Here is a 57671-nt window from a genome sequence, read left to right as displayed (position 1 = left end):
GCGTTTTGGGCTATTAACGGTCATCCTGGCAGGCTTCGGCCGCGCCAGCGCAGAAGTGGGCGCGGTAATGATTGTGGGCGGCAATATCGATGGTGTCACCCGGGTGATGACCACCAGCATTGTGCTGGAAACCAGCAAGGGCAACCTGCCCATGGCGCTAGGCTTGGGGATCATCCTGCTCGCCCTGGTCACCATGATTAACGCGATCGCCCATATCATTGGCGAAACGGCGAAAAGGCGGCTGGGATGAATGCACGCCATACGCCCCCCGTCGCTCCCCTTGAACTCGATAGCGTGGGCTTCATCCATCGGGGCCACACGTTGCTTAAGCCCACCTCACTGCGTCTGGCGGGCTGCCAGCGAACGCTGATTATGGGCCCCAACGGCGCAGGCAAAAGCCTGCTTATGCGCTTGGCCCACGGCCTATTAACGCCTACCAGCGGCACGGTTCGTTGGCAAGGCAGCCCACCGGCTCAAGCGATGGTGTTCCAGCGCCCTGTGCTGCTGCGCCGCTCAGCGCTGGATAATCTCACCTATGTGCTGGCCATCAACAAAGCAGCACGTCCAGAGCTGACTACATTACCCCGAAAAGCCCAGGCGATGAGTGCCCTTGAGAAGTTTGGCTTAGCACACCTAGCCAAACGGCCTGCGCGGGTGCTTTCCGGCGGTGAGCAGCAGCGTTTGGCGTTGGCGCGGGCCTGGCTGCTCAACCCCCAAGTACTGTTTTTAGATGAACCCACCTCGGCACTCGACCCTGCGGCCATCAAGGCCGTCGAAGATGCGGTACGGGAGTTTCATCACAGCGGTACTCGTATCGTCATGACCACCCATGATTTGCACCAAGCACGCCGTTTAGCCGATGACATTGTATTTATGCATAACGGGGAACTGCTCGAACACACTCCTGCCCACGCTTTTTTAACCGCCCCCACCTCGCGTGAAGCGGAGGCATTTATTCGCGGCGAACTGGTGTGGTAACGCTGAGATCAAGTAGCACTGACATTGAAGGATCATCCTTAAGGAGCAAGAAAATGAATAAGACCTACGCACTGGTTGTCGCAGGCAGCCTGGGACTGACCATCAGCGGCACGCTCATGGCGGCGGATGACTATATTACCCTGGCCTCCACCACCTCTACCGAAAACTCAGGCCTGTTTGACGCCATCATCCCCGCCTTCAGCGAAGAGACCGGAATTGATGTACGCGTGGTCGCCGTGGGTACGGGCCAGGCGTTCGAAATTGGCCGCCGCGGCGATGCGGACAGCCTGCTGGTTCACGACACCGCCGGTGAAGAAAAATTTGTCGCTGATGGCTATGCCACAGAACGCTTGAATGTAATGTACAACGATTTTGTGATCGTTGGCCCGAGCGATGACCCTGCTGGCATTAGTGACAGCGAAACCGTTATTGATGCCATGCAGCGCATTGCCGAGAGCGAGTCCCCCTTCGCCTCACGCGGGGACGATAGCGGCACGAACCGCGCGGAATTGCGCTTGTGGGAAGATGCCGGGGTTACGCCACAGGGTGAGTGGTACCGCGAACTGGGTAGTGGTATGGGCCCCACACTGAATACCGCCGCGGGTATGGACGCTTATACGTTTACTGACCGCGCCACCTGGGTCGCCTTTGACAACCCACAAGACCTTACCCTGCTGTTTGAAGGCGATGAGAGATTGTTTAACCAGTACGGTAGCCTGCTACTCTCAACCGAGCGCTTCCCTCACCTAAAGCACGATCTCGCCGCCCAGTGGCATGAGTGGTTGGTTTCCGAACAGGGACAGCAAGCGATTGCGGATTATGAAGTGGATGGCCAGCAGCTGTTTTTCCCTAACGCTGAGTAATATTTGCAAGCCCCCCTATAGCAAAACGGCACGCCTTAAAGGCGTGCGTTTTGCTTTAAGTGATGACATTTAGCGGTTAAACAAGCCGCTAATATCTTTCGCTTCCCAGTGGGGAAAATGCTTACGTACCAAAGCATTCAGATCGCGCTCGAAGGCCGCCCAGTCGGTCGTTGGGGATGTGGTTGTCGCCTCACTCGCAGTACCGCGGATCATACCGGCGCCTACGGTAACGTTGGTCAGCCGGTCAATGATGATAAAGCTACCGGTACCTGGGCTGGTGCGGTAATCATCCACCGGAATCGCAGCGGTCAGCTCCACGTCGCAACGGGCAATGGCATTTAACCCCAGCGAGTGAGTGGCATGTTTTTCCAGGGTGTTCACGTCGATTTGGTAATCAATCGTACTTACCTGGCCGGAAAGATCCCGGGTCGCCAGTTTGAAATCGTAGAGCTTGCCCGGCGTTAACTCCTCTTCCTGCATCCAGACAATATCGGCTTTAAAGGTGTTGGAGAGCGGCAGTTCGCTATCCGCCGCCACCAGCCAATCGCCACGGGAGATATCGATCTCATCTTCCAGGGTTACCGTGATGGCCTGACCGGGATAAGCGGCTGCAAGGTCGCCATCAAAAGTAACTATTCGTTCTACACGGGATGTTTTACCTGAAGGCAGTGCTTTAACGGCTTGGCCAGGACGCAATACACCCGCGGCCAAAGTGCCGCAGTAACCGCGAAAATCAAGGTTCGGGCGGTTCACGTACTGCACCGGCAAGCGCAGATCGCTGAGGTTTTGATCGCGGGTGATCTCGACACTCTCTAATAGCTCGATCAGCGTTTTACCCTGATAACCATCGCTAAAATACCAGGGCGTCTGTTCGCTGCGATTGACCACGTTGTCGCCATTCAGCGCTGACATCGGCACAAAGCGAATATCCGGCGCCTGCAGGTTAGTGGCAAAGGCGCGGTACTCATCGACGATCTCGTTAAAACGCTGCTCGGAGAAGCCCACCAGATCCATCTTATTAACCGCAATCACCAGGTGCTGAATACCCAGCAGGTCGGCAATAAAGCTATGGCGGCGCGTTTGGGTCTGCACGCCGTAGCGGGCGTCGATCAGAATAATCGCCAGGCTGGCGGTTGATGCGCCGGTGGCCATATTGCGGGTGTACTGCTCGTGCCCAGGCGTATCGGCGATAATAAACTTGCGCTTGTCAGTGGAGAAAAAGCGGTACGCCACATCGATGGTAATTCCCTGCTCGCGCTCCGACTGCAGACCATCGACCAACAGCGCCAAATCAACGGTATCACCAGTGGTGCCGCTGGTTTTAGAAGCCTGGGTAATCGCCGCCAGCTGATCTTCAAAGATCATTTTCGAGTCGTGGAGCAGGCGGCCAATCAGTGTCGATTTGCCGTCGTCTACACTGCCGCAGGTAATAAAGCGCAGCAGGTCTTTGTTTTCGTGCTCGTGCAGGTACTGTTCGATATTGTCGGCAATTAAATTGGATTGGTGAGACATATTAAAAGTACCCCTCGCGCTTTTTCTTCTCCATTGAGCCCACTTGGTCGCGGTCAATGGCACGGCCACTGCGCTCACTGGTTCGGGTCAGCAGCATCTCTTGAATAATTTCCGGCAGCGTCGCCGCTTCGGACTCCACCGCACCGGTCAACGGGTAGCAGCCCAGTGTTCTAAACCGCACCGACTTCATTTCCGGTACTTCGCCGGGCGCCAGCGGCAGTCGGTCATCATCGACCATAATTTGCATACCGTCGCGCTCGACGATCGGCCGCTTGGCCGAGTAGTAAAGCGGCACGATGGGAATCGACTCTAAATAGATGTACTGCCAGATATCCAGCTCGGTCCAGTTGGAAAGCGGAAACACGCGGATCGATTCACCTTTATTGACCTTGGCGTTATACACGTTCCACAGCTCAGGGCGCTGATTCTTGGGATCCCAGCGGTGATACTTATCGCGGAACGAGTAGACGCGCTCTTTGGCCCGGGACGCCTCTTCATCACGACGCGCACCGCCGAAGGCGGCATCAAACCCATACTTATCCAGCGCCTGCTTGAGCGCTTGGGTTTTCATGATATCGGTGTACTTGGCGCTGCCATGATCAAAAGGGTTGATATTGGCGGCCCGCCCCTCTTCGTTGGTATGCACGATCAGCTCCATACCCGCCTCTTCAGCCATGCGGTTGCGGAACTCGATCATCTCGCGGAACTTCCAGGTGGTGTCCACGTGCATCAACGGAAACGGCGGTGTACCAGGATAAAAAGCCTTCCGCGCCAGATGCAGCATGACCGATGAGTCCTTGCCGATGGAGTACATCATCACCGGGTTAGCGAACTCGGCGGCGACTTCACGGATAATATGGATAGACTCGGCTTCTAACTGTTTGAGGTGGGTCAAGCGCGCGGCATCAGGGGTATTGAAAGCCTCCTGCTGTGGCGCGACAGAGCGTGTCGCTGAAGACCGCTCCTTTGAAGAAATAGTAGACAATTGGGTCATGGCCCCTTACCTCACAAGAACAAGCTCGTCACTTAAGCTAAAGAATATTGTATGTTCGAATGGAGGTAGGGTAACGCCGAGTTGATAATAACCCAAAAGAATTAATAACTATCTTTTTATTCCCAAATCACCTATCGAAGATTGCTAGTGCGATAAAGCGATTAATCGATGCGTTCAATCCAGCTCTGCCACTCACTTCCCAAGGCATCGCTCCACGCCAAATCGATTACCCGATAGCCAGGGCGGGAAGCTTCATCAATAGCGAACTGCTCAGCGCCGGGCAGGAACTGATCCGCCATTGCCGGGCAGCCATAAACATCGATAGTCACTTCACCTATGCCTATATCTGGGCCTAAAACATGGTGTTCGGCGTAGGCTTGGTGCGCGTGACCAAACAGGATGATGTTCACCTGCGGGTATCGGCTTAGCAGCTGCCAAAATGCATCGCGATCCTGTAGGCCAATAGCATCCATCCACACCGCGCCCACATCTACCGGCGGGTGGTGCATGGCAATCAGGGTGGGCCTGTCATCCTCCTCTAACTGCTCAGCCAGCTTGGCTAGCCGCTCGCTGCCCAGTTCCCCAAAAGGCTTGCCCGCTACCTGGGTATTGAGCAGCAGAATGCGCCACGCCCCCAAGTCCACTTGATCGACCAGCGGCCGTTCGGCCGCCATGAACTCGGGCTGATCGTGATTACCCGGCAGCCAGTACCAAGCGCAAGGCAACTGCTCCAGCGCCTGTACTGCCAGGGCGTAGGAAGCGGCTGACTCATCCTGGCTAATATCACCGGTAAACAGCACAATATCGGGCTTCTCGGCGACGACTGCGCTCAATACCTGCTGAAACTGTCGCCAGGGTATTCCCGCCCGGGAACGCGCTTCGATATCGGCGTAGAGATGAGCATCGGTAATTTGCACCACACGCATTAGGGTATCTCCGGCACATCGACGGTATGACCATGAGCAAGCCCATGAGCAAGCCATTCACCTAAGAAGCGGTTGAGCTGCAGCTTCTCATCCGGCTGATGCATTCTGGCGTTGGGATAGCGGTAGCGGCCATTAAAGTGGCGTTCGCGCTGAAAATCGGTGACTTCCGCCATGCGCACATCGTGATAGAGATGCACACGCATGCGCGGCCCCTCCAACACTGTATCAAGCGGGCCGGTCTGAGAAACATCCACCATGGTGGTGTAAGGTGCCTGCTCTTGAATATAGAGATGCAGATCACCGAAATAGTGTTTATCACCGCGCAGGGCGATATCACGACGCTGGCCGGCCTCCATATCGCCCACCAGGCGCACCAAACGCAGATAGTTGGCGCTGCACTCCCCTTGGAGCGATTTTAAATCGGTGACATAGGCCGTTCTCGCCATGTTCACTCCTTGTCTGTTTCGCTTTTCGTCGTTTCACTTTTCGGCAACGCTCGCTGAGAAGCGGCACGTAGTGAGGCTCGCTGGCTATTCAGCCAATGTAGACCAATTAACGACATGGCGTTGTCGAGCCGCCCCTGTGTTAAGAGTTCCCAGGCATTGGCAAACGGCATAACGTGAACACGAATATCCTCATGCTCCTCATCCAAGCCATGAATTCCCCCTAACCCATAGGTATCTACCAAACCACAAAATAGTGTCACCTGCTCGTTGCAGGCGCCCGGACTTGGGTAATAGGTATGAAGTTTGGTCAGCTCAGTCACTTTGCAACCCGCCTCTTCCCACGCCTCGCGACGCGCCACATCCTCCAGCGATTCACCTTTTTCTGCCAAACCGGCTACGAGCTCGAGCTTCCAGGGAGAAACGGCATCATCAATGGCGCCGGCACGAAACTGCTCAATAAGTACCAGCGCATCACGCTTAGGGTCGTAGAGCAGTACCCCCACCGCATCAAAGCGATTGTGCACTTCACGACGCATAGGCTCGCTCCAGCCGCCTTCAAACAGCCGATGGCGAAGCTCCAAGGCTTCCAGGCGGAAGAACCCCTGGTGGAGCGTTTCCCGTTTCAGCAGCTCAACATCATCGCGCTTGAAGTCAGGAATGCTAAGCGCCGTGTTTTTAAAAGGGGCGTTCTGAAAAGGGGGATTCTGAACAGATTCGTTCTTGGAGTTGGACGCCATAAGGCACTCCCAGTGGTGATAATCGCGCTATTATCAATGCTTGCCACCGGGAATGCCAATTCAGCGGAGGGATTACAGCTGATTAAGTAGCGCCTCGGCATCACGACGTAGCGCTTCATCGGAGACTTGCCGGTTGTCACGGGCAGTACCATTAACCGCACGCTGGGCGTGCTCGCGAGCGGCCTGCTCGTTGCCCTCTTCTTTCAGGAAAGCGGCATAGTAGTAGTTCACATCAATACCGTCTGGGCGGATTTCCAGGGCACGCTGGAACATGCGCTCAGCGGTATCGCTATTGCCAAAACCGAGTGGTCGCCCCGGTGCTCGGTCATATAGAGCACCGAGCGTCACGTAGGCAGAGCCATTCAACCCTTGGGGGTCAAGTTCAATTGCCTTTTCTAAGGCATCACGCGCATCGCCTGCGATGCCTAACGCGCCTAAACCGCCACGCTCCCGGGCATAAGAAGCCAGAATAATCCCTTGCCAGACAAGTACGTCAGCTTCATCACTGTGCTGCTCGGCCAACTGTTCCGCCTCACCTGCCAACGCCTTTAACGTGCGCTCCCGCTCGTTGGCGGGGAGTTCCGTCACGGTATGCTCCCATCTGTTTTTAAGCGAGAAGAGCTCACCTTCAAACGCAGAAGCGGTAAGCGGTGACAACATCAACGCGCTGCCAATAACGGCGGCGATGAATGAGCGTGGTAAAGCGTTAATTGAAAATGCGAGACTGCGCATAGTTACTCCTAAATTATTGTTGTCCTGCTGAAACCGTTCATGAGACCTACCCATAGCGGGCCTCTCGCTCAATATAGCAAAAAATGTAACGAACGTTTGAATGATTTACCACTAGCATGCTGCTTGGTTGCTTCGCGCAATTAACGTAAGGTAGATAGCTCGAAACATAAGGGGAATAGGTAAATGAAAGGCCGCAACATGACCCGCTGGCGCGATCCAGCCAAAGATCCGCGTCAAGCCCCTAAGAGCAACCTGATTACCCCAGAAGGGGCGGCTCGCTTGCGCGCTATTTTGGATCACCTGTCGCGGGTCAAACGTCCGGCTATTTCTGCCAAGGTCGGCGAAGCAGCCGCCCAGGGCGACCGCAGTGAAAATGCCGATTACACCTATAACAAAAAAGAGCTGAACCGCGTTATCGCCCGCATCACTTACCTGACAAAACGTTTGGATGAATTGCAAATCGTTGATCGCCTTCCCGCCGACACCAGCAAAGTGTTCTTCGGCGCCTATGTCAGCCTTGAGGATGAAAATGGCGGTGAGGTGCACCTCAGAATCGTTGGCCACGACGAAATCGATACCAAAAAGCGCTGGATCAGTATCGATGCCCCCATGGCCAAAGCACTGCTCGGCAAACAGGTGGGTGATGAAGCTAAAGTGCTCACGCCTAACGGTGATACGTTTTATACCATTACCACCATTGATTACACCGCCTAACCCTGGAAGAACTAATCTTGTAAGGCGTAGTCCACGGTGGTGACAACACGAACACGTTTGGTTTGCGGCGTGTAGCTGTCCAAGTCCTCGATGGAAAAGTAGCCCTGGGTCGCCTGACGAATCTGCCCCACTTGACTACCGGAGTCTTCAGCAAACTGCTGGGCTGCGTTGCGGGCATCCGCAGTAGCGGCCGCAATCATTTCAGGTTTGATCGCGTCAAGCCCGGTAAATAGAAACTCCGTGCGGTATTCGTAGCTGGGCGAGAGCAGTACCCCCTCTCGCACCAGAGAGGTCGCATTGGGAATCGCCTCGATGACACCCTCAACATCCGGTGAGCGCAGCAGCAGCGTCGCTTCCGCGCGGTAGCGCTCATCCGGGCGCTGGCCACCGTACTGATTGCTAAACTGGTCGGTAATCCGCGGCGGAGTGGAACTAACATGCTCCGAGGCAAACCCTTGCGCCTCCAGGAAATCGCGAATCGCCCGTTCGTCGTTGGATAACTGCTGCTCAAGATCGCTCAAGCTATTGGCGCTGACGCTGTAGTTGAAAGGCCACAGCACCAAATCCGCTGGCACTTCTCGCTCGGCTAAGCCGCGTACCGTGACGCTTCGTGACGACTGCTGCCACACTTCCGCAGCGCCCTTGATATAACTACCGCTCCATACCAACCCCAGCGCCAACAGCCCGCCCAGCAGAACAGCGCTACCCAATACCGCCGTATTTCGAGTACTTCCTGCCATTTACATCACTCCCGCTCACTACCGTTAAATTAACGACTACTTATTTGCATCCTAGCCCTTAACAAACATAGCCCTTAACAAACATAGCCTTTAAAGGTAAGGACGTCGGCAGCTGATTGTGGCAAGTTTGAGGAAATAGCTATGCGTTAGCTCTAACGCCCTGACTTAATCGCACCATAAACCTTGAAGCGGCGATTATCCGTCAGGGTCTGGAAATCCTGAAACGCCCGCTGCAAGTGGTCTGGATAGGGCAAAAAGCCATTGGCTACCAGGATTAACCGCCCGCCCGCATTGAGATGCTCTGGTGCCGCGCTGATCAAACGCTGGCTGGGGCCATAGCTGATATCACGCTCTTTATGGAAAGGCGGGTTGCTAACGATCCAATCAAAATGCTCACCTTCAAGCGCGCTGAACACATCGCTGCAGAGCACCCGCCCCTCTAGCCCATTTGCCGCCAAGGTGCGCTTACACGCCTCCACCGCAAAGGTGCTAATGTCCACCGCGGTCACCTGGTGGCCACGCTGGGCCAGCCAGGCGCTAATAATGCCGTCGCCGCAGCCCATATCCAGCACCTTAAGCGATTTTTTCGGCAAGCTACTTTCCAAGCTCTCCAACAGTAACAGCGTGCCTTCATCCACTTTGCCGTGGCCAAATACGCCCGGGTGGCTGAGTAGTGTTAAACCTAGCGTCTCAACCGTTTGCCAAGCGCTGTCGCTGGATGACGCCAACGCAACGGTATGTGTAGCGAATAGAGAGCAGCGCCGCGCGTTGTCACGCTTATCCCATGGCATACCCAGCTCTTCCAACATTTTGGGAACGCGTTTGATACCCCCTTGATGTTCACCGACAATTTCAATGGGTGTTCCTTCAGGTAGCTGCTCACATAACCACTTGAGCCACCAAATACCTAACTGGTGCGCCTTCGGCCAAAACAGCACAAGCTCTTTGCCGAAGGGCTTGTCACCCGTCAAATCAAAAGGCGTTCGGGCCTGCTTGCCTTTCGCCTGCCACTCACGCAGTACGTCAAAATCGCCGCTTACCACCCCCACCGTTTGATCAATCAGCCAGCCATCCACGGGGGGGCCAATCACCCACAGCGATGCGTAGTGATCTTTTTGGCGCTCTAACAGCTGGCACGCTGGGGCTTGGGCACTCATTCAACGATCTCCGGTTTAATTAAGGTATAAAGCAGGTAGCGCCCCAGCCGCCAGTGGGGGTCATGGCGACAGTACTGCTTCTCCAGTGCCAGCAGCGTTTCCGTTTCTGCGGGCGTGGCAGGGGGTTGACGCAAGTAATCTTGAAAGACGCGGATACCGGCGACTGCGTCTAACACTAAGCCGTTATCCGCACTCCACTGCTCAATCTCGGCGTGACTAACGGGCGAAATAGGCGTCAATCGCTGGCGTTTGCCCTTCCCTGCCAAACGATCACTCAGCGCCTTTTCAAGATTACCTTTGACCGCATTGGAGAAGCGCAGCGCATCGCGGTTAAACACCATCAAGCTGAGCTGGCCGCCTGGTGCCAATAAATCACTCAAGGTGGTCAGCGCCGCCTGGGGGTCACCTAACCACTCCAACACTGCATGGCAGGTAATCAGCGGCCATGGGCCTGGGGCATGCTGGGCTAACTGTTGCAGCGGCACCTGCAGGTAGGTAATGGCCCCTTCCGGTAACGTTTTAGCGTCCCGATGCCAGGTTTTGGCGTAGTTCAGCATATCCGCTGAAGGCTCAGCCATCGTTACCCGGTGCCCTCGCTCAGCCAACCATGCCGCCTGCTGCCCCAGGCCACCCCCCACATCGAGCGCTTTCTGGTGGCTCAAAGTAAGCATTTGCGGCAACAGATGGTTCAGCATGGCTAAACGCAGTTCGCCCCGCGGCGCTTGGTAGAGCGAACGCGAAAACTTATCGGCTAAACCATCAAAATAGCGATCGCCAGCCTGGGTTAATTCATAGCTTTTAAAGTCGGAATTTATCAATTTATCGTTGGGGTGCATGCAAAAGACCAAGCGTCGCATCAAAGCGGCGTAGTTTACCCTGCTTGCACGCGAAACGCCTGCTGGGGTAAGCAGTGCTGCCACTCATCGTACTGCTCCATGGCAGCAGCAAGCTGAAGCAACTGTTTGTCCTCCCCAAGGCGGCCCACCACCTGAACACCCACCGGCAAACCATTGGTGCCAATATGCATAGGCACTGACATGGCAGGCTGCCCGGTGAGATTGGCTAGCTGGGTAAACGGCGTACGGCTGAGCGCGTCTACCGCCAACCGTTTTAACATTCCCGCCCTCAACGCCAACGCTGGTAGCCCTGGAATTGCCAACAGCCCCATCATCCGCTCTCGCGCTTCTGAAGGGTATAGCTCGCCAATCTCTGGGGCTGAATCTGCAGTTACTGGCATCACCATGGCATCATAGCGCTGATGAAACAGACTCATCTGCTCGGCCGCCACATGCCAGTAACGTTTCGCCAGCTCATAGTCACGCGCGGAAAGCTTTGCTCCCAATCGACCAATGGCGCGGGTTGAAGGCTCAATAGCGAGCTTGCGGACTGGCACCCCGGTTTGCTGACTTACCCATGCAAGATCCGCGGCCAAATGGCCCAAGTAAAGGGTGAGATAACTATCCGCTAGCGCCTCTCCATCAACCGGGGGGTCACACCACTCGACCTCGTGCCCCATCGCTGCCAGCGCCTTAGCCGCCTTCTCAACCGCCAAGCGAACATCACAGCTTAATGTCGTTCCCAAGCCTCGGCTTAACGGCTCACCCAGCGAGACGGCAATGCGTAACGGTGGAGGCGGAACCGACAACGCTGCCACATAGCCGGTTTCCCTCGGCACCGGATAGGGCCCCGACGCCGCCATACCGTTGGTGTGTTCAAGGAGGGCGGCGCTATCGCGAACGCTACGCGTCACTGCATGCTCAATGACCGCACCTTGCCATACCTCACCATGAGCAGGCGCGAGGGGAACCCGGCCCCGCGAAGGCTTAAAACCAAACAACCCACAATAGCTGGCAGGAATACGAATAGAGCCTCCACCATCCCCGGCGAGGGCCATGGGTACGATTCCCCCCGCCACTGCTGACGCGGCCCCACCACTGGAGCCTCCAGGCGAGTACCCAGCCCGCCAAGGGTTTTGGGGGTGCGGATAAGCTTTCGGCTCAGTAATGCCCATCAAACCAAGTTCAGGGGTAGCTGTCTGCCCTACTATTACCAAGCCAGCGGCTCTTGCACGCTGAATCAGTAACGCATCTTCCTTGGGGCACCACAGGGATAGAGATGCGCTTCCGAAGGCCAGTGGCTCACCAGCTAGGCCCATCAACAGATCTTTACTTAAGGTGGGCACTCCGCCGAATAGGGTATCAGTCGGGAGTTTTTGACTCTCTTGTCGGGCACGCTCGTAACGCGTTCTTACCAAAGCATTTAATGAAGGATTAAGCTTCTCAATAGCCGTTAGGGCCGCTTCAAACACCTCCTCCTGACTGACTTCACGGCAACGGATTAGCTCGGCTAAGCCCATCGCGTCATACTGCTGGTACTCGTCAAGATGCATGTTAGTCGCCTTATATTTCTCTTAGCCTAGCAGCCAGAGCATGTCTACCTCCTCCCACCACTCCAGCAAAGCGGCGCCTAGTGACAGCATCGAACACGGGTAATTCCCTTAATGCTCAAAAGCGCTAGCCTACGCCCCGAAGGATAATGTCATTTATGCCCAAGCCATGAAAATAAAAAATCATCAAAACACACAAAAATATAAATAAAATTTATCGACTTGTGTTTGCAAATATTCCTGGAATGCTAGCTAATGTACTAAAATTATTGTAAATATTTCCTATAGGTGTTGATAAATACCAATAAAGAAAAATCACCTTTTCTTACAAAAACAATACAATGGTGGAATTAATATGCTTATTGACACAACCACTCAAAATACTATCAGCCAAATAATTAAATCGCTGTTCAATAAAGAACACACCATTACGATTTTTTCTAAGGAAGCTGCTCAATCCATTGAGGCGACAGCGATTAAAGTTGAGCCCGATAATAGAAAAATCACCTTAGAGATACAGTACGCGGGCCTTTCGCTCTCTCCTTACCTAAATAACGATACCATCTCGTTTGATATAGAGACTTCGCGACATGGGCATGATGCTGAAGAAATTTATAATATTGAGCATGTTCCTGCTCATATCATTCAAATAGGCACCCATACTTACCATCTAGAGTGCCAACTACCCAATTCCATCTTTTCTTCCGATAACCGTGGTGCCCTGAGAGTCCCTTTCGTGCTTGGCATGCACGCCCGTGTTTATCTCGAAGTGTTTGCCCACGAGCTCAATATTGAGGGAAAAGTGCGTAACCTTTCTGTGGGCGGCTGTATGGTGGATGTGCGTCTCGAAGATAGCATTGCGCTTGCTGTGGATCAGCTACTGCCAAGGGTAACGCTAAAATTTCCAAATGGAGAGGCATTTAATACCCAAGGACGCATACGTCATATGCGCCCGTTTGGCCATCACGGCCATGCCGCCGTTGGCATAGAGTTCCTTGATATGAGCCCGGCTTCAATGGAAACGCTCTTCCATTACGTTTCTGAAGCTGAATTCGAAGCCGCTCTACGCTCGGGCACGCAGCATAGCTCAAGGGCAAGGTCAAAACTGTTTATAGCCAATGCGCAAGAGAAAAAAATGCAGCATCAAGAAGAGCATGATCAACTTGTAAGTGCCCAGCATCCGCCCTTACTGCGGGGTGTACTCGAAATAGCTCAGCAGCTCCAAATCATGTTGATGTTTATGAAAAATAAACATTTATTACCCGATGAAATTTTATATGAGTGTGTAGATAGCATTCTGTATATGGTCAACCATGACCTCAAAGCCCTACAGTATGCGCTAACGTATTTGCACGATGAGCCAGAGTGGGTACGCCACGCTACCCAAGTCGCTAGCCAGCTCGCCATGATGCTGATTAGCCGTGACCCTTATGCCTACAAAACGCGGGAGGCAGTAGCGGGCGCCTTACTTCATACCATGGGTAAACCACTACTCATTAGTGAACAGTTACCCTCACTGAAAATCCACATGTCGCCGTCACACGCGGAGATACTCAAGCAGCATGTAGATGCCCTTAGCAAAAAACTTTCGGCTCTTGACTGGACACCCAGCCCAACGTGCAGCGACATTATTCTCAATGCAAACGAGCGGCTTGATGGCAGCGGCTACCCCAAGAGCATACAGGCAGAAGCGTTATCAGACGTTGTCCGTTTAATGAGTGTTATCAAAATAATCAACAAGCTGACCCATGAACGCAATGGACAGCACCCACAGCAACCTCTGGATGCCTACCGGTGGGTCAATAGCCGCCCTGAGGCGTATGAAAAGTCATTGCTGGTTGAATATATCCAACACTTTGGCCTCTACCCTATCGGTAGCCTGGCTAGGTTTTCAAACGGTTTTCTAGCCTGGATTGTAGATGTAGATGCAAAGGGGATGCCTTGCAAAGTAGACGTTGTTAAAAATTTGGCTTTTAAGGACACTTCCATTGATACAGTGCTGTCTAGTAACGATTTTAACCAGATTGGGCGACTAGAAGGCACGGTTAATCCAAGCGATTACAATGTGAGCATGAAAAAAGCATAACGAGGCTTAACCGTGCTCAACGACAACTATTCTCAAAAGTCGTTGCTAAGCCATATAGGATTGCTCAAAATGGAACCGATACCATTACCTTAAGTGGTTTATGCCTTCGATCTCCCGCCGTTCCACCATTATTGAAGTAGCCCGCCTCGCGGGTGCCTCTAAAACCAGCGTATCGCGCTATTTTGGCGAAGAGCGAGACCGGCTCTCGCCCTCTCTTCAGGCGCGCATCGCCCATGCGGCAGGCACCCTTGGCTACCAGCCGAATCAAATGGCACGCGGGCTAAAAGGGGGCCGCTCTAAATTAATAGGCATGTTAGTTGCCGATATCCGCAACCCATTTTCCGTTGCCATCACTCACGGTGTCGAGCAAGCGTGCCGCCAATACGGCTACTCGCTGGTGGTGTGTAATACCGACAATGACCCGGGCCAGGAGCACCAGCACTTAGACCTCCTTGGTGCGTACCAAGTGGAAGGGCTGGTGGTGAATGCCTCCGGCAGCCCCGAGCGCCAGCTGCACACCTTTACCCGCCAGGGTACCCCTATCGTGCTGCTGGATCGGGAAGTCGACCATGTGCAAGCAGAAGTGGTTGGACTCGATAACCACCTGGCCATTGATATGGCGCTCGAACACTTGTGCGTCCAGGGCTACCAAGCCGTGCTGTATGTTAGCGAAGCGCCAGAGCGGTCAAGCACGCGACAAAGGCGTTTGTCGCGATTTCACCAAGCTGCCGAACAGCGAGGCCTGCATCAAGCGACATTGCTGCTTGCCACCGCCAACGACAAGGCATCGCAGCAAACGCTAAGCGACTTTTTAACCGCCCAACAACAGCACGCTTGTGCCGTTTTGTGTGGTAACGGCAATGCCACCCTAGCGGTCACTCGCCTTTTTCAGCAGTTGGGCTTACCGCTTGGCAAGGTAGGCTTGATGGGAATTGATGAGCTCGATTGGTGCGCCTTGGTGCCTCCCGGTATTACCACGCTTGCCCAGCCCACCGATGTGATCGGCAAAACGGCGGTTGAGTGCTTAATGCATCGCATTGCGCCACATACATCGGCGCTGCCGACCACGCTAAGTTTTGCCCCCACCCTGATTGAACGAGGCTCTACCCAGCGCTAATTTTTAAGTCACCGCTAGAAAAGAGTCGCAAAAATGGTATCGTTCCCATTGAATGATAATAAACAGCACAAAGACAGCATAAAGAGAGTAATGAGCATGCCCCACCCTATTTCCAGCCCACCCGAAATTCTTACCTTTGGCGAAGCCATGGCCATGTTTGTGGCGGAAACGCCGGGCGGTTTATCCAGCATTGAGCATTTTCACCGGCGCTTGGCCGGTGCCGATAACAATGTCGCTATCGGCCTCTCAAGGCTGGGTTTTCACGTGGGCTGGTTAAGCCGAGTGGGCACCGATAGCTTCGGCGAGTTTATCCAGGCGGCTTTAACGGCAGAAGGTATCGATGACCGCTATATTCATGCCGATTCAGAGCACCCCACCGGGCTGCTCTTTAAAGAGCGCGCCCAGGACGGCGCCGACCCGCGAGTCGAATATTTCAGACGTGGCAGTGCCGCCAGCCATCTCACTATTGACGATGCCCGAAATGTCGACTTTCAGGCGCTGAACCACCTTCACGCAACGGGCATTACTCCGGCGTTATCTGAGAGCGCCTGCCAGCTTAGCCATCACTTGATGGAACAGGCCCGCGCCCACGGCGCTACCATCTCCTTTGACCCCAATTTGCGGCCGTCACTTTGGCCCAGCGAAAACGTAATGCGCTCGACCCTTAATGAGCTCGCCAGCCTTGCCGACTGGGTTCTACCAGGGCTTTCCGAGGGCCAACTGCTCACCGGGCAAAAGACGCCTTACGACATAGCAGGCTATTATCTGGATCAAGGCGCTTCCGCAGTGATCATCAAGCTGGGGCCGGAAGGCAGCTATTACCGTGGCAACCTGGATGGACAAGAAGAGAGCTTTACGGTGACCGGCTGCCCTGTCGCTGAGGTGGTGGACACCGTCGGTGCAGGAGATGGTTTTGCCGTCGGTGTCATCAGTGCGCTGCTGGACGGTGGTACGGCTCGCCAGGCAGCCCAACGCGGCAACTTAATTGGCGCCCAGGCTATCCAGGTGGTGGGAGATATGGAAGGCCTACCAAATCGCGAACGTCTACAAGCGCTTGAAGCCGAGCTCTACCCAGCCTGATGTACCTCCCTTGCTTTTATTAGCTGGAGTTTAATGACAGGCTTTCCATAACAGGATTTTCACCAAGGAGATAACAATGAAAAAACGCCTAGTGGTTCAAGGACGACTCAGCGATGCTCAGTTGGCTGAGCTTCGCGATCTGTTTGAAGTGGCTGTACTGCCGAAAACCACCGCCCTTGATGCCCCTGAAAATCGCGCTCTGTTAGCGGAGGCACACGGCATTATTGGCTCTGGCCTGGCGATTACCCCCCAGTTGCTGGACGCAGCGCCAAACCTGAACGTCATTGCCACCATCTCGGTTGGCTACGACAACATCCCGGTTGGTGAACTGACCAAGCGCGGCATTATGCTGTGCAATACGCCGGATGTGCTGACCGAAACCACCGCCGATACCGGTTTTGCACTCATTATGACCACCGCGCGACGAGTGGTTGAATTAGCCGAGTGGGTCAAAGCAGACAAGTGGCAGGCGAGTATTGGCCCGGCGTTGTTTGGCAGCGATATACATGGCAAAACCCTGGGCATGGTGGGATTTGGCCGTATTGGCCAGGCCGTTGCCAGGCGCGGGGCCCTGGGCTTTGGCATGCGGGTACTCTACTCCAACGCCTCCCCTAAGCCTACCCTGGAAAAAGAACTGGGAGCCCAGCGCCGCGAACTCAACGAGCTGTTGGCCGAGGCCGATTTTGTCTGTGTCACTGTGCCGCTTACCGCCGAAACCGAACGTTTGATCGGCGCCCAAGAGTTCGCGCTGATGAAGCCTTCCAGCATTTTTATCAATATTGCTCGCGGTAAAGTGGTCGATGAAAGCGCGTTGATACACGCCCTGGAAAAGGGCGTTATTCAAGCCGCCGGGCTGGATGTATTCGAGCAGGAGCCGCTACCCGCCTCATCCCCACTGCCGCAGATGCCTAATGTGGTCGCCCTGCCCCATATCGGCTCTGCCACCCATGAAACCCGTGACGCCATGGCCCAACGGGCGGTGGACAATATCCGCCTGGCGCTCCAGGGTGAACGCCCTATCAGCTTAGTCAACGAGGAAACCTATCAATGAAGCACACCGCCGCGCCTCTCTGCCTACTGTTTGACTGCGATGGCACCCTGGTGGATAGCGAAATACTGCTTGCCGAGGTAATGGGCGAGATTCTGCCCGAATTCGGTTTACCTTTCTCAGCACGGCAATATATGGATGAGTTTCGCGGGGTACGTTTCCAGACTATCGTACAAACTCTGGAAAAGCGCTTCCAGGCGTTGGCAGAAGACGCCTTTCCACAGCTTGAGGCAGGTATGCGAGCGCGTATGGAAGCTCGTATGCGTGCCGAACTGGTGGCGATTCCTGGTATGGTCGCCGCGCTGGAACAGTTAAGCAGCCACCCCAAGGCCGTGGTCTCAAATGGCCCCGAGCGCAAAATTCGCTGTGCACTGGAGAGCACCGAGCTTGGCCACCATTTTGCCGACAAGCTATTTAGCGCCTATACCCTTAACGTCTGGAAACCCGACCCCGAGCTATATCGTAAGGCCGCCGCCGCTATGGGCCATGCCCCTCAGCAATGCGTAGTGATCGATGATGCGGCGGTAGGCGTGGAAGCTGGCTTGGCGGCGGGCATGCACGTGATTCACCTCAACCACTTCCCTAATGAAGAGCTCACCCCCGAAGGGGCGATTGGTATCCACCATGCCAGCGAGCTTCCCGCCGCCATTGCGCGCCTACACTTCTGATCGCGGTTGCTTGGTTAACTAATTAACCGCCGCTAAGCAACTCTCCAAGGTCCGCTCTCGACAGGCATGTTTTTCGTGCCTGCCGACGATACCGCCTGCGTGCTTATAACCCCCCTCTCTTTCTCTGTACCGAAAATACGCATCGCGACCAATGTCGCATAGCCCAAGCATTGACCTACACAGGAATGACGTTAAGCTTGGCCTTGCATCAAATATAAAAACAGATTTTATATTTGAGAAAACAACCATCGCATCACAAACATCGCATCGCAACAAAAACATCACAATAAAACGGAGAACCTTCCATGCGCCTAACTCACTTAATGATGGCCAGCCTCGCGATTGGCTTCACCACATCGCTTCAAGCTGCCGATTTCACCTTCAAGTACGCTCATTCGCAAACCGATGAGGCGCCGCGCTCTGAGTCCATGCGCTACTTCAAAGAAGCACTTGAAGAGCGCAGTGATGGGCGTATCGCCGTCGAACTCTATTTCAATGGCACCCTGGGGAAGGAGGAGGATGTACTCCAGCAAGTCCAAATGGGGCTTATTCAGGGCTATCGCGGTGGCTTGTTTGCCCAAGCTAACCCCGCCTACCTGATCTATACCATGCCGTTCTTGTTCACCACACCAGAACAGGCCATTGACGTTATGGAAGGTGAGCTTGGCCAGGCCATTAATGAAGGCGCACGTGAAAGTCAGTTGCACATACCGGTGACCGGCGTTGCAGGTGGTATGCGCCAGTTAACCAATAACGTTCGCGCCGTTAATCAAGTGGATGACCTCCGTGGCTTGAAGATTCGTACCCCGCCACTGGCCCCTACACTGCGGGCGTTTGAAGCGCTGGGAGCCTCCCCCCAGCAAGTGCCTTACACCGAAACCTATATGGCGCTACGCACCGGCGTGGTCGATGGGCAAGAAAACCCGCCCTCCAATATCGCCGATATGAAATTCCATGAAGCTCAGGAGTACATGTCATTACTGAACTGGCAAATCCATCCTGATCCCTTCTTTATCAGCGCCCAGTGGTACGACCAGCTACCTGAAGAGCTGCAGTTGATTGTCGACGACGTCGCTCAGGAAACGATGACCCGCTCCAACGAAATTTGGCTAGCTTCTGAAGCCAACTACCTCGAAACACTGGGCGAGCACATGAGCATTAATGACATCGCCGACGAACACCGCCAAGGCTTCGTAGATGCCGTCGTTCCTGTCTGGGAGCACTTTGTTGAGCGTGGTGACTTTAGCCAGGAGCAGTTAGAGCAACTGCTCGCGCTGACCGACCAAGCCGAGGTATTGGAGTAATGAATCCACCTCCACTGGCGCAGCCGATGGCGGAAGATACCGCCTTGATGCGGGTAATGCGCCGCTTCGCTAGCCTGCTGGAAAATCTGATCGCCGCATTAATTGCGGCGGTTTTCCTGCTCTGCTTGGCACTGGTGATATTACGCTACGTATTCAGCATTGGCTTTGCCGGTGCTGAAGAGGTGATGCGCTTTCTATTTGTATATTCCACCGCACTGGGGGCATCGGTCGCCATTTTACGCGGCGAGCATATTCGTATCAGCGTGCTGGTGGATGCACTGCCCACGGCAATAGCCGTCTGGCTGAACCGCTTACGCCACTGTCTCGTGATGCTATTCAATGGCTATTTGGCATGGCTCAGCATCAGCTGGATTGGCCAAGTGGGTCGCTTCCGCTCCGCCGTGCTGGATGTGCCTAATTGGGTAGTACAAATCAGTGTCCCTATTGGCGCGCTACTGGTCATTCTATTTTCCTTGGCGGTGCTAATGGGTGGCGAGCGGCCCTCCGCTCAACGAGAAGACGCACAGGAGGGCCAGGCATGATCTTACTGCTTGTTAGCCTGATGGTGCTGTTGCTGATTGGGGTGCCCATCGCCTATTCCCTAGGGCTTTCGGGGTTGGTCTACTTTTTGATCATGCAGCCAGGCTTGATTGGCGTGCTGCCCCAGCGGGTACTGTCCGGTATGGATCTGTACACCATGATTGCCCTACCGCTGTTCATTTTGATGGGGCTGGTGATGAACGCCTCAGGCATTACCGCGCGCTTGATCGACTTCTGTTTGATGTTGGTAGGCCGTTTTCCAGGTGGGTTGGGGCACGTCAATATCTCGACCTCAATGATCTTTGGCGGCATATCGGGCTCTTCTGTGTCTGATACGGCGTCGGTGGGTTCCGCCATGATTCCGGAGATGGCACGCAAGGGATACAGCGTCGAAACCGCCAGCGGTATTACCGTAGCCTCCTCCACCATGGGCATGATCATTCCTCCCAGTGTGCCCATGGTGATCTACGCCGTTACCGCGCAGCAGTCTATCGGCACCATGTTTATGGCGAGCCTTGTGCCCGGTTTACTCATTGGCCTGCTGATGATGGGCATCATTGCGCTAATGGCCGGTCGGAAAGGCTACCCCCGTGCCCACGCAGGATTAGACCCTCAACAGCGCCGTCAGGTGATTCAGCGTGCGGTACTCGCGCTATTAATCCCCGTGTTTGTAGTGGGTGCGGTGGTAGGCGGTGTTGCTACGGCCACTGAGTCTGCCGCGTTAGGCGTGGGCTATGCGCTGTTTCTGGCCTTGGTGGTATTTAAAAGCCTCAAACTGCGTGAACTGCCTGCACTGTTTCGCTCTGCCGTCATGACCAGTGCAACGGTGATGATCATTATCGCCATGAGTCAGCTGTACGTGTGGATTCTCTCGATGGAACAGATTCCCCAGCTGTTGGCAGGCTTTTTAGGCGGGCTGGATCTTACCCCGATATTGCTCCTGCTGGTGATTGCAGCTGCCGTGCTACTGATCGGCACCTTTATTGATGTGACCCCCGCGATTTTGCTGATTACCCCAGTGGTGCTGCCGGTGCTTGCCCTGGCCAATATTTCACCTGTGCAGTTTGGTGTCCTGTTGATTAGTGGCCTGGCGATTGGCTTGGTCACGCCACCGGTGGGCATGTGCCTGAACGTCTGCTCATCCATCACAGGCCTCTCGATTGGGCGTATTTTCCGCGGCGCCCTACCGTTTCTGCTCGCAAACCTCCTGGTGATGCTGCTGGTCATTACCTTTCCGGCTATCACCCTGTGGCCGCTCACGCTGTTCTCGTGAGCCCATTTACGTTTACCATTAAAGGAAATTCATATGGATATTCGCCAAGCGCTTCATAGCGATCATTTTAAAACCCTCGATACCCAGGGCCTGCGTGACAAAATGCTGGTCACCAAGATTATGGAGCCTGGACAGCTGTCGCTCACCTACAGCCACGTTGACCGCATTATTGTGGGTGGTGCGGTACCCACTGATTCGGCGCTTACCCTGAGCGGTGGCAAAGAGCTTGGCGTTGACTATTTTCTTGAGCGGCGGGAAATGGGCGTTATTAACATTGGCGCGCCCGGACGCATTACTGTCGACGGCGAAAAGGTCGAGCTAGGCACCCACCACGGCTTGTATATTCCCAAAGAGAGCCGCGAAGTCAGCTTTGAGAGCCTCGATGCGACCAAGCCTGCGCGCTTTTATATCAACTCAACGCCTGCCCATGTACGTTACCAGCTTCGCCATATCCGCCCGGAAGATGCCTCGCCCACCACCCTTGGTGACCCTGAAACCGGCAATGTGCGTACCATCAATAAGTACCTGCATACCGATGTACTGGATACCTGCCAGCTCTCCATGGGGCTTACCCAGTTAGAGCCTGGCAGTATGTGGAACACCATGCCCTGCCATACCCACGAACGGCGCATGGAAGTGTACTTCTACTTTGACCTGAGCGAAGACGACGTGGTGTTCCACCTGTGTGGCGAACCCCAAGAGACCCGGCATATCGTGGTTGCCAACGAACAAGCCGTGATTCACCCCAGCTGGTCGATTCACTGCGGCTTTGGCACTCGCCGCTACACCTTTATTTGGGGTATGTGCGGTGAAAACCTGACCTACGATGATATGGACTTTATCGCTTCTAAAGAACTGCGCTAAACCACTACCGAGGGAGAGTGACCAATGAAGCTATTTTCGCTGAACGGCCAAGTTGCCATGGTGACGGGGTGCAACAAAGGGCTGGGCCAGGGAATTGCCATTGCACTGGCACAGGCGGGTGCCGATATTGTGGGGATCAACCGTAGCCCTGCTGATGACACCCGCCAGCAGGTCGAGGCCCTAGGGCGCCAGTTTTACGATATTACCGCTGAGCTGGGCAGCCAATCGCCTAGCGAAATTGTCTCACAGGCGATCGCGCAAGCGGGCAAGGTGGATATTCTGGTCAACAATGCGGGGATTATTCGTCGGGCGGCAGCCGTTGAATTTTCAGAGCAAGATTGGGATGACGTCATTGATGTTAATTTGAAAGCCGCGTTCTTTCTCGCCCAGCAGGTTGCCAAACACCTTATCGAGCGCAAAGCACCGGGCAAGATCGTCAATATCGCTTCATTACTGTCGTTTCAGGGCGGCATCCGTGTGCCCTCCTACACCGCCAGCAAAAGCGGCATCCTCGGTCTAACGCGCCTGCTCGCCAATGAGTGGGCGGGCCATGACATCAACGTTAATGGCATCGCTCCTGGCTATATGGCCACCGACAACACCCAAGCGTTGCGCGACGACCCTCAGCGACAGGCTGAAATTCTTGGCCGAATCCCCGCCGGACGCTGGGGCACGCCAGAAGACTTAGCCGGCGCTGTGATATTCTTATGCTCCGATGCCGCCCGCTACGTGCATGGGCATACCCTGGCGGTAGACGGTGGCTGGCTGGCACGCTAACCAAGCATTTCGGTTAACGCCACGATCAACGAGCGATAGGCAATCACATAAGGGAGCTTAAATGAAGGAGAAGGCTGAAACGCAGTACCACGCCCCTGCCTTAGAGAAAGGGTTAGATATTTTGGAGCTGCTTGCCCAATCTCCCCAGCCGCTAAGCACCCAAGCGATTGCCGAGCAGATCGGCCGTAAAACCAATGAGATGTACCGCATGCTGATGGTGCTGCGGGATCGTGGCTACGTCAGCATGGATGATAGCGGTAGCCGCTATCAGCTAACGCTAAAGATGTTTGAGATGGCCCACCGCTTCCCGCCCACCAAGCGGTTAGTACAGGCCGCACTGCCGCGCATGGAAGAGCTATGCCATGACATCTCCCAGTCGTGTCATCTTAGCGTTGCGCGTCCTGGCCATCTATTGGTCGTGGCCCAGTACGAAAATCCCGACAAGATGGGCTTTGGGCTACGTCTGGGGGCAAAAATCGATATATGCGGCTCCGGTTCAGGGGCCGTCATGCTGGCCTTTCTGGATGAGCAACGCCGGGAGCGCATTCTCGCCGCCAGCGATGCAACGCAACAAGAGGTTGACCGCACGCGGGCCCTATTTGATCCGATTCGCCAGCAGGGCTACCACGTGGGGCCAAGCCCTCAAGTTCAAGGGTTAACCAATATCAGCTTCCCCGTCTTTGGGGTTCATGACGTTATCGAAGCCGTTATCACCATCCCTTATCTCACGCTGATTCCAGAAGCGATGCATCGGGAAGTGCCCAGCATCGACCGCTGCCGTGAGCAGCTAGGGGAGCTGGCAGACGCCCTGACCCTGGCTATTGGTGGGCGCCTACCAGCAGATACAACGAGCTAAATGATGTTCTCTATAACGGCGCTCGCTATAACGGTTTTCTCAATAACAGGGCGCTAAAAGTAGGTCGCCATACGCTCTTTAACGTTTAGTTGATCATCCACTAACAATATCTGGCGCCATTTATCGAAGGTTAAACAAGGATGAGAGGCGCCAAAGGCGACAATATCACCGACCTCAATATCCTGAGCCTCTTCGGGAAGCCGCAAGAACGTATGCTGATCCATAATTTTCGTCACCTCCCAGCCATCCACCGACAAGGAGTGCACGGGGTCGCCCTCTTCACGAAACCGACGGAGCGCAATAGGTAGCTGGTCATGACCGATATCACGCTTACCTAGCGCCACAATGGCAAGCCCAGGTTCGGGAAGCGACTGCACCTGGGCAAAGACTTCCAGGGCAGGCTCAAGCCCCTGCTGCAAATCCGGCCGGCGGCCTAATACCGCTGATTGCGCTTCACGATAAAGCCCATGGTCGTGGACGATGTAGCAACCTGGACGTAGCACGGGGGTAAATCTCCCCTGAAGCGGTGCGCCCTGAAAGGCCTCCGCAATCACGTCATACCAGGCGGAGCCCGATGCAGTGACAATCGGGTTCTCTTCAGCAAAGCGTCCAGCAGCTTCGAGCTCTACGGCAACATCCACCAGGTATTTAGCATAGGTACGAATACCGGATTCGGGGTCATCCCCGTGAACCACACCCTCATACCCCTCTAGCCCCACCAGAGAAAGAGCTGGCTCATTAGCAATTACCTCCGCCAGCGAAAGAATTTGCTGCTGATTGCGACAGCCACACCGCCCGCCTTCCACGCCTACCTCAATAAGTACCGATAACGTGAGCCCCCGCTCGGCAAAGAAGCGCCCAAGCTGACCAACGTTCTCGCGGCTATCGACCACACAGTAAAACGTAGCGCCCTGCTCAATCAGAGTGGCGATGATGGCCATATTCGCCTGACCCACCAGCTGGTTTGCCATTAACAACCGTGTGACGCCATTGGCGAAGGCTGCGCGACACTGGGGCGCCGTGGCAAGTGTGATCCCCCACGCACCCGCCTGGAGCTGTCGATGGAAAAGCACGGGCGTCATGGTGGTTTTACCATGGGGCGCCAAGCGAGCGCCGTGAGCTTCTGCGAATCGTTGCATCCACGCTACGTTATGAGCCAGTGGGCCTTCATGCACCACGGCGGCGGGCAGGCTGACACCTGACAGAAGGTTTGAACCTAACTCCACACCGCCTTTATCCACCGCTAACGCCATTGTCTGCATTCGCTCGCATCCTCATTTTTTAACAAGCATCAATGTTAGATATTTTCACAACTATTGACTTCAAGTTAGAAACTAACATACTTTTTAAATCAGGCAACCATTAGGAGTCCACGGTGAGCCAAGAAATCGACATTTTGTCACGTATTACCACTGACTTTGCCGCGCTGCGCGACGCTGAAAAGAAGGTTGCTGAGCTGATATTTGCTGACATCGAGTTCGTCACTGAAGCGAGTATCAGTGACATCGCCCAGCGCGCCGGGGTTAGCGATGCCAGCGTCACACGCTTTGCCCGCGCCATCGGCTGTACTAACGTGCGCGACTTAAAAACGCGCTTAACCCGCGCCTTAGCCGCTGGCCGTCGTTTTATTCAAGAAGCCACGCCTGAAGACAGCTCAAGCGTGGTGTATGACATTGCTACGCAAACCCTTGCGCTTAACCGCGACTTACTCGCCCAAGCCGATGTGACCGGGGCAGTTGAACAGTTAGATAACGCCCGTCAGATATTGGTGTTTGGCGCCGGTGGGGGTTCCAGCATTCTCTCCCAAGAGCTTCAGTTTCGCCTGGTACGCCTTGGCTATGCGATCTGTGCTTACCCTCAAGCACTGCTACCACGCATGGTGGCGTCCACTCTTGAGCCTGATGACGTCGTCGTCGTGCTGTCGGTGACGGGTTACACCCCGGAGATGGTGGAGTCAGCACAGATTGCAAAGCAGTACGGCGCCAAGGTGATTGCGATCACCGCAATGAATTCTCCACTCGCCGAAACATCCGACATTGTGCTTCCGATCACCTCCCGGGAGACCGACTTTATCTACCACCCTTCGGCTTCCCGCTACGCCATGCTGGCAGTCATTGACGTATTGGCGCTTGAACTTGCCATGCGCCATCGCGAGCGCTCACGGACTAAATTGCGTCGCCTCAAGCTGAGCCTGGATGACCATCGCGGTGGTGATAACCGCCAGCCACTTGGAGATTAGGATGGTTTACGACCTGCTGATTCGTAATGCCAACGTGCTGGATGGCACAGGCGCTGCTCATTTTCGTGCCGATGTGGCTATTCAAGGCGAGCGTATCTGCGCCATCGGTGACATGCCCTACGCCACCGCCACCACCATTATTAACGCCCAAGAGCGCTATCTGACCCCTGGCTTTATCGATGTGCATACCCACGACGATACCAACGTCATTCGTGTACCCGAAATGCTGCCAAAGCTGACCCAGGGAGTCACCACCGTAGTCGTAGGCAACTGCGGTATCAGCGCAAGCCCGGTGACACTGGCCAGTGAAGTCCCCGATCCTATGAATTTACTGGGCAAGCTGGAGGATTTCCGCTATCCAAGCTTCGCCGATTACGCTAACGCCGTAGACGCCGCCTCGCCGAGTATTAACGTTGCCGCTTTGGTGGGGCATACCAGTCTGCGCAGCCAGGTAATGGATAACTTTGCCCGCCCCGCTTCTGCAGCAGAAATCGCCAAAATGGAAACCCTGCTTCGCCAAGCGCTTGAGGAAGGCGCGCTGGGACTGAGCTCTGGGCTTGCCTACCGGAATGCGATACAGGCGCCGACCAGCGAAATGGCTCCCCTGGTAGCAGCCGTCGGCAAGTCAGGCGGTGTTTATACAACACACCTTCGTGATGAGTTTGCGGGCCTGCTGGGGGCCATGGACGAAGCGTTTACCACCGCTCGTGATGGCCAAGTGCCGCTAGTGATCTCGCATCTTAAATGCGCCGGCGCTGGCAATTGGGGCGGTGCAAGCAAGGCACTGAGCAGACTGGAAGCAGCCGCCCAACACCAACATGCCCATTGCGACTGCTACCCCTATACGGCGGGCTCTTCCACTCTCGACCTGGGCCAGGTAACGGATGAGATTGAGATCACCATTACCTGGTCGACCCCTCATCCGGAACAGGCGCGTCGCCCGTTAAAAGAGATCGCCGCCGAATGGGGGGTATCACTGCTAGACGCTGCCAAGCAGCTACAGCCTGCGGGCGCGGTTTACCACAACATGAGCGAAGCGGATATGCAGCAGGTGTTAGCGCACCCGCTCGCCATGGTGGGCTCCGACGGCCTGCCGAACGACCCGCACCCCCACCCACGCCTTTGGGGAGCCTTTCCGCGTGTGCTGGCCCACTACAGCCGCGATTTAAAGCTAATGCCACTGGCAGAAGCAGTGCGCAAAATGACCAGCCTTTCGGCGGCCAATTTCGGCTTAACGGATCGCGGCGTGATCCGCATAGGCGCCTATGCAGACCTCACCCTCTTTGATCTCACGACGCTTGAAGATACGGCCAATTACGAGAATCCCATCGCGGCCGCTAAAGGCATCGAAATGGTCATAGTGAACGGCAAAATCGCCTATCAACACGGTGCCATTTCAGACCAACGCGCTGGCAGGATGCTGCGCAGAACAGAACGCATTTCTCAATCAATACCCAACTTTCACCCCAATCAGGAGCAAACCCCATGAGCATTACTCGATACGGCACCGAAGGCGGCGTAGGCACCGGCGGTCAGAAACTGCCCTTTGCCCGCGCCGTAGAGGCAGGCGGCTGGTTGTACGTCTCTGGCCAAACACCCATGACCGACGGCGAAGTGGTTGAAGGCGGCATTGTTGAGCAGACCCGTCTCGCCTTCGATAACTGCCTGGCCATTATGCAGGAAGCCGGTTTTGGCGTCGAAGACGTTGTACATGTCACCACCGTGCTCACCGATGCGCGCTACTTCACCTCGTTCAATAAGGTGTTTAAGGAGATCTTTGGCGACAACCCACCGGCACGCATCTGCAGCGTTCAAGACTTGGTGGTGGATTGCAAAGTGGAGGTCGACGTGAAGTGCTACCGCGCTGATCGCGCCTAGCACTCAGTAAGTTAAGCGCTATGCAAATTCAGGTATAAGCCAATCCAGACGCTAAAAAAGCCTAAACACTAAGAAAAAAGCATCACGAAAAAAGTCCCAAAAAAAGCGCCACACCCCGGCAAGGGTGCAGCGCCAGATTACCGCGTGATTAAGATAAAAAGCCCCGCGGTAATCGCTTCCATTGTCTACCTTCGGCCGCGGCAACGGCCGGATACACAACGATAAGAGGTTAACATGAACAGTCAAATATTCCTTGTCACCTTCGTGCTCTACATTATCGCCATGATCGCCTTCGGCTGGTGGGTCTCAAGGCATAAGCGCGGTAGCGGTGACGACTTTCTACTCGGTGGGCGAAGCGTTCCACTCTTTCTGACCGTGGGAACCACGGTCGCGACCATGGTGGGCACAGGTTCCAGCATGGGCGCCGTTGGGTTCGGTTACGCCAACGGTTGGGCAGGTGCTTTATACGGGCTTGGCGGTGCCGCGGGTATTTTACTGCTCGCCGTCTGTTTTGCCCCAGTGCGCAAGCTGCGCTTTATGACCATGAGCGAGGAGCTAGCCTACTATGTGGGCGCCAACCGGCTGGTGCGCAATGTCGTTGCACTACTTATCTATATCGCCTGTATAGGCTGGCTGGGCGCGCATATTCTTGGCGGTGGCCTTTACCTCTCCTGGATGGCGGGTATCGATCTCACCACGGCGCGCATTCTGGTGGCGTTAGGCTTCGGCATTTACTGCGTGGTGGGGGGTTATTTTGCGGTTATCTGGACGGACACCATCCAGGCGGTTGTGCTGTTCGCAGGGTTTATATTGATGGCAATACTGGCACTGGTCGAAGTTGGCGGTTTTTCAGGTCTTACAGCGGGCATGGATGCAGGCGCCACTAGCTTTCTTGGTATTGGTCAAATTGGTGCGCTACCAGCGCTGTCACTGGCTGCCGTCATTGCCATTGGCGTTCTTGCTACGCCCTCCTTTCGTCAGCGCATCTACTCAGGTAAATCAGTTGGGTCGGTACGCCGTTCGTTCTTGATCACCGGGGTTCTTTACCTGGGCTTTTCGATCATTCCCGCGATTATTGGTATGGCCACCCACGCCCTTAACCCCGGGCTTGAAAATAGCAACTTCGCCTTCCCTTTCCTGGCCACTGAAATTATGCCTCTAGGATTAGGACTACTGCTATTGGTAGCGGGTCTTTCTGCTACGATGTCGAGCGCCAGTTCCGATGCCATCGCCGGTGTCTCCACGCTGATTAGGGATCTCTATGTGCTGGCCACGGGCCGTACGCCCTCAGCGCGCAACGTGGTGCGCTTTTCGCGGATTGCGCTAGTGGCAACCATTGGTCTGGCGCTGCTATTCGCACTGGCCTCGGACAATGTCATCACCTATATCACCCGGATGATCTCGACAATCCTTTCAGGGCTGTTTGTGAGTGCCATGCTGGGCCGCTTCTGGCCTCGCTATAACTGGCAGGGTGCTATCGCTACGCTTATTTGCGCGTCGGTGACCTCCCTAACAATTATTGCCAATAGCGATTGGACAGCCTTCTGGGGTAACCCAAGCATCCCCGCTGTACTAGTCGCACTGGTAGCCGGCGTGATTGTAAGCCTAGCGACGCCCGCTTCACGCGTAACTTCTGCCCAGGCACTGGCGATTCTTGACCAAGAGCGCAAGCGTATGGAGCAAGTACCCGAACCAACCCTTACGAACGCTGAAGCGCCCGCTGCACCTCACTAAGCGTTAGCCATAAGTGCGCAATAAAAAACCCCACTGATTGAATCGATCAGTGGGGTTTTGCGATTAACGGAACTATTTAACAGAGCTTATTTAACAGAGCTATAGCGCCGCTAGTGCTTCACTCAATCCACCATGGCTTAGCGCTTGATATGCCGCCAGCACCGCCTGCGCAAACGCTTCGTCTTGCGCCAATGCGTTAGGCACCACATCGTCCATAGCTAAATAGGCCGCTACCAGAGCGCTGGGGTCGCGACCATACGTCTGGTGCAGCTCTGCAAAGCGCTTGGCTAGCGGATCATCCACGGGGTAACTATTGCCTTGTAGGTCTTGACCCGCGGTGTAGCGAATCCAGGCCGCCATCCCCAACGCCACGCAGGGCGATGATTGACCAGCGGCGCTACGTTTTAGCGCGCCGGAAAGCCAGCGCTGTGGGAGCTTTTGGCTACCATCCATAGCGATCTGCTGCAGACGATGACGCAAACTGTCATTGGCAAAGCGTGCCAGCAGCGAGTCAGCATAAGCGTCCAAATCGATCCCCTCGGGCATCTCAAGTGTAGGCGCCGCTTCTTCAAGCATATAGCGACGCAACAGCGCTCGAAGTTCGGCGTGATTAATGCCTTCATAAACCGTTTCGATACCTGCAAGTGCACCCAGATAAGCAAGCAAGGAGTGGCTACCGTTGAGCATGCGTAGTTTCATGGTTTCAAACGGCGCCACATCGGCAACCATCTCAACGCCGTCAGCTTCCCAGCGTGGCCGTCCCATCGGGAAGTTATCTTCAACCACCCACTGCGAGAACGCTTCGCATACCACCGCATTTGAGTCGGAAACTCCCAGCGCCGCTAAGCGCTCAAAGTCGGCATCCGTCATGGCGGGGACGATGCGATCCACCATGCTGCAGGGAAACGCTACTTCACTGGCCATCCAACTGGCCAGTTCTGCGTCACGATGCTCGGCCAGTTGCACCACCGCCTGGCGTGTCCGCTTACCGTTATCCGGCATATTGTCGCAAGAGAGCACGGTAAAGGGGGCAATGCCAGCCTTGCGCCGCTGAGCCAACGCTTCTACCAATAGTCCTGGGGCCGTTCGCGGCTGTTGGGGCAAGGCAATATCACCGATGATCATTGGGTCATCGACGTTTAACTCACCGCTCGCGGGATTTAAAAAGTAGCCCTTCTCTGTCACCGTCAACGTCACGATACGGGTATCTGAAGAGGCCATTCGCGCCAGTAGCGCCTCTCGGTCTCGGCTCCAGTTACCAGCACCATCACGGCCCGAGAACAGCGTCTCTTCAATCACACCGATTTCCCGCAGCGTAATGTTCTCACTATCGGCGTACTCCGCTACATGATAGCGATGCCCTGCCATGCTCAATCCATCGACTAAACCAACGCTGGAACGGAGGTTAGCACTGCAAACGCCCCATTCACCATCACCGCTGCGCTGGCGATAACGCTCTAAATAGACCGCTTGGTGGGCACGATGAAAAGCGCCCAGGCCGAGATGGACAATAGCGATGTGATTGGCTTGCCTACTGGAACATGAAATCTTGTTAACTTTTTGCATCAATAGCTCCTACCAATGCCATAGAGTGCCATCTTCCAACCGATTCACCGGCAGGCTGGCGCGCTTATAGGGGTACTGCTTGGCTAACTGTTCATCGATATCGACGCCATGCCCCGGCTTTTCACCGACAATGAAATGCCCATCTTCAAAGCGATAATCGTGGGGGAATACCTCGTCAGTAGCACTGGTATGCGGCATGTACTCCTGGATGCCGAAGTTGGGTACCCAGGTGTCAAAGTGAATCGCCGCACCCAGGCACACCGGCGAAAGATCCGTTGGCCCGTGGAAGCCGGTACGCACGTGATAAAGACCCGCTAAATCGGCGATGCGGCGTACATGGGTGATCCCCCCGGCATGGGTTAGGGTGGCGCGGATATAGTCGATCCACTGATTTTCAATTAGCGCTTTGGCGTCATACAGGCTGTTAAAGACTTCGCCCACCGCCAATGGCGTGGTGGTGTGCTGGCGGATAAGACCAAACGCCTCCTGATTCTCAGCCGGTACACAGTCTTCCAGCCAAAATAGATGATAGGGCTCAACTTCTTTGCCTAAACGGGCGGCCTCAATGGGCGTCAGGCGGTGATGAACATCATGTAGCACGTGTAAATCATCACCAAAGCGTTCACGCACGGCAGCAAACAGCTTGGGTACATGATTCAAGTATTTGCTGGTACTCCACACATGCTCTGCGGGCAAATCAGAATCTGCAGGTTCATAGGGCTCACCCTCTTTTTTGGCGACACCATAAATACTGGCAATGCCTGGCACACCCGCCTGAACGCGCACGGCTTTGTAGCCCTCATCCACGTGGCGGGCAACCTCTTCCAGGCAAGCTTCAATATCTCGCCCCGTTGCATGGCCATACACCATTACTCGGTCACGGCTCTTGCCACCCAACAGTTGATACAGAGGCATGCCCGCAACCTTCGCTTTGATGTCCCATAGGGCTACGTCGACTGCCGCAATAGCCGTCATCGTTACTGGGCCACGCCGCCAGTAAGCGCCGCGATAAAGGTAGTGCCAGATATCTTCAATGCGGCTAGCATCGCGCCCAATCAGTGTTGGTAATACATGCTCTTCCAGGTAGGCGACCACCGACAGCTCGCGGCCGTTTAAGGTGGCATCACCGATCCCATACACGCCTGATTCAGTAACAATTTTCAGCGTGACAAAGTTGCGGCCCGGAGACGTTACGATTAAATATGCATCGCTAATGATCATGAGAAATCCATCACAAGAAGTAAAAAGAAGTTAACGCTCAAATAGGTAGCGCTGAACTTTGTGGTAACACGCCGCCCGAATCATCTCACCGTTATGATAAATCCGATGGGCCACTTCATTTTCTAACAGAAATGCTTTTACCCATTAACTCAACACTATTATTAACCTTCATCATTGTTCCTTTATTATAAGAGTGTCATAGGTAGATTTAGCCAAGCAGAAAATTAGGCAAAAAAAGTACGATATTGGGGAAGAAGAGAATGCCCAGCACCACAACCAATACCGCTAAAGCGAACGGCAGTAACTCACGGCTATAGTCATAAAAAGAGCACCGTAAAATGCCACATACTGTATACATAGAAATCCCCACGGGAGGCGTCATGCCACCAAAGGTAACCAGCGTCATCATTAACAGCCCAAAATGAACAGGATCAACACCCGCGGCTTTAATCACGGGTACCAAGATGGGGGTTAACAACATGACGACAACCGTGGCTTCTAACAGCATGCCTAGAAAAACAAGTATGACGGAAACTGCCAGCAACAGTGTGATATGACTAGAGAATACGCCAAGTGTTAGCTCTGCTATTGTTTGAGGCACTCTTTCAAAAGAGACGACATAACCAATAATGCCTGAGAACATAATAATCAGCATTATCATGCCAATATCCCTTACGCTGGCACGCATGGCATTAAGTATCTCTTTAACACCCATTACTCGGTGTATTACGCAGCCCACCAACAAGGCATAAGCAACCGCAAAAGCACCCGCTTCAGAGGGGGTAAAGAGTCCATAACGAATTCCCACCAAGAGCCATACGGGGAAGAGAATTGCCCAGATACTGCTACGTAGGGCCTTAAGCACCTCTCTTCCCGTTGGTAGCCGCTCTCTTACCGGCTGATAGCCCCGTCGTTTGGCCATGATGTAAGTCGTCACCATCAGCGCCACCATTAGCAAGAAGCCCGGCACAAGGCCTGCGATAAACAGTCGCCCTATCGAAACTTCGCCCAGATAGCCATAGAGAATCAAGCCGATACTGGGTGGAATGGTTGCAGTGATTAGCCCTCCAATAGAGAGCACCGCACCAGTAAACCCCACTGAGTAGCCGCCCTTAATCATGCTTTTTCCCAGCACCCTGGATTGCATTGCGGCATCTGCCACGGCAGAACCGGAAACCCCGCCCATTAAGGTGCTCAGCACGATACTGGCCTGGGCTAAACCACCGCTCATCCATCCCGCTAAAAGAGTAGAAAGGTGAACCAAGCGGGGAGTAATACCGCTGGCGTTCATTAGGTGGCCGATAAAAATAAACAACGGCACAGCTAATAGTGGAAATGATTGTGTCGAAGACACAATGCGTTGGACGGCAATGCTGGTCGGTAAAAATGTTTCAGGCAATAAAAAATACGAGAAACCCGCAATTCCAATAGCAAAGGCAACGGGCATCCCTATCGCCATAAGAAGCAGGCCGAATCCTAATAACAAAGCTGCCGTCATAGCGCCTCCTCCACAATATCATCATCGTCAGCAACCAAACTGCCGATGACGCCCTTAGTGAACAAGCGCCGTACCAATGAAAGCATCATTAATAATGCCCCGACAGGAAGCGCTAGGGTGATATAACCATAACTAAGTCCTGCCACTCCCATAGGGCGCTGCCAGTTTGAAGCCGCTAAAACAAAGCCATACCAGATTAAAAGAGCCAGAAATAGCATCATCATTCCAATGCACAAACTGGTAATAAGAAGCTGCCATTTAATAGGTAAACGAATGACAAGCGCATCAATTCTCACCTGACCGCCCTGGCGCAGGGTAATATCAGCACCTAATACAGCAGTCCAAATAAACAGAAATTGCGCAAGTTCAGCGCCCCCTGCAAAAGGATTTCCTATTGCTCTAGCCGTCGAGCTAACAAACATGGTGAGAGAGGTACCACCGAGCAGCATAATAGCCAACCACTCCTCACCTTTATCGTACCAATGCCACATACAGCGTTCCTCCCCCTAAAAGGGGATTTGGACAGTTAAGTAATAGCAAAAGACAAAAGGCTGAAGCCCCCTGCCCTAGCAGGCAGAGGGCTGAGACTCACTCTGAAGAAAGTAACTGATCACGGTACTGGTCGTAACCTAGCTCTTCATAGACGCTGCCCACTCGGTCGCGGAATACTTCCATATCCACCTCGGAAAACGTAACGCCAGCCGCCTCCATCCGCTCGCGCACCGAAGCTTGGGCGTCAGACGTCGCTTGGCTAGCAGCATCGCCAGCATTGAGCAGTTCTTCATCGAGAATTGAGCGCAACTCCTCAGGTAACGCCTGGTACCACTGCTCGGAAGTCGCAATACCGGTCATCAAATGAATGTGATTGGTTAGCGCCACGTGAGTAATGACTTCATGCAAGTTTTGACCTTCAGCCGCAGTTAGCTGCGCTTCGGCTCCATCAATCGAACCTAGCTGTAGCGCTGAGTAAACTTCTGACCAAGGCAGCGGCGTCGGAGTGGCGCCCATGGCTTCAATAGTTTTCACCCATACAGGGGAGTTGATAGTGCGCACCCGTACACCATTTAAATCCTCTGGTGTGTTTACTTCATTTTGGGTCAGCATCTGCCGTGACCCTTGAAACCAGTTATAGTTGAGCAGTCGTAACCCACTTTTTTCCGCAAGACCCTCGACCCAATCCAGGTAAAGCGGCGATGTTGTGATTTGGCTATAGTCGCGATGGTCTTCGACTAAATAAGGGGCACTCAAGATACCCAACTCGGGTTGATACTCCGACAAACGTCCCGCATCGACTAAGATAGCGATATTGGCACCACTACGAATTTGTTCGATCACGTCTTCGTCAGAACCAAGCTGGCTATTGGGGAAAATCTGAATGGTCAGTTCACCCTCTGAACGCTCCTCAATTGTCTGTTTAGCACTTTCCATAGCTTGGGCAATAGGGTCTTGAGGACTCAACGCTATTGAGACATTAAGCTGATAAGCGGCGTGAGCCGAATGGCTTGCGACAATCAGCGCTACAGCAGGAAGTAATTTTGTGAGTTTCATTTCAGGCTCCTAAAGGCTTTCATTTATTATTGATGATTTACCAACCAGTTCTGGCTGATCCTTCGTAATGCGGCCTATGTTGCTTTTGTGTTGTTGTCTAGCGGGTTTTATATAGATAGCGCATGAGCATTGATGCCCACATTTTCAAACAATTCTGGAAAGCGGCGCTCTAGTTCAGGTAGCGAATGAAGTATTTCACGCTGGTGGATACTCATTGCCTGCTCCGCCGCCTCAGTATCCCCAGCAGATATCGCGTCCACTATGGCCTGATGTTGATCTGCCAGTTTGGGGATGGGTGTGGAATCAGGAATACTCAAATACCGCACCCTATCCAACTGTGCTTTAACATCTTCGATCACGTTCCATGCCATGGTTTGCCCCGTAGAGATTGCCAAGGTGCGATGGAACATCTCATCAAGAAAGAAAAAACGGTCATGATCTTGCCGCTCAATGCAGCTGCGCTGGCGCTCAATCAGTTCGTTTAACTCCATCAAAATGCTCGATGGGAGCGTGCGTTTAGCTGCCTCTAAAGCAATGGCAACTTCTAGAGACTCACGAATAAATCGTGCCTCCAGCACCGCTTGGCGCGAAATGCGCACCACATAGGTGCCTCTTTGGGGCCGAACCTCCACCAAACCTGACTCAGAAAGGCGAATAAATGCTTCTCGCACAGGTTGGCGACTAACCGTAAACAAATTCGCAATCTCCTTCTCCGATAGCGCCTGCCCCGGCGCCAGCACCATCTGGATAATCGATTGCCTCAGCACATGAAATAGCCGTTGGCGTACCGATTCTCCATCGCGGGTTTCCTGCCATAGCGATTGTAAGGTTGTGTGCATTGCGCCTGATCCTGATAGCGAAGTTCGTGGCGGTAGCGGCCACAACTGATATGACTAGTATGGTAGTTGTATGGAAATAAAAAAAGGGAGAATGATTTACCCTTTAGTCGCACAGCCTGGCGAATGGCCAATAGCCAAATTCAAAGAAATATCTTACATAACAGCGTGGCTTAGCGTATTTTTTGACTGTAGTTGTGTAACGTTGCAGGCATTTATGTGTAGGTATTTAACCAGCTAGTCGCCTAAAATGGTTTAATACAAACGAATGAATTCTATTATCACTGCCCAAGGTGGCAAGTGACATGGAAAAGTTGAGGCTGGGCTGCTGCGAGCCAACGAGAGCCAGGAGAGAATAATGCAGGCCATCCAGGCAAGTGATAATTCGAAAGACTTGGTCTTATCGACTGAATTACCGCCATTTTTGGTAGCAGATCTAATTAACTGCCCGGCTCTTCCCAGTCTGCCATCGGTCGCTATCAACGTCTTGAAAATAGCCCGTACTGAGCACCCGTCAGTAAACGAGTACGCCAATGCGATAGAGCGTGATCCCGCCTTGACCATGCGGATCATTACCCTTGCCAACAGCGCCTTTTTCTCGCGTAGCCATACAAAGGTATACGCCTGCCAGGAAGCAGCGGCCCGCCTGGGTTTAGACACCACGTTAGCAGCGGTAATGAGTTTCAGCCTGCTTCAAAACCGGGGCATTGACGTTCATTACCAGCGTGTATGGATGCGTTCCATCATTGCCTCGTTAGCAGCACGGCACATTGCCGTCTATCTCTGCCCTGACATGGCGGGGCCCGTGTTTACGGCCGCCTTGCTCCAGGACATTGGCATCATGGCATTACGGGCGACCTACCCTAAAGAGAGCAACAATCTATATACGGAAATCGCACTCTCTCATCGGCACCTATCGGAGTCGGAACAGCGGCTCTTTGGCTGTGACCACTCCCAGGTAGGCGCCTGGCTTGCCGCCAAGTGGGGAGTCCCGACGCCATTGGCACAGCGAATCTGCGACAGCCACGGCGAATACGACATTACCACCCCCGACAAGCTGTGCGTTCAGCTATCTGGCCCCATTGCCGATGCCTGGCTCTCGTCCCACCCAGCGCAATCGCTAGTCGCCGTGGTGCGGGAGTTTGAAACCTACCAGAGCGCCCAAACGATCTCTTTACGGCATTTGCTGGAGAATATTCAGGAACAGTTACCAGCACTGGCGGACATGCTGCAGATGACGGCTCCCCCTCTACAGAATAACGAATCGCTACTGGCTGAGGCTCAGCAACTACTGTTTCAACAAACGCTACAGCTCAAAGCGCGCCTGGATACCCACCAGGTAGAGCTCGCCTCACTCCGCCAGCGGCAAGATGAGTTGGAAGAGCGCTCACGAACAGACGTACTCACCGGACTTGCCAACCGATCCTGGCTGGAAGAGCAGATGCACAAGCGCTTTGTCCTGTGCCAGCAACAGTCCCGCATCATGTCCGTAGTGTTTATTGATCTTGACCACTTTAAGAAGCTAAACGATCAATACGGCCACCAAATGGGCGACAATGTGCTGCAAAAATTTGGCAAAACGCTACAGTCGCTCGTTCGTGACGGTGATCTTGCGGGGCGCTGGGGTGGCGAAGAGTTTCTGGTCGTTTTGCCGGATGAAGATGCACAGTCAGCCCAGGTATTCGCCAAACGAATTGCCCAGCGTCTGGAAAAAACACCGATGGCTCACGATGATCAGGAACCCATTCATGTATCCGTATCCATCGGTATCGCCTGTTTGGATGACGGTGGATTTGGCAGTGCGGATGAGCTTATTGATGCGGCCGATAAAAGTATGTATTTCATCAAGCACACAGGACGCGGAGGCATAGCGGTATACGGAGATCGGGGTGCGACGGTAACGCCTATTAACGACTAGCCCTTTTCATTACTGGAACGCCTCCCTCTATAGCAATATATGAGTCGCCTATGCTGGAACTCCGTCAGGTACATAAAACCTACGCGACGCCACAAGGCCCGCTGAGGGTACTCGAAGATGTCTCCCTACGCTTGGCCGCAGGAGAGAGCCTGGCGTTAATGGGTGAATCCGGGAGCGGTAAATCCACCCTCTTGCATCTTGCCGCTGGTTTGGATCTTCCCGACCAAGGGACAATTACCCTTGAAGGCCAGAACGTCGCCTCATTACCTGAGCCCGCACGCGCCAAGCTACGCCGCAAGCAATTGGGGTTAGTCTTCCAGCAGTTTCATTTAGTCCCCAGCCTAACGGTGATCGACAATCTGCGCTTGCAGGCGCGCTTAGCCAAGCGCGATGACGCCGACTGGGCAAGCTACTTAATTGAGCGGCTAGGGCTGACGGGCTTGGAGAAACGCTACCCGGAACAGCTCTCTGGTGGGCAGCAGCAGCGCTTAGCGATCGGTCGCGCCCTGGCTCCCCGCCCGGCCCTCCTGCTGGCCGACGAACCCACGGGTAACTTAGATGAAACCAGCGCAAGTGAAGTGCTTGAACTGTTATTAAGCCTCGTCCACGAAACCCAGTGCGCCCTGCTCGTTGTCACTCACAGCCGGCAAGTGGCGGCACCCCTCGGTCGCTGTCTAAGCCTGCGCCTCGGCCAGTTACTAGACACAGCGCTATGACCCAGGTTATATCCACGCTGCTTAGCCACTACCGGCGTCATCCTGGCCAATTAATCATGCTGCTACTCGGCCTCTGGGTGGCCAGCGCTCTATGGAGCGGCATCCAAGCGATCAATGCCACGGCAAGGGACAGCTACGCCCGCGCCGATGCGCTGTTTGCCACCCAGCTGGATCAGCTTGAGCGGCGCGATGGCGCCCCACTCACCCGCGCCGAGTATCACGCCCTGCGCCAAGCAGGCCTGCCTGTTTCGCCTATGCTCGAGGGTGAAGTCGTTAGCCAGGATGGCACCCGGCTTACGCTGATCGGCATTGATCCGCTAACCCTGTCCGGCGACAACCCGTTTGCTCAAGCAGATACCTCTGCGGCGCTAAACGACTTTTTAACCCCTCCGTGGCAAACACGCCTAGCGCCTGACACCGTGGCAGCCTTAGGGATAGAGCGCGAAGATGCATCAGGCGCCACCCCGACCCTAGCAGAGGGCCAGCAACTTCCACCGCTGATTTTATCGTCAGCGCTCCCACCTAACACGCTGATTATGGATATGGCGGCGGCGGCGCGGTTGCTTGAAAGCGGTAACGAGATTACCCGCATGGTAGCCGCCCCGGGGGCGCTCTCTGAAGCACCGGCCGGCTTAACCCTCACCCACGCCACGACGCTTGCCTCCCCCGGCCAGCTTACAGAAAGCTTTCATCTCAACCTTACCGCTTTAGGGCTACTGGCCTGGGTGGTAGGGCTATTTATTGTTCAGGCAGCGCTAGGCCTGGCGCTGGAGCAACGCCTGGGCATGCTGCGCACCCTACGGGTGCTGGGTGTCTCAGGGCGCCGTTTAGTGGTGGCGCTAAGCGTTGAGTTACTCCTGCTCGGTCTGATCGGGGCACTTGCCGGCATTGCCAGCGGCGTTTGGCTGGCACGTTTGTTACTGCCCGATGTCGCGGCGACCCTGGGCTCGCTTTATGGCGCAGGCGTGGGGCAAGAACTCAACCTGCCCTGGCACTACTGGGTCGGTGGGCTGGCGGTTAGCCTTGGCGGGCTACTGCTGGCGGGCAGCGGTGTGTTATGGCGCGCTGCCCGCCTGAACATGCTGGAGTTAGGTCAGATGCAGGCCTGGCGCCGCGGTTACCGGCGTCAATTAACGCTGATGAGCATCAGCGGTGCCCTCGCCTTGAGTATTGCGCTAGCGCTGTATACCTGGCTACGCTTTCAGCCCCCTGGCGATGGTTTGGTGGCGGGCTTTGGGCTGATTGCCGCGCTGCTATTGGCCAGCGCGCTATGGCTTCCGCCCCTGTTAGCGCTACTGCTGAAAGGGCTGGCTTACCTTGCCCATCGGCGCCCGCTTATCCACTGGGCAATGGCGGATATGCAGCTACAGCTCCCCAGGCTGTCACTGGCCATGATGGCGCTTCTCATTGCGCTAGCGGCCAACCTGGGCGTCGGCAGTATGGTTGGCGGCTTTCGCCTCACCTTTTTAGAGTGGCTTGATCAACGCCTGGTCGCCCCGCTCTATTTAAATGCTCCCAGCGAGCAGTACGCAGAGATTGACGCCTGGCTCGCTGGCCGCCCGGAGGTGTCTGAACGGCTGCTGACTCGGCGCAGTGAGGCAGCCCTGCAGGCCGCCACCACGCCAGAAGGCAGCCGCTCAATAGGCTCGCCTATCGAGCTTTACGGCATTACCCCCGGTGAGTCATTAACCCCACACTGGCCGCTACTAGTCACCCTACAGAGCCGCTCATCCGCCTGGGCAGCCTTTAGCGAGGGGGCAATTTTTATTAATGAGCAGCTCGCCACCGCAGAGAACCTCGCCCCCGGCGACCAGCTAACCCTTAGCGCGCCGGGCGCCAATGAAACGCTGGCCATCGCCGCTATTTATCCCGATTACGGCAACCCCAGCAGGCAGGTGTTGATGGCATCGCCCCAGCTTGCCGCTCGGTTTGATGCGCCGCCCAGCTCCATGGGCTTAGTGCTGAGTGATAACGCGGATGTTGATGCCTTGCGCGCTGCCCTGGGCGAACGCTTTGACCTCGGTAGCGATGCGCTGAGTGATCAAAGGGAGATCAAGCGCATCGCTACCGAGATTTTTGAGCGTACCTTTACCATTACCCGCGCCCTCAATGGTTTGACCCTAGCGGTGGCGGCCCTGGCTCTGTTCGCCAGCCTGCTGACCCAGGCGCGCAGCCGGCGCCAACAGTTAGCACCGCTCTGGGCGCTGGGCGTGCCCCGTGCGCAGTTGGCGCAACTGAATCTGGCCCAACTCGGTGGCGCTGCATTAGCGACCGGCCTGCTAGCGATTCCGCTGGGTATCGCCATTACCTGGGGCTTAGTGGCTATCATCAATGTGGCCGCTTTCGGCTGGCGACTGCCGCTCTATCTATTCCCCTGGGAAATGGCCGTTACCCTGGCGACCGCCGTGGGTGTCGCCCTACTGGCGGCTGCCCTGCCTACGCTGCGTTTCTGGCGCGCCTCGCCGCGAGCCTTACTGGCAGAAGAGGCCAATCAATGAGCTTACATAAATGGTTAACTCTCAGCCTACTAATAAGTGCTTCGCTAACGCTCTACGGTTGTAGAGAAGAGCAGCCAACCGACAGCAGCAGCGCAGGCTTTGCCGGTTTGGGGCAAACGGCAGAGGGTTTTCAGCATGCAGAACCCAACCAGGCTATTCGCTTTCCACAAGACCATGCTGCCCACCCGGATTACCGTATCGAGTGGTGGTATCTCACCGCTAATCTGGAAGACGCCGACGGTGAGCCCCTCGGCCTGCAGTGGACGCTGTTTCGTCAGGCGCTTATGCCACCCAACGAACGCCCTGAACCAACACCCTGGGCCGCCGATCAACTCTGGATGGCCCATATGGCGATCTCCCAAGGCAAGCAGCATCAGGTAGCCGAGCGCTTTGGGCGCAGCCACTCCCAAGCCGCGCTTGAGCAACCCCACGATGCCCAGGCTGGCGTTATCGCTACTCCGTTCCACGCCTGGTTAGACGACTGGCAGCTTAAAGCAAATGAAGAGGTCGATAATGCCGACTTCAATGATCTCACCCTCACTGCTTACAGCGGTGAAGACTCTTCACGTTTTGGCTATACGTTGGAACTGACCGCCGAGGGGCCGCTCATCTTTCACGACGAAGAGGGGTTCAGCCAGAAAGCCGCCAATGGCCAAGGTTCGATGTACTACAGCCAGCCCTTCTGGCAGATAGAGGGCGATGTCACCCTTAACGGCGAAACCAAGACCGTCAGCGGCCGCGGCTGGCTGGATCGTGAATGGAGCAGCCAACTGCTTGATGCCCGCCAGTCCGGCTGGGACTGGTTCTCGCTCCATCTGGATAACGGCCACAAGCTGATGGCGTTTCAATTACGTGGGGGTGGTGACAGTAGTGACGGCACTGAAGCCGAACAAGGCGCGAACTACCGCTCCGGCACCTGGATTTCGCCGCAGGGAGATACCACGCCTTTAGCCACCGACGACATCACCCTCACACCGCTGGCGACCTCGTCCGTTGCCGGTCGCGAAGTACCCACCCGCTGGCGACTGGAAATAGCCTCAGTTGAGCTCGATATCACTATCGAAGCGCCCCACGCCAACCGCTGGATGACCACCAGCGTGCCCTACTGGGAAGGCGAAGTAGTGGTCAACGACCGCGCCAGCGGCGAACCGCTTGGCGAGGGCTACCTGGAAATGACCGGGTATTGAGCAAATCAAGACTACATTGTCTTACTTACCCTGGCTGTAGCTAACGTCTCCCCATCGCTGCATAGCCTCAAGTAGCTCACGTAGCAGCGGGCGCACTTCAGCGGCGCGGTCTTCGCGATAGGCAAAGACCGGTTGTTCGTCGCCAGGTTCATTCATATAGGTGCGCTGGGAGAGTTCGAGCTGTACGGCATGAATATGGTTAGCGGGATCCCCATAACCGCGGGTGATATGACCGCCCTTGAAACGACCATTAATCACGTGGCTAAAGCGCGTTTGAGAAGCACACGTTGTCAGTAAGCGCTGACTAAGCTCAGGATCGCAGCTTTGCTCCTCGAAGGTACCCAGATTAATATCCGGCAGTTGGTCATCAAAAAGCCGCGGTATCTTTGAGCGAATAGAGTGCGCGTCAAAGAGTAGCGCATAGCCGAAGCGCGCCTTTAGCCGCGCCAATTCGCTTGCCAGGGCGTTGTGGTAGGGGCGCCAAACATGCTCTTTGGCCCAGTCGCGCTGCGTCTTAGAGGGTACCTGATTCTCTTCAAACAGCGGGTTACCGTCGAAATCCGTACTGGGGAACAGCCCGGTCGTCGCGCCAGCGTAAAGTGGCTTATCGCTCTCCGGCCGATTAAGGTCGATGACGTAGCGCGAATAGCGCGCCTCAATGCGGCTCGCCCCAAGCTCAGCGGCAAAGTCGTAAAGCTTGGGTATATGCCAGTCGGTGTCTGCAAGGCTGAGCGCTGCTTTAGTAAGCCCCGCCTCCACTTCCGGCGTTAGCGCGATACCTGCGTGAGGCATTGAAATCAATAGCGGCGTATCGCCCTGAGTGAGTTGGTAACTGTCGCTCATACTTCTATCTCCTTACCTGCTTTGAAGACCGTGACCGGCAATTGTCCGCCCAGCCAGTAGCTCAGTTCCGCCGGCCCGGTAATATCCCATACGACCGCGTCTGCCCATTTACCTACCTCGAGGGAACCGTGAGTGGCTTCAATGCCCAGCGCCTTAGCGGCATTGATGGTCACGCCTGCCAGCGCTTCTTCAGGGGTAAGGCGGAATAGCGTGCAGCCCAGATTCATCATCAATCGTAACGACAGCACTGGCGATGTACCGGGATTTAGGTCGCTGGCCAGCACCATGGTGACACCCTGCTCACGAAAGTCTGCAATCGGCGGCAGTTGGGTTTCACGTAGCGTCAGGAAGGCCCCAGGCAATAACACCGCGGCAGTGCTGCTCTGTGCCATCGCACGCGCATCCGCTTTATCGGCGTATTCGACGTGGTCAGCAGAAAGCGCGCCGAACTCCGCAGCCAGTTGGCAACCGCCAAGGTGCGACAGTTGCTCAGCATGTAGCTTGAGGGGCAGGCCCAGTTGCTTTGCCGTTTCAAACACACGCCGTATCTGTTCGACAGAGAAGGCAATGCCTTCACAGAAGCCATCGACGGCGTCGATAAGGCCTTCCCTCGCCAGGGTCGGCAAAATCGTTTCGCAGACTAGATCAATATACCCATCGCTACGCTCACGGTATTCGGGCGGCAGCGCGTGGGCTGCAAGGCATGTAGTAAGCACATCGACAGGCAGCCGTTCCCCCAGCGCCCGGGCCACCTTGAGCATTTTGCGCTCGCTCTCCAGATCAAGCCCATACCCCGACTTGATCTCTAGCGTGGTGACGCCCTCGCGTAGCAGCACCCTCGCGCGCTCCTCAGCACTGGCCAGTAATTCGTCAAGACTGGCCTCGCGCGTTGCCCGCACGCTGCTAACGATCCCACCACCCTGTTTTGCTATATCGCTATAGCTCACTCCCTCCAGGCGTTGCTCAAACTCATTGCTTCGGTCACCGCCAAACACTAAGTGCGTGTGGCAGTCGATCAACCCCGGCGTTAACCAGCGCCCACCCAGGTCGCGCACTTCATCGAAGGCAGCATCGCTATCAAGTTGCGCCTTAGTGCCGATCCAGGCAATCCGCCCGGCGTCTATAATCAGCGCCGCATCACGCACAATCGCGTATTGGCCACCCGCCAGGGTCACCGCATGACAGTGATGCCATAGCTGTTTCATGCATCCTCCTGTTAGCTAGGCTGCCGACTCGGCAGCAAGTTCGGGGCAATGGACTGCAATTTATCAATCACGTGAGTCTCCTGGAGGCACTGATAAGCCGCCTCAATATCCAGGTGCAGCGCATGCTCTTCCTGGTAAACAGGCAGAACTTCTCGCAGTGATTTCCAGGCCATTGAGGTGCCCTTGGCAAAATCATCGCTGCCAATTAAATCAAGCGCCTGAGAGGCCAGAAGGTATTCGATCGCAAGCACGTGGAAAGCATTTTCGAGGCTCTTGTTCAGTTTCAGGGCAGCACTTTCGCCAAAGCTTAGATGGTCTTCCTGGAGGCCCGAGGTGATAAAATTATCGGTAACCGCGGGCTGCGCCAGACGCTTGTTATCAGCCACCAGGGAAGCCGCCGAATAGTGGGCGATCATCATGCCGGACTTGACGCCACTTTCAGTGGTCAGGAAAGGCGGCAACTGATTCGCCTGGGGGGTCACTAAGCGGTAGGCGCGCCGCTCGGAAATCGAACTCCACTCACAAGCTGCAATGGCCAACAGATCGCAGGCCATCGCCACCGAGGCGCCGTGAGGATTAGCCTGAGACACAACCTGGTAGCCATCTTCAACGGGAATCACTAACGGATTATCGGTGGCGGAATTAAGCTCTTTCTCGACCTGCTTTTCCGCATGGTCGAGCTGGTCGCGGCAGGCACCATGTACCTGGGGCATTGAACGCAGGCTTAGCGCATCCTGTAACCGCTGCCCTTTATGACGCGCCAGGTGGGCACTGCCCGCAAGAAGCCTGCGCAAGTTGTCGCCAGTTTGCTGAACGCCTGGGTGGCATTTGAGGGCCGTCACCTCGGCCATAAACGCATTCAACTGTCCGCCCAATGCCTCAAAGCTCATGGCACCGATAATATCTGCCCAGGCGGAGAGGCGCGCTGCATCGTCAAGCGCCAAACAGGCCAGCCCGGTCATCGCGGGGGTGCCGTTCACCAGGCTCAGCCCATCCTTGGGCCCAAGCGTTACCGGCACCATACCGATGGCCTCCAGCGCCTGCTTGGCAGGCATCCGTTGCCCACGAAACTCAACATCGCCGTGACCGATTAGGGCCAAGCCAATGTGTGCCATATGAGTGAGATAACCCACCGAGCCGCGTGAGGGTACGACGGGAGTAATCTGCTCATTGAGCAGCCTTATCAGTCCCTCCACCACGGCCGGACTGATGCCGGAGTAGCCGTGACTGTAGTTGATCACCGCGCTGCACATAATGGCGCGAACCTGCTCCGTTCGCAGCGGGGTACCAACACCACAGGCATGACTCATCAAGGTATGGTGCGAAAGACGTTGCAGCTCATCCTGTTTAAGCACTACGTCGCATAAGGCACCTAACCCGGTATTGATACCGTAATGGGGCACGCTTGAAGCGGCGATCTTCTCAACAGCCTCGCGGGCACAGCGAACCTTCTCCCAGACCGAGGGCGACAGCGACATCTGATACCCGTGACAGGCGACCTTGACCACCTCCCGCCAAGCGGGAGGCGTGTTGCCAATTTCAACGAGGCGAGGCAACTCACTCATAGACATCCTCGGCTTGCTTAATGCGCGCTTGACTCTCTTGGGGTTTATTAGCGCCATCCATAATGAAAACCTTCACCGCAGAAGCCACAATCAGCAAAAACAGAAACAGCACGATAAAACCGCCCGCCGCCGCCAGGAATTTAATACCATCGACCCCCTGGGCGCCGCCGCCAAAGGCGACCATCACATAGGCGATAATCGCGATTGATAGCCCCCAAAGGATTTTCTGCTTACGGGGAGCTTCCTCCTCCGCCGTCATGTTTCGAGTGCAGATGGTAGCGATGGTCGATGACATCGAGTCAGCAGCCGTTGAGAAAGAAATAATCAGCGTAAAAATGGCTAACGGGATCAGCAAAGCGGACATTGGCAGGTTTTGCAGGAAACCCCAAAGCCCCGAAACGGCGCCGTTCTCAGTCACCACGCTCACCAGATCGAGGGTGCCATCCATCTGCCATTTGATCGCCGACCCGCCCCAGATAGCGAACCAAACGATGCCGAACACGGAAGGCAGAATCCAGTTAATCACCAGAAATTCCCGTAGCGTTCTGCCATAGGAAATACGCGCCAAAAAAAGGCCCATCAACGGGGCATAGGCGATCCAGATCGACCAGTCGTACATCGTCCACCAGGTAACCAACGCTTCACCACCCGCCTCTTTGGTGTCGAATGACCAAAGGAAGAAGTTATCGAACCAGTAACCCAAGCTGGTTACCGACAGACTCAGGATGTAATTGACTGGGCCAATGATTAGCAATATAGCGACGAAAGCGTAAAAAATATAAGCATTGACCGATGAGAGGAAACGAATGCCTCGCTTAAGACCCGATACCGCCGAGGTAATAAAGATCGCCGAAATAATCAGTGTTAAAATCAGCCAAGTGGTAGGGCTCGAAGCGATACCGTACTCAGCTTCAATGCCAGAACTGATCAGTGCCAGGCCAGCCCCTAACGATGATGCCAGCCCTAGTGCGATGGCGAGTATTGAAATGATGTCGACCACGGCTCGCACGACGGGACTGCGTTCGCGACTGCCTAATAGCGGGGCCAGCGTTGAAGAGATCGAGAAGCGCTCTTTGCGATTAAAGTGCATATAGCCAATCATCAAGCCAACGATGGAGTACATGGCGTAGGGAATAAAGCTCCAGTTATGGAAGCTTCTGGCCAGTGCAAAGATGGCCGCTTCGCCACTGTTGGGCTCAAATGACTGATTGCCGATCTCGCCATAGACATTGCCCAGATAGATGATGGGCTCATTGACCGAGTAGGTAACCACGCCCGTCGCTATCCCGCCGGTTAACGCCATGGCAAAGGTCGCCGCCAACGAAAACGTGGGCTTTGCGTTCGCCCCACCCAAACGGATATTGCCTGCCTTGGAAAAGAAGATAAACGCCGTGACACCCAGCGTTGAAATAGCCAACAACTGATAAAGCCAACCAAAGTCGGAAAGCGAAAGATAGAACAACTGCCGAGCAACGCTGACCAGTAGTTCGTTATTAACCAAACCAATGATGACGGCCAGCATAATAATCACGAAGGCCGGCATAAAGACGCTTCGCTTTAACTGTTTCCTGTCGGTTTGTGACATTGTATGTCTCCTGTCGGGGTTTATTTTTATAGCGCTTTTTTATTAGGAGCCGACATGCTGCCTGTCGGCACCCGTATCTGTGTATCCAGCAACGTTAAAGGTAGGGAGGTTATTGATGAGGATTGTTACTTAGGTTTTCAGGGCATTACCATCGGCAAATCGAGCCCCTGCTCAGCGGCACTCTGCTTGGCGATGTCGTAGCCAGCATCGGCATGGCGCATGACCCCAGTGGCCGGATCATTACGCAGCACGCGGCCCAATCGGGCATGAGCGTCATCCGTGCCATCGGCGACAATCACCACCCCTGCATGCTGGGAGTAACCCATGCCCACTCCACCGCCATGGTGAAGAGAAACCCAGGTGGCGCCCCCAGCGGTATTGAGCAGCGCATTGAGCAGCGGCCAGTCAGAGATGGCATCCGAGCCATCCAGCATTGATTCAGTCTCCCGATTGGGGCTAGCCACCGAGCCGGAGTCCAGGTGGTCGCGACCAATCACAATGGGCGCCTTCAGCTCTCCACTGGCGACCATGGCGTTAAACGCCTGCCCCAGGCGCGCACGATCCTTTAAGCCCACCCAGCAGATGCGCGCCGGTAAGCCCTGGAAGCTGATACGCTCCTTAGCCATGTCCAGCCAGTTATGCAGATGCGGATCATCTGGGATGAGTTCTTTGACTTTCTGGTCGGTCTTGTAGATATCTTCTGGATCACCGGAGAGTGCCACCCAGCGGAATGGGCCAATTCCCTGGCAGAACAGCGGGCGAATGTAGGCAGGCACAAAGCCGGGGAAGTCGAAAGCGTTAGCAACGCCCTCCTCCTGAGCCATCTGGCGAATGTTATTGCCATAATCGAAGGTCGGTATGCCCATTGCCTGGAAGTCGAGCATGGCCTGCACATGCACCGCCATGGAGCGCTTAGCCGCCTTGACCACCACCTCGGGTTCAGTCTTCCCGCGGGTCAGATACTCATCCCAAGTCCAGCCTGCGGGCAGATAACCATGCAGTGGGTCGTGAGCACTGGTCTGGTCGGTTACCATATCCGGCTTGACGCCACGCTTAATCAGTTCCGGCAATATTTCAGCGGCATTGCCATGGAGCGCAATCGAGACGGCTTTACCTTCTGAGGTATAGCGCTCCAGGCGCGCCAGGGCATCGTCGAGGTCGCTAGCCTGCTCGTCCACATAGCGGGTACGCAAGCGCATATCAATGCGGCTCTGCTGACACTCAATATTGAGGCTGCAGGCACCCGCCAGCGTTGCCGCCAATGGCTGCGCCCCGCCCATACCGCCAAGACCGGCCGTCAGAATCCAGCGCCCGGCCAGTTTGCCGTCATAGTGCTGGCGACCAGCCTCAACAAAGGTTTCGTAAGTACCCTGAACAATGCCCTGAGAGCCGATGTAGATCCATGAGCCAGCCGTCATCTGGCCGTACATCATCAGGCCCTTCTTATCCAGCTCGTTGAAGTGCTCCCAGTTGGCCCAGGCGGGCACTAGGTTGGAGTTGGCGATCAATACCCGCGGCGCATCCTTATGGGTCTCAAAAACCCCTACCGGCTTGCCGGACTGGATCAGCAGCGACTGGTTATCTTCTAAACGTTTGAGCGTCTCAACGATGGTATCGAAACACTCCCAATTGCGGGCGGCGCGGCCAATCCCGCCATAGACCACCAGCTCTTTGGGATTCTCGGCGACATCCGGATCAAGGTTGTTCATCAGCATGCGCAGCGGCGCTTCAGTCATCCAGCTCTTGCAGGAGAGCTCAGCTCCATGAGGTGCCCGAATTTCGGTATCGCGAAAGCGTGAAAGAGACATGGTAACTCCTGTTTGTTGTCAAAGTTTGTATATACATTATGACAACAAACGCTTCTGCGCAATCACCTAAATCGCCCTTTTTAGCAAAAAAACAACTCAGCCATAAATATTCGCCAACATAGTGCAAACGCCAACAACAGGGCGAAATTACGCACCATAATGAACTTTACGAGGAAATTCCAACTCTCTGCTTTACCTGGGAAGCGGACTTCGCTATATGTATATACATTAACAGTCATCCGTTAACGAAAAGGAGCCCCGATGACCCATTGCTATTTCGCTGATCACGCCCTGCTGCCGACTGGGTGGGCCTCGCAGGTGCTGTTCGAAGTCGATGCAACCGGCATGCTTATATCGGTGCAACCCAACAGCTCGCCCGGCGACGCTCAGCGTTTAGCCGGGCCAGCGATACCCGGTATGCCTAACCTACACTCACACGCTTTCCAGCGCGCCATGGCGGGTCTGGCAGAAGTGGGTAGCACACAGCCAGACAGCTTCTGGAGCTGGCGAGACCGCATGTACGGCTTGGTCGATCGTCTCACGCCAGATCAAGTGGGCACCATCGCCCAGGCGCTCTATGTCGAAATGCTTAAGGGCGGCTATACGCAGGTCAGCGAATTTCATTATTTGCACCACGATATATCGGGCAAGGCCCATCGTGATCCTGCTGAAATGGCCTGGGCGATTAGCCAAGCCGCCGAGCGCAGCGGCATTGCGCTTACCTTGTTGCCGGTGCTTTACGCCCACAGCGGCTTTGGTGGCCAGCCACCCAATCATGGGCAAAGGCGCTTTATCCACGCCGTCCCAGATTTTTTGAAATTGCTTGAGACGTTGAAGCCAAGCCTTGCCGACCACCCCACACAAGCACTGGGTATGGCGTTCCACTCACTGCGTGCGGTGACATTAGAAGAGATTCAGGCGGTGCTGGCGACGAACCCTGTTGGCCCACGCCATATTCATGTGGCCGAGCAGCAACGCGAAGTGGAAGACAGCCTCGCCTATTCAGGCAAGCGCCCCGTCCGCTGGCTACTGGATAATGTGGAGGTGGATGAGCGCTGGTGTTTGATCCATGCCACCCACCTTGACGACTCAGAGGTACGTGACCTCGCCGCTAGCGGCGCCGTGGCGGGGCTCTGTCCGACCACCGAGGCCAATCTGGGCGACGGCATCTTCCGCGCAGTGGAGTATGCCCCCCAGGGTGGGCGCCTGGGGATTGGCTCTGATAGCCATGTCTCACTGGACGTGGTTGAAGAGCTACGGCTGCTTGAGTATGGCCAGCGCCTTGCCACGCAACAGCGCAACTGCCTGCACGATAGCGAAATACGCCCGGTGGGCGACTGGCTTTATCGCCAGGCCTTAGCGGGAGGCGCCCAGGCCTCTGGCCAACCCATCGGCGCGCTCGAAGCGGGCAAACGAGCCGATATAGTCGTCCTCGATGGCAACGACCCCTACCTCGCCACGAGTACCGACGAAACGCGGCTAGGGCGTTGGCTGTTTGGCGGTTCCAAGCAACAGATACGCGACGTCATGGTCGCAGGCCGCTGGGTTATCCAGCAGCGGCGGCACGCCCTCGATGAGGCCAACAGTGCGGCGCTTGCCAAACTGTTTCGTGAGATAAGCTAGTGTGAGATAAGTTTGTGTGAGATAGCCTAGCGGTTGTTCCGCGAGAACGACTTAAGCTGCTTTGCAAGAACGACTATTTAGAAGAACTCGCCATAGTCCGCAATTTATAGCGGTCTCCGGGATGCAGCAGGTGAGCATAGCTAATTAGGCGGTCGCCTGACCAAGTACGCCGGCGAACACTCAGGCAAGGTAGCGCTGCATCAATTTGTAGCCACTTTGCCGCCCCCGCTTCTGGCAGCACCGCCTCTACTACGTGCTCCATATCGGTAATCGGGCAGGCGGCAACCAACACCTCATTGGGTGTTTGGCGAGCAAAGTCTGCCTCCAAATAACCGGGCACCCAGCGCGGATTGACGTAGCGCTCTTCGAGCTGGATCGGCAGGCCATTTTCCAGGTGAATAAGAATCGAATGAAACAACCTAGTCCCAATGCGTACGCCCATCCGCAGGGCAATCTCATCGTCAGCATTCAGCGCTTCACAACTCACTACACGATTGGCGTATTCGTGGCCACGGCTGCGTACCTCATCTGCAATATTATTAATTTCAGCCAATGGCGATTCAGAGCGCCGATCCGTCACAAAGGTGCCGATACCTGATTGGCGCACCAGATAGCCCTCCTGTACCAGGTCGCGAATGGCCTTATTGGCCGTCATTCTGCTGACGCCAAAAGTAACCGCAAGCTGCTCCTCAGGGGGGATTTTATGGTCGACGGGAAAATGTCCTGAACGGATATTATCCAGCAGGTACTGCTTAATCTGTTGATACCGGGGCGGTTGGCGTCCCACGTGCTCTCCTCAAATCCCTTTCACCACCCCGCTCATGAACACTCTGAAAAGAGTTATCGAACCCGCGGAGACAGGTCGACCCTAATCAGGTGCGTTGCAGGCAGCGTCTCAAATGTCATTGTGTTACAGCTATCAGTCGTTAGCTCGTCAGCAGCGCTGGGTCTGGGCCAGTGCCAAATATCACCACCACTAAGAGACAGTGACGGCTCACCGACCAGCCACGCCTGGCCATCAACGGCTAAAATAAACGTTTCAGCGTTCGGGGCTTGCCTTAGCGGCCCCCCAGACGTTAGCCAACGAACAGAAGCCTGCCAGTTTGCTGGATTGTACATTAAATTCAGCGCCCGACTCGGCCCTTCAGGCAACAAGCAATTCACCGCTGCTTCACCTTCGAAGATAAAACTTTCCCAAGGTGCCAAAACAGTACGCTGATCAGGCAAAACAAGCGTGACCGGATGCTCACCTATCACCGTAAAGTGACGCCTGACTCCCGCAATCATCGAGAATGGCCCCTCCCGCTCAAGTTCAGCCACCGAAACCCGCCAGCCCAACGATTTCTCATCGCCCTCCCGGCGCGCCACTTCACGTGTTACTCCGCCGCCATTTTGCCAAGCGACGGGCAAAAATTCACTAAAGCGTAACCTTTCAGGCAACTTCATCTATCGCTCCCCATCAGGATGCAGCAGCCTTGCGGTAGCTCATTGAGGCATCAATGCGACCCAAAATGTAATCACCCGCAGTCACTGGTGGATAGTGGGCTTCTGCTGCCGATACACCGAGGTCTGCGGGATCAACGCGGGCAGCATAATCGGGGTCATAAAAGGTCGCAATGGAGTAGCGTTCCCGGCCACTGGTATTGATGACACGATGCAACGTAGAGCGAAAGCGGTCATTTGACCATCGCGCCAACAAATCACCGACATTAACTACCAGCGAGCCCTCGATAAAAGGCGCATCGATCCAGCGCTCGCTACCCAGTTCACGCACCTGCAAACCACCCACCCCGTCCTGGTAGAGCAGCGTCACACAGCCATAATCAGTATGCGGCGCAACGCCAAACTGATCCGCCGGTCGATCCTCAGCCTGCACAGGGTAATAGACCGCCTGGGTGCGCTGTAACGGCTTGGTGTATTTAGCCGCGAAGAACTCAGGATCGATCTCTAGGCTCACCGCAATCGCACGCAACAGGTCTGCGCCACAGCGACCTACCTCAACAAAGTAGCGATCCATCGTCTGCTGGAATTCGGGCATAAAACTCGGCCACTGGTTCGGCCCACGCAGTGCTTCCCCCGCTAGCACACTCGGGTCATCCTCAGCCAGATCCAACCCAAAGCTATAAAACTCTTTCTCATCAGGGAGTGTCGCCTGATACATGGTCGCGCCACCACGGCGATGAAAACCTCGGTGGCGCTTGTTAACAGCCACCTCCACCTTGCGCTCAAGCGGCTCGGCAAAGAAACGCTGGGCAGCCTTCATCGCATCATCTATCACCGCCTGGGGAAGCCCATGATTGATGATGTAGAAAAACCCCACTTGGGTACAGGCGTTATGTATCGCCTCACCCGCCCGAGCGAGAGCTTGAATGTCACCCTCCCGTACGCCCTGCATATCCACAACAGGAATATTCGTAGCTGAGTTACTCATCTGCGCAGTCTCCTAACGATAAGAACGTACTCGCGCACATTCTCTTAGCGGTTTTGTTTTTCAATAATGGCCGTGAAGGTGTTGCGCTAACGATTCTGCAATGCACGTGCCAAAAACCATCAAAAACGCTCAACACTCAATAAGTATATACATATTAAAAATATACGGTCTAAACGATAACCTGAGAAGGCGATTGAAATAGACCACCACCCCATATCCATAACGAAAATTGCGCCAAAAAAAGGCATAAATGTAAAAAACGCACCAATATAAGCAAAAAATCAAAAATATTTATTCACCCATTAATGACCACTTTTCACTTGCATCAACCCTGCCTACCTGTATATACATAATAAAGACATACACTTCATCACCGCCACTTCCATCACGGCATGCTGTTTACCAGGCGCCGATAGAGGTAACCATGACATCGACTCAACGACTCTCCCCAGGCCAACTAACGCTTGCAACACTGCGCGAGCTTTTTGAGGGTAGCCCCACTATCGAACTCAATGAGGAGAGCCGGATTAGGGTCGCTCAGGCCGAAGCCACGGTCAGCGCCATTCTCGACAGCGGCCGCACCGTTTACGGTATTAATACCGGCTTTGGCGTGCTGGCCCAAACCTCCATACCACGCGCCTCGCTGACAGAGCTGCAGCGTAACCTGGTGCTGTCACACAGCACCGGGGTCGGCGACAGTCTGGATGACGCCACCGTGGGACTGATTCTGGCCCTCAAGGCGACGTCGCTGGCTCGTGGCCACTCTGGCGTCCGCTGGCTGATTATTGAAAGCCTATTGGCGCTTTACAATGCGCGGGTCTATCCCTGTATTCCTGCCAAGGGTTCGGTTGGCGCCTCGGGGGATCTAGCGCCGCTGGCACATATGGCGGCCACCCTGCTTGGCGAGGGTCGCATGCGTCACCAAGGTCGCGAGATGCCCGCCAGTGAGGGGCTGGCCCTGGCCGGTATCGAACCGCTTACTCTGGCCCCCAAGGAGGGGTTGGCACTGATCAACGGCACCCAGGTATCCACCGCGTTGGCGCTTCGTGGGCTGTTCGCCACCGAGAAGCTATTCACCGCCGCCGTGGTGGCAGGGAGCCTGACGGTGGATGCCTTAAAAGGGTCGGATACCCCATTTGACGAGCGTATTCAGGCCGTTCGTGGTCACCCCGGTCAGCGGGATGCCGCCGTTTTCTACCGCGAACTGCTGGCTGGCAGCCGGGTACGCGAATCCCACCGCGACTGCCCGCGTGTTCAAGACCCCTACTCGCTGCGCTGCCAGCCCCAGGTGATGGGCGCCTGCCTGGATCATCTTCGTTTCGCTGCCAATGTGTTTCTGCGTGAGGCCAATGCGGTCTCCGACAATCCACTGGTTTTCGATAATGGCGATGTGCTTTCCGGGGGCAACTTCCATGCCGAGCCGGTTGCCATGGCGTCGGATGTGTTGGCGCTGGTGATCTCGGAAATCGGCGCACTGTCGGAACGCCGCATCGCCCAACTTGTCGATCCGGCGCTTTCAGGCTTACCAGCCTTCCTGGTCGAAGAGAGCGGGCTCAACTCTGGCTTTATGATCGCTCAGGTCAGCGCCGCCGCATTAGCCTCAGAGAACAAAACCCTGGCACACCCAGCCTCGGTCGATAGCTTACCCACCTCAGCCAATCAAGAGGATCACGTCTCCATGGCCACCTTCGCGGCAAGGCGGCTGGCCGATATGGCATTCAATTCCAGCGCCGTGGTGGCGATTGAATTGCTGGCAGCGGCCCAGGGGGTTGAGTTCCACCGCCCCCTAACCTCCTCCCCCTCCCTCGAAGAAGCCCTGGCGACTATTCGCCGTGAGGTCACCCGTTATTCGCGTGACCGCTATTTCGCTCCCGACCTCGTCGCCGCACAGCGCTTTGTTACCGACGCTGCCTTCGAGACGCTACTGCCCCGCTCACGGCTCTACGCTGAGGAATAACATGCAACGACGCTACGCACCCATTAAGCCACCAGAGAGAAACTACTAGGGGAGATCTACCGTGAGTGTTGATCCAGCCAATAAGGACGTCTTCTTGGACTTACTACGCGATGGCTTTGGTGACAGCGTACTGCTGGGTGAGACGATTCCTGAGTCCTGCTTCAGCGACTGGACGGGCCATGCCGCCTGCCGACCGCTGGCGCTGGTACGTCCTACCAGTAGTGAAGAGGTCTCCAGGCTGCTACGGCTATGTCATGAACATCGCCGCGCGGTGGTTCCCCAGGGGGGAATGACTGGCTTAGCGGGCGCGGCAGTGCCCAATGCCGATAGCATCGCGGTATCGCTTTCTCGCCTCACCGGCGTGGAGAGCGTTGATCACGACGCCGCCACGCTGACAGTGCGGGCGGGCACCACGCTTGAAGTGGTGCAGAATGAGGCTAAAGATGCTGGCTTTCGCTATCCGGTCGATTTTGGCGCTCGTGGAAGCTGTCAGATTGGTGGCACTATTGCCACTAACGCTGGCGGCCATGGGGTTATTCGTCACGGCATGACCCGCGACCAGGTGCTCGGCCTGGAGGTAGTGCTAGCGGATGGCCGGATTCTCGACTTGATGAACGGCATGATCAAGAACAATACCGGTTACGACCTTAAGCACTGCTTTATCGGCGCCGAAGGCACCCTTGGTATTATCACCCGCGCCGTGCTACGTATGGCACCGCCCCAAGGCGAATCCCATACAGTGCTGTGTGGGCTACCCAACTATAAGGCAGCAGTGACATTACTCCACCACCTACGCGGCGCAGGGTTAGCGCTAGAGGCATTTGAGGTGATGTGGCAGGATTTTTACACCATGAGCTGCGACTGGAGAGACAGTCAGCCACCGCTGCCCACAAGCTACGCTCTTTACGTGTTGTGCGAGGCCGAAGGCGATGCCAATCATCTGGAGAGGGCCCTAGAAGCTGCCATTGAAACGGGCGAGGTGGAAGATGCGGTACTGGCAAGCAGCACGACACAAGCCCGTGAATTATGGGCGATCCGTGAGGCGACCGGCGAATTCCCGCTCAAGTTGGCGCCGATCAATTTCGACATCAGTCTTCCAATTCCAACCATCGGCGCCTTCGTCGAAGCCGCTGGCGAGATGCTGCAGCAGCGCTGGCCGGGCATCAGCATCGTCAACTTCGGCCATATCGGCGACAGCAATCTACACCTAACCGTGGATGGCCGCTCGCTAGCCGAGGATGCACCAGAGATTCGCCATGCTATCGAAGCTGAGATCTATCGTTTGGTCGGCGAATACCACGGTTCAATCTCTGCCGAACATGGTATCGGCCTGCTCAAGCGCGATTTCTTACACCACAGTGTCCGCCCTGAAGTGATGGAGGTTATGCGCGCACTCAAACATACCCTCGACCCTAACGGCATTCTTAATCCCGGCAAATTGCTTCATTAAACAACTCAGTTAAACAGCTCGGCTAAGCCGCTCAATTTGGTCGCCCTTATTGACGGCGGCATGCCCCCAAACTGTGCAAGGTGTTGTGGACGATTTAACGCCAGAATCCGCAAAACGGCTATGTATATACAGGTAAGTACTTTTTGGCATGTAGTTTGCTTTTACATAGGGGAAGTTCTGAAGGCTGATACGTATTGTCAGTCACACCGCCCCTTAGCCCCATGGAGTCATTACTCAATGAAAAAGCCCAATCTACTCAAGCAGTCACTCTCTAAGCTAACGCTAGGCCTTGGCCTCTGTTTAGCGGTCACCGCTGCTTCTGCAGACCTGCTTGACGATGTCAAAGAGCGTGGCGTCCTCAACGTCGGCACAGAGTTTCACTTCGCTCCCTTTGCATACTTAGACGCTGGTCAGCAGAGCGGCCTCAACCTCGAGCTTATGGAGCGTGTTGGTAATGAACTCGGGGTCACTATTAACTGGATCGACCTACCCTGGCCCAGCGTACTCCCCGGCCTTGAGGCTGGAAATTACGACTTCGTTGCGGGCCCCGCGATGATTACCCAGGAA

Annotated in this window: 52 protein-coding genes (2 of these 52 running past the window's edge); 27 read left to right on the top strand and 25 right to left on the bottom strand. The window is 55.2% G+C overall.

What is annotated here, in order from left to right:
- The 3 genes in view from OM794_RS07825 to OM794_RS07815 are tightly spaced (at most 53 nt apart) and all read left to right on the top strand, a layout consistent with a single transcriptional unit that may run on beyond the window.
- Positions 1–250, top strand: the end of a protein-coding gene (locus OM794_RS07825) for an ABC transporter permease (RefSeq protein ID WP_088698498.1). The gene continues 455 nt to the left of window position 1, outside the view; 250 of the gene's 705 nt are visible here — the last part of the coding sequence; the start codon falls outside the window, past its left edge; the stop codon is at positions 248–250.
- A complete protein-coding gene (locus tag OM794_RS07820) occupies positions 247–978 on the top strand; it encodes an ATP-binding cassette domain-containing protein (RefSeq protein WP_226249698.1) in 732 nt (243 codons plus the stop codon). Before OM794_RS07825 ends, OM794_RS07820 begins: the two co-directional genes overlap by 4 nt.
- Before the next feature lie 53 nt (positions 979–1031).
- Positions 1032–1841, top strand: coding sequence for a substrate-binding domain-containing protein (locus OM794_RS07815; RefSeq protein ID WP_226249697.1), 810 nt, complete (start codon positions 1032–1034; stop codon positions 1839–1841).
- 69 nt (positions 1842–1910) lie between these two features.
- Here OM794_RS07815 and cysN read toward each other — a convergent pair whose 3' ends face one another.
- The 6 genes from cysN to OM794_RS07785 all read right to left on the bottom strand — a co-directional run bounded on the left by cysN (position 1911) and on the right by OM794_RS07785 (position 7188).
- Positions 1911–3353, bottom strand: a complete 1443-nt coding sequence (cysN, locus tag OM794_RS07810; RefSeq protein WP_226249696.1) for a sulfate adenylyltransferase subunit CysN — start codon at positions 3351–3353, stop codon at positions 1911–1913.
- A 1-nt stretch (position 3354) separates the two neighbouring features.
- Positions 3355–4347 carry a sulfate adenylyltransferase subunit CysD gene (gene cysD, locus OM794_RS07805; protein ID WP_226249695.1) on the bottom strand — a complete coding sequence of 331 codons (993 nt, stop codon included), beginning with the start codon at positions 4345–4347 and terminating at the stop codon, positions 3355–3357.
- Positions 4348–4508: 161 nt separating this feature from the next.
- A complete protein-coding gene (locus OM794_RS07800; protein ID WP_226249694.1) occupies positions 4509–5273 on the bottom strand; it encodes a phosphodiesterase in 765 nt (254 codons plus the stop codon).
- On the bottom strand, positions 5273–5719 hold the full coding sequence (locus OM794_RS07795) for a DUF1249 domain-containing protein (RefSeq protein ID WP_226249693.1): 447 nt from the start codon (positions 5717–5719) through the stop codon (positions 5273–5275). The genes OM794_RS07800 and OM794_RS07795 overlap by 1 nt, the downstream gene beginning before the upstream one ends.
- Before the next feature lie 2 nt (positions 5720–5721).
- Positions 5722–6456 (bottom strand): NUDIX domain-containing protein, encoded by a 735-nt coding sequence (locus OM794_RS07790; RefSeq protein WP_226249692.1) that lies wholly within the window; start codon positions 6454–6456, stop codon positions 5722–5724.
- Positions 6457–6528: 72 nt separating this feature from the next.
- On the bottom strand, positions 6529–7188 hold the full coding sequence (locus OM794_RS07785) for a hypothetical protein (protein ID WP_226249691.1): 660 nt from the start codon (positions 7186–7188) through the stop codon (positions 6529–6531).
- Between the two features lie 183 nt (positions 7189–7371).
- Between OM794_RS07785 and greB the strand changes: the two genes are divergently transcribed.
- Positions 7372–7902 carry a transcription elongation factor GreB gene (gene greB, locus OM794_RS07780; protein ID WP_226249690.1) on the top strand — a complete coding sequence of 177 codons (531 nt, stop codon included), beginning with the start codon at positions 7372–7374 and terminating at the stop codon, positions 7900–7902.
- An 11-nt stretch (positions 7903–7913) separates the two neighbouring features.
- Here greB and OM794_RS07775 read toward each other — a convergent pair whose 3' ends face one another.
- The 4 genes from OM794_RS07775 to OM794_RS07760 form a co-directional block, all read right to left on the bottom strand.
- Positions 7914–8642, bottom strand: coding sequence for an SIMPL domain-containing protein (locus tag OM794_RS07775; RefSeq protein WP_226249689.1), 729 nt, complete (start codon positions 8640–8642; stop codon positions 7914–7916).
- A 152-nt stretch (positions 8643–8794) separates the two neighbouring features.
- Entirely contained in the window at positions 8795–9799 is a 1005-nt protein-coding gene (locus OM794_RS07770) for a methyltransferase (protein ID WP_226249688.1), read from the bottom strand.
- A complete protein-coding gene (locus tag OM794_RS07765; RefSeq protein WP_226249687.1) occupies positions 9796–10635 on the bottom strand; it encodes a methyltransferase domain-containing protein in 840 nt (279 codons plus the stop codon). The genes OM794_RS07770 and OM794_RS07765 overlap by 4 nt, the downstream gene beginning before the upstream one ends.
- A 35-nt stretch (positions 10636–10670) precedes the next feature.
- Complete coding sequence (locus OM794_RS07760; RefSeq protein ID WP_226249686.1) at positions 10671–12188, bottom strand: amidase; 1518 nt, start codon at positions 12186–12188, stop codon at positions 10671–10673.
- A gap of 352 nt (positions 12189–12540) precedes the next feature.
- Between OM794_RS07760 and OM794_RS07755 the strand changes: the two genes are divergently transcribed.
- The 11 genes from OM794_RS07755 to OM794_RS07705 all read left to right on the top strand — a co-directional run bounded on the left by OM794_RS07755 (position 12541) and on the right by OM794_RS07705 (position 23798).
- Entirely contained in the window at positions 12541–14271 is a 1731-nt protein-coding gene (locus OM794_RS07755; RefSeq protein WP_226249685.1) for an HD domain-containing phosphohydrolase, read from the top strand.
- A gap of 100 nt (positions 14272–14371) precedes the next feature.
- On the top strand, positions 14372–15388 hold the full coding sequence (locus OM794_RS07750) for a substrate-binding domain-containing protein (protein ID WP_226249684.1): 1017 nt from the start codon (positions 14372–14374) through the stop codon (positions 15386–15388).
- Between the two features lie 96 nt (positions 15389–15484).
- Positions 15485–16468 carry a sugar kinase gene (locus tag OM794_RS07745; RefSeq protein ID WP_226249683.1) on the top strand — a complete coding sequence of 328 codons (984 nt, stop codon included), beginning with the start codon at positions 15485–15487 and terminating at the stop codon, positions 16466–16468.
- A gap of 76 nt (positions 16469–16544) precedes the next feature.
- Positions 16545–17519 carry a 2-hydroxyacid dehydrogenase gene (locus OM794_RS07740; protein WP_226249682.1) on the top strand — a complete coding sequence of 325 codons (975 nt, stop codon included), beginning with the start codon at positions 16545–16547 and terminating at the stop codon, positions 17517–17519.
- Positions 17516–18184 carry an HAD family hydrolase gene (locus OM794_RS07735; protein WP_226249681.1) on the top strand — a complete coding sequence of 223 codons (669 nt, stop codon included), beginning with the start codon at positions 17516–17518 and terminating at the stop codon, positions 18182–18184. Before OM794_RS07740 ends, OM794_RS07735 begins: the two co-directional genes overlap by 4 nt.
- A gap of 305 nt (positions 18185–18489) precedes the next feature.
- On the top strand, positions 18490–19488 hold the full coding sequence (locus OM794_RS07730) for a TRAP transporter substrate-binding protein (RefSeq protein WP_226249680.1): 999 nt from the start codon (positions 18490–18492) through the stop codon (positions 19486–19488).
- On the top strand, positions 19488–20030 hold the full coding sequence (locus OM794_RS07725; protein ID WP_041158000.1) for a TRAP transporter small permease: 543 nt from the start codon (positions 19488–19490) through the stop codon (positions 20028–20030). Before OM794_RS07730 ends, OM794_RS07725 begins: the two co-directional genes overlap by 1 nt.
- Positions 20027–21301 (top strand): TRAP transporter large permease, encoded by a 1275-nt coding sequence (locus OM794_RS07720; protein WP_226249679.1) that lies wholly within the window; start codon positions 20027–20029, stop codon positions 21299–21301. The genes OM794_RS07725 and OM794_RS07720 overlap by 4 nt, the downstream gene beginning before the upstream one ends.
- Before the next feature lie 33 nt (positions 21302–21334).
- A complete protein-coding gene (gene kduI / locus OM794_RS07715; RefSeq protein WP_226249678.1) occupies positions 21335–22165 on the top strand; it encodes a 5-dehydro-4-deoxy-D-glucuronate isomerase in 831 nt (276 codons plus the stop codon).
- Positions 22166–22189: 24 nt separating this feature from the next.
- Positions 22190–22942: a 2-dehydro-3-deoxy-D-gluconate 5-dehydrogenase KduD gene (gene kduD, locus OM794_RS07710; RefSeq protein ID WP_226249677.1), complete on the top strand. Its 753-nt coding sequence runs from the start codon at positions 22190–22192 to the stop codon at positions 22940–22942.
- Between the two features lie 61 nt (positions 22943–23003).
- Entirely contained in the window at positions 23004–23798 is a 795-nt protein-coding gene (locus OM794_RS07705; protein ID WP_226249676.1) for an IclR family transcriptional regulator, read from the top strand.
- Positions 23799–23851: 53 nt separating this feature from the next.
- On the opposite strand, the gene OM794_RS07700 is transcribed toward OM794_RS07705, so the two are convergent.
- Positions 23852–25060 (bottom strand): amino acid deaminase, encoded by a 1209-nt coding sequence (locus OM794_RS07700; RefSeq protein ID WP_226249675.1) that lies wholly within the window; start codon positions 25058–25060, stop codon positions 23852–23854.
- 113 nt (positions 25061–25173) lie between these two features.
- Here OM794_RS07700 and OM794_RS07695 point away from each other — a divergent pair, with 113 nt between their 5' ends.
- From OM794_RS07695 to OM794_RS07680, 4 genes are all read left to right on the top strand, one after another.
- Positions 25174–26037 (top strand): MurR/RpiR family transcriptional regulator, encoded by an 864-nt coding sequence (locus OM794_RS07695; protein WP_226249674.1) that lies wholly within the window; start codon positions 25174–25176, stop codon positions 26035–26037.
- Positions 25994–27526 carry an N-acyl-D-amino-acid deacylase family protein gene (locus OM794_RS07690; RefSeq protein ID WP_226249673.1) on the top strand — a complete coding sequence of 511 codons (1533 nt, stop codon included), beginning with the start codon at positions 25994–25996 and terminating at the stop codon, positions 27524–27526. Before OM794_RS07695 ends, OM794_RS07690 begins: the two co-directional genes overlap by 44 nt.
- Positions 27523–27915, top strand: a complete 393-nt coding sequence (locus OM794_RS07685; RefSeq protein WP_088698470.1) for a RidA family protein — start codon at positions 27523–27525, stop codon at positions 27913–27915. Before OM794_RS07690 ends, OM794_RS07685 begins: the two co-directional genes overlap by 4 nt.
- Positions 27916–28149: 234 nt before the next feature.
- Complete coding sequence (locus OM794_RS07680) at positions 28150–29649, top strand: sodium:solute symporter family protein (protein ID WP_226249672.1); 1500 nt, start codon at positions 28150–28152, stop codon at positions 29647–29649.
- A gap of 99 nt (positions 29650–29748) precedes the next feature.
- Here the strand turns inward: OM794_RS07680 and OM794_RS07675 are convergent, their stop codons facing one another.
- From OM794_RS07675 to OM794_RS07650, 6 genes are all read right to left on the bottom strand, one after another.
- Positions 29749–31215 carry a mannitol dehydrogenase family protein gene (locus OM794_RS07675; RefSeq protein ID WP_226249671.1) on the bottom strand — a complete coding sequence of 489 codons (1467 nt, stop codon included), beginning with the start codon at positions 31213–31215 and terminating at the stop codon, positions 29749–29751.
- A 9-nt stretch (positions 31216–31224) separates the two neighbouring features.
- Positions 31225–32436: a D-mannonate dehydratase ManD gene (gene manD, locus OM794_RS07670; protein WP_088698463.1), complete on the bottom strand. Its 1212-nt coding sequence runs from the start codon at positions 32434–32436 to the stop codon at positions 31225–31227.
- A 208-nt stretch (positions 32437–32644) separates the two neighbouring features.
- Positions 32645–33934, bottom strand: a complete 1290-nt coding sequence (locus OM794_RS07665; protein WP_226249670.1) for a TRAP transporter large permease — start codon at positions 33932–33934, stop codon at positions 32645–32647.
- Positions 33931–34425: a TRAP transporter small permease gene (locus OM794_RS07660; RefSeq protein ID WP_226249669.1), complete on the bottom strand. Its 495-nt coding sequence runs from the start codon at positions 34423–34425 to the stop codon at positions 33931–33933. Before OM794_RS07660 ends, OM794_RS07665 begins: the two co-directional genes overlap by 4 nt.
- A gap of 97 nt (positions 34426–34522) precedes the next feature.
- Positions 34523–35482, bottom strand: a complete 960-nt coding sequence (locus tag OM794_RS07655) for a C4-dicarboxylate TRAP transporter substrate-binding protein (RefSeq protein WP_226249668.1) — start codon at positions 35480–35482, stop codon at positions 34523–34525.
- A 107-nt stretch (positions 35483–35589) separates the two neighbouring features.
- Positions 35590–36321: a GntR family transcriptional regulator gene (locus OM794_RS07650; protein ID WP_226249667.1), complete on the bottom strand. Its 732-nt coding sequence runs from the start codon at positions 36319–36321 to the stop codon at positions 35590–35592.
- Positions 36322–36676: 355 nt separating this feature from the next.
- On the opposite strand from OM794_RS07650, the gene OM794_RS07645 reads away from it, so the two are divergent.
- From OM794_RS07645 to OM794_RS07630, 4 genes are read left to right on the top strand one after another with little or no spacing between them, the layout of a single operon-like run.
- On the top strand, positions 36677–38236 hold the full coding sequence (locus OM794_RS07645) for a GGDEF domain-containing protein (protein ID WP_226249666.1): 1560 nt from the start codon (positions 36677–36679) through the stop codon (positions 38234–38236).
- A gap of 50 nt (positions 38237–38286) precedes the next feature.
- Positions 38287–38952, top strand: a complete 666-nt coding sequence (locus OM794_RS07640; RefSeq protein ID WP_226249665.1) for an ABC transporter ATP-binding protein — start codon at positions 38287–38289, stop codon at positions 38950–38952.
- Positions 38949–41450, top strand: coding sequence for an ABC transporter permease (locus OM794_RS07635; protein ID WP_226249664.1), 2502 nt, complete (start codon positions 38949–38951; stop codon positions 41448–41450). Before OM794_RS07640 ends, OM794_RS07635 begins: the two co-directional genes overlap by 4 nt.
- On the top strand, positions 41447–42637 hold the full coding sequence (locus OM794_RS07630) for a lipocalin-like domain-containing protein (RefSeq protein ID WP_226249663.1): 1191 nt from the start codon (positions 41447–41449) through the stop codon (positions 42635–42637). The genes OM794_RS07635 and OM794_RS07630 overlap by 4 nt, the downstream gene beginning before the upstream one ends.
- A gap of 21 nt (positions 42638–42658) precedes the next feature.
- Here OM794_RS07630 and hutG read toward each other — a convergent pair whose 3' ends face one another.
- From hutG to hutU, 5 genes are all read right to left on the bottom strand, one after another.
- Complete coding sequence (gene hutG, locus OM794_RS07625; protein WP_226249662.1) at positions 42659–43480, bottom strand: N-formylglutamate deformylase; 822 nt, start codon at positions 43478–43480, stop codon at positions 42659–42661.
- A complete protein-coding gene (gene hutI, locus OM794_RS07620; RefSeq protein WP_226249661.1) occupies positions 43477–44685 on the bottom strand; it encodes an imidazolonepropionase in 1209 nt (402 codons plus the stop codon). The genes hutG and hutI overlap by 4 nt, the downstream gene beginning before the upstream one ends.
- 11 nt (positions 44686–44696) lie before the next feature.
- A complete protein-coding gene (locus OM794_RS07615; protein WP_226249660.1) occupies positions 44697–46250 on the bottom strand; it encodes an HAL/PAL/TAL family ammonia-lyase in 1554 nt (517 codons plus the stop codon).
- The gene (locus OM794_RS07610) at positions 46243–47835 is read right to left on the bottom strand and encodes a BCCT family transporter (protein WP_226249659.1); all 1593 of its coding nucleotides are present in this window, start codon (positions 47833–47835) and stop codon (positions 46243–46245) included. The genes OM794_RS07615 and OM794_RS07610 overlap by 8 nt, the downstream gene beginning before the upstream one ends.
- 137 nt (positions 47836–47972) lie before the next feature.
- Positions 47973–49643: a urocanate hydratase gene (hutU, locus tag OM794_RS07605; protein WP_226249658.1), complete on the bottom strand. Its 1671-nt coding sequence runs from the start codon at positions 49641–49643 to the stop codon at positions 47973–47975.
- 261 nt (positions 49644–49904) lie between these two features.
- Here hutU and OM794_RS07600 point away from each other — a divergent pair, with 261 nt between their 5' ends.
- Entirely contained in the window at positions 49905–51266 is a 1362-nt protein-coding gene (locus tag OM794_RS07600; RefSeq protein ID WP_226249657.1) for a formimidoylglutamate deiminase, read from the top strand.
- A gap of 73 nt (positions 51267–51339) precedes the next feature.
- Here the strand turns inward: OM794_RS07600 and hutC are convergent, their stop codons facing one another.
- From hutC to OM794_RS07585, 3 genes are read right to left on the bottom strand one after another with little or no spacing between them, the layout of a single operon-like run.
- Complete coding sequence (hutC, locus tag OM794_RS07595) at positions 51340–52053, bottom strand: histidine utilization repressor (RefSeq protein ID WP_226249656.1); 714 nt, start codon at positions 52051–52053, stop codon at positions 51340–51342.
- A 53-nt stretch (positions 52054–52106) separates the two neighbouring features.
- Entirely contained in the window at positions 52107–52712 is a 606-nt protein-coding gene (locus OM794_RS07590; protein ID WP_226249655.1) for a HutD family protein, read from the bottom strand.
- Positions 52713–52725: 13 nt separating this feature from the next.
- Complete coding sequence (locus OM794_RS07585; protein WP_226249654.1) at positions 52726–53697, bottom strand: isopenicillin N synthase family dioxygenase; 972 nt, start codon at positions 53695–53697, stop codon at positions 52726–52728.
- Positions 53698–54121: 424 nt separating this feature from the next.
- On the opposite strand from OM794_RS07585, the gene hutH reads away from it, so the two are divergent.
- The 3 genes from hutH to OM794_RS07570 all read left to right on the top strand — a co-directional run.
- A complete protein-coding gene (gene hutH / locus OM794_RS07580) occupies positions 54122–55654 on the top strand; it encodes a histidine ammonia-lyase (RefSeq protein WP_226249653.1) in 1533 nt (510 codons plus the stop codon).
- 61 nt (positions 55655–55715) lie between these two features.
- Positions 55716–57104: an FAD-binding oxidoreductase gene (locus OM794_RS07575; RefSeq protein WP_265154434.1), complete on the top strand. Its 1389-nt coding sequence runs from the start codon at positions 55716–55718 to the stop codon at positions 57102–57104.
- A 237-nt stretch (positions 57105–57341) separates the two neighbouring features.
- Positions 57342–57671 carry the beginning of a transporter substrate-binding domain-containing protein gene (locus tag OM794_RS07570; protein WP_226249652.1) on the top strand. The gene runs 504 nt beyond the window's last position, so only the first 330 of its 834 coding nucleotides appear in the window; it begins with the start codon at positions 57342–57344; its stop codon lies off the right edge, out of view.

The sequence above is a fragment of the Halomonas sp. BDJS001 genome, from assembly GCF_026104355.1.
GTDB lineage: Bacteria > Pseudomonadota > Gammaproteobacteria > Pseudomonadales > Halomonadaceae > Vreelandella.
This window is presented reverse-complemented; position numbering and strand designations above follow the sequence as displayed.

Coding starts and splice junctions, on each gene's coding strand:
- greB (WP_226249690.1), top strand. CDS start 7,372: ATGAAAGGCCGCAACATGACCCGCTGGCGCGATCCAGCCAAAGATCCG.
- OM794_RS07705 (WP_226249676.1), top strand. CDS start 23,004: ATGAAGGAGAAGGCTGAAACGCAGTACCACGCCCCTGCCTTAGAGAAA.
- OM794_RS07735 (WP_226249681.1), top strand. CDS start 17,516: ATGAAGCACACCGCCGCGCCTCTCTGCCTACTGTTTGACTGCGATGGC.
- OM794_RS07700 (WP_226249675.1), bottom strand. CDS start 25,060: ATGCAGACAATGGCGTTAGCGGTGGATAAAGGCGGTGTGGAGTTAGGT.
- OM794_RS07820 (WP_226249698.1), top strand. CDS start 247: ATGAATGCACGCCATACGCCCCCCGTCGCTCCCCTTGAACTCGATAGC.
- OM794_RS07775 (WP_226249689.1), bottom strand. CDS start 8,642: ATGGCAGGAAGTACTCGAAATACGGCGGTATTGGGTAGCGCTGTTCTG.
- OM794_RS07660 (WP_226249669.1), bottom strand. CDS start 34,425: ATGTGGCATTGGTACGATAAAGGTGAGGAGTGGTTGGCTATTATGCTG.
- OM794_RS07635 (WP_226249664.1), top strand. CDS start 38,949: ATGACCCAGGTTATATCCACGCTGCTTAGCCACTACCGGCGTCATCCT.
- OM794_RS07585 (WP_226249654.1), bottom strand. CDS start 53,697: ATGAGTAACTCAGCTACGAATATTCCTGTTGTGGATATGCAGGGCGTA.
- OM794_RS07785 (WP_226249691.1), bottom strand. CDS start 7,188: ATGCGCAGTCTCGCATTTTCAATTAACGCTTTACCACGCTCATTCATC.
- OM794_RS07795 (WP_226249693.1), bottom strand. CDS start 5,719: ATGGCGAGAACGGCCTATGTCACCGATTTAAAATCGCTCCAAGGGGAG.
- OM794_RS07655 (WP_226249668.1), bottom strand. CDS start 35,482: ATGAAACTCACAAAATTACTTCCTGCTGTAGCGCTGATTGTCGCAAGC.
- kduD (WP_226249677.1), top strand. CDS start 22,190: ATGAAGCTATTTTCGCTGAACGGCCAAGTTGCCATGGTGACGGGGTGC.
- OM794_RS07740 (WP_226249682.1), top strand. CDS start 16,545: ATGAAAAAACGCCTAGTGGTTCAAGGACGACTCAGCGATGCTCAGTTG.
- cysN (WP_226249696.1), bottom strand. CDS start 3,353: ATGTCTCACCAATCCAATTTAATTGCCGACAATATCGAACAGTACCTG.
- OM794_RS07730 (WP_226249680.1), top strand. CDS start 18,490: ATGCGCCTAACTCACTTAATGATGGCCAGCCTCGCGATTGGCTTCACC.
- OM794_RS07750 (WP_226249684.1), top strand. CDS start 14,372: ATGCCTTCGATCTCCCGCCGTTCCACCATTATTGAAGTAGCCCGCCTC.
- OM794_RS07665 (WP_226249670.1), bottom strand. CDS start 33,934: ATGACGGCAGCTTTGTTATTAGGATTCGGCCTGCTTCTTATGGCGATA.
- OM794_RS07790 (WP_226249692.1), bottom strand. CDS start 6,456: ATGGCGTCCAACTCCAAGAACGAATCTGTTCAGAATCCCCCTTTTCAG.
- OM794_RS07725 (WP_041158000.1), top strand. CDS start 19,488: ATGAATCCACCTCCACTGGCGCAGCCGATGGCGGAAGATACCGCCTTG.
- OM794_RS07745 (WP_226249683.1), top strand. CDS start 15,485: ATGCCCCACCCTATTTCCAGCCCACCCGAAATTCTTACCTTTGGCGAA.
- OM794_RS07610 (WP_226249659.1), bottom strand. CDS start 47,835: ATGTCACAAACCGACAGGAAACAGTTAAAGCGAAGCGTCTTTATGCCG.
- manD (WP_088698463.1), bottom strand. CDS start 32,436: ATGATCATTAGCGATGCATATTTAATCGTAACGTCTCCGGGCCGCAAC.
- OM794_RS07630 (WP_226249663.1), top strand. CDS start 41,447: ATGAGCTTACATAAATGGTTAACTCTCAGCCTACTAATAAGTGCTTCG.
- OM794_RS07640 (WP_226249665.1), top strand. CDS start 38,287: ATGCTGGAACTCCGTCAGGTACATAAAACCTACGCGACGCCACAAGGC.
- OM794_RS07590 (WP_226249655.1), bottom strand. CDS start 52,712: ATGAAGTTGCCTGAAAGGTTACGCTTTAGTGAATTTTTGCCCGTCGCT.
- OM794_RS07685 (WP_088698470.1), top strand. CDS start 27,523: ATGAGCATTACTCGATACGGCACCGAAGGCGGCGTAGGCACCGGCGGT.
- OM794_RS07690 (WP_226249673.1), top strand. CDS start 25,994: ATGACCATCGCGGTGGTGATAACCGCCAGCCACTTGGAGATTAGGATG.
- OM794_RS07770 (WP_226249688.1), bottom strand. CDS start 9,799: ATGAGTGCCCAAGCCCCAGCGTGCCAGCTGTTAGAGCGCCAAAAAGAT.
- OM794_RS07600 (WP_226249657.1), top strand. CDS start 49,905: ATGACCCATTGCTATTTCGCTGATCACGCCCTGCTGCCGACTGGGTGG.
- OM794_RS07615 (WP_226249660.1), bottom strand. CDS start 46,250: ATGAGTGAGTTGCCTCGCCTCGTTGAAATTGGCAACACGCCTCCCGCT.
- hutG (WP_226249662.1), bottom strand. CDS start 43,480: ATGAGCGACAGTTACCAACTCACTCAGGGCGATACGCCGCTATTGATT.
- OM794_RS07720 (WP_226249679.1), top strand. CDS start 20,027: ATGATCTTACTGCTTGTTAGCCTGATGGTGCTGTTGCTGATTGGGGTG.
- OM794_RS07650 (WP_226249667.1), bottom strand. CDS start 36,321: ATGCACACAACCTTACAATCGCTATGGCAGGAAACCCGCGATGGAGAA.
- OM794_RS07765 (WP_226249687.1), bottom strand. CDS start 10,635: ATGCACCCCAACGATAAATTGATAAATTCCGACTTTAAAAGCTATGAA.
- OM794_RS07800 (WP_226249694.1), bottom strand. CDS start 5,273: ATGCGTGTGGTGCAAATTACCGATGCTCATCTCTACGCCGATATCGAA.
- OM794_RS07815 (WP_226249697.1), top strand. CDS start 1,032: ATGAATAAGACCTACGCACTGGTTGTCGCAGGCAGCCTGGGACTGACC.
- OM794_RS07645 (WP_226249666.1), top strand. CDS start 36,677: ATGCAGGCCATCCAGGCAAGTGATAATTCGAAAGACTTGGTCTTATCG.
- OM794_RS07675 (WP_226249671.1), bottom strand. CDS start 31,215: ATGCAAAAAGTTAACAAGATTTCATGTTCCAGTAGGCAAGCCAATCAC.
- hutI (WP_226249661.1), bottom strand. CDS start 44,685: ATGAAACAGCTATGGCATCACTGTCATGCGGTGACCCTGGCGGGTGGC.
- OM794_RS07755 (WP_226249685.1), top strand. CDS start 12,541: ATGCTTATTGACACAACCACTCAAAATACTATCAGCCAAATAATTAAA.
- hutH (WP_226249653.1), top strand. CDS start 54,122: ATGACATCGACTCAACGACTCTCCCCAGGCCAACTAACGCTTGCAACA.
- cysD (WP_226249695.1), bottom strand. CDS start 4,347: ATGACCCAATTGTCTACTATTTCTTCAAAGGAGCGGTCTTCAGCGACA.
- OM794_RS07760 (WP_226249686.1), bottom strand. CDS start 12,188: ATGCATCTTGACGAGTACCAGCAGTATGACGCGATGGGCTTAGCCGAG.
- OM794_RS07680 (WP_226249672.1), top strand. CDS start 28,150: ATGAACAGTCAAATATTCCTTGTCACCTTCGTGCTCTACATTATCGCC.
- hutU (WP_226249658.1), bottom strand. CDS start 49,643: ATGTCTCTTTCACGCTTTCGCGATACCGAAATTCGGGCACCTCATGGA.
- kduI (WP_226249678.1), top strand. CDS start 21,335: ATGGATATTCGCCAAGCGCTTCATAGCGATCATTTTAAAACCCTCGAT.